Source organism: Comamonas sp. 7D-2, from assembly GCF_022749555.1.
GTDB classification, from domain to species: domain Bacteria; phylum Pseudomonadota; class Gammaproteobacteria; order Burkholderiales; family Burkholderiaceae_C; genus Comamonas; species Comamonas thiooxydans.
Genome location: NZ_CP094238.1, coordinates 1552114 through 1609784 on the forward strand (window position 1 = coordinate 1552114; position 57671 = coordinate 1609784).

The window sequence follows — 57671 nt, forward strand, 5'->3', positions numbered from 1 at the left end:
TTGGCACGCTCTTCGTAATAGTCCTGGGCGCGTTCGCCGCAGATACCGTCGGTGCCGCCGTAGTTCTCGCCCATGGGGGCCATGATGATGCGGTTCTTCAGCTCCATGGTGCCGATACGGCCCGGCTCCAGCATTGATGCGTGGGGATTGCTCATTTTGTTTCGCTGTCTCCTATAGTTTTCGGCCGAGTTCGGCCCCTTCTTCGATGGCGCGCGCTGCATCAATTTTGTGGGCATTGCGCGCGCCCCCAATCACTGTGTGCGCAATGTTTTGTGCTTGAAGTCTTGATGACCAGGGGTCATGTGATTCCTGGCCGGCGCAGACCACGATGTTGTCCACGCTCAGGCAGCGCTGCTCGCCGCGTATGCGCAGGTGCAGGCCGTTGTCGTCGATGTGGATGTACTCCACATCGTTGAACATGCGTGCGCTTTTGTTCTTGAGCCGGGCGCGGCGAATCCAGCCCGTGGTGGTTGGCAAGGTGCTGCCCATGGCCGCCTTGCTGCGCTGAAGCAGCCAGATCTGACGCGGCGAATCGGCTTTCTCGCTGGCCTTGATGCCGCCGCGCTGCTCGCGCTTTGGATCAATGCCCCATTCGCGGTCAAAGGCGGCCACGCTGCCGTCGTCGGCCTTGTGATGGGCCAGCAATTCGGCCATGTCAAAGCCCAGCGGCCCCGCGCCCACGATGGCCACGCGTTCGCCGACAAAGCGGGGGCTGCGCAAGGCCTCGATATAGTCCACCACCTTGGAGCTGTTCTCGCCCTCGATGCCGCTGCGCCGCGGTGTCACTCCCGTGGCCACGACCACGTGATCAAAGACGCTCAGGGTGTCGATGTCCGGTGTGGTGTTGAGCCGCAGTTCTATGCCCAGGCGCTGGATCTCATGCTCGAAGTAGCGCAGCGTCTCGCCCAGCTCCTGCTTGCCGGGCACCTTCTGCGCCAGAAAGAACTGGCCGCCGATGCGGATGCCGGGCTCGAACAGCGTCACCTTGTGGCCTCGGTCGGCCGCCTCGCGCGCGCAGGCCAGTCCTGCAGGTCCAGCACCGAGCACGGCGATCTTGCGCGGAACTGCGGCTTTGTCCTGCGGCCATTCCCATTCGCGGCAGGCTCTGGGGTTGACCAGGCAGCTGACCTGCTGGCGCGTGAAGATGCGATCCAGACAGGACTGATTGCAGGCAATGCAGGTGTTGATGGCGCTGCTCTGGCCCGCCTGCGCCTTGCGCACAAAGGCCGGGTCGGCCAGAAAGGGGCGAGCCATGGCCACCATGTCGGCATGACCCTGGGCAATCAGGTCATCGGCCACTTCGGGGGTATTGATGCGGTTGCTGGCCGCCACGGGAACACTGACTGCCTGCTTGAGTTGCTCGGCAGCCCAGCTGAATGCAGCGCGCGGCACCACCATGGCGATGGTGGGAATGCGCGCCTCATGCCAGCCCACGCTGGTGTTGAACAGGTTCACGCCAGCGGCTTCCAGCTGGCGGGCCAGGTCCAGCACTTCCTTCCAGTGGCTGCCATGCTCGACCAGGTCCATCAGAGACAGGCGAAAGCTGATGACGAAGTTCTCGGGCACAGCCGCGCGTATGCCTTGCACGATGCGCAGCGCAAAGCGGCTGCGGCCGGCGGCATCGCCGCCCCATTCGTCGGTGCGGAAGTTGGTCAGTGGCGCCAGAAACTGGTTGATCAGATAGCCCTCGCCGCCCATGACTTCCACGCCGTCATAGCCGGCTTCGCGGGCCAGGCAGGCGCAGCGCACATAGTCGGCAATGATCTGCTCGATCTGGGCCGCGCTGAGTTCGCGCGAGCTGCGGTTGCTGAGCCTGGAGAGCACGCTGCTGGGCGAGACGCCACCGCTGCCGTGGTCGTAGCGGCCCACATGCAGTACCTGCATGAGGATATGGCAGCCCTCGGCATGCACCGCATCGGTGATGAGGCGGTGCCGCGCCGCCTGTTCTGGCGTGCACAGTGTCGAGAACTCGGCATGCTCGGGCATTCCCAGTGCGTACTCGTTGACGCCGAAGCCCCCTGTGACGATGAGCTGCAGCCCTTCCCGTGCACGTTCGGTGTAGAAGAGGGCCAGCTTTTCAAAACCCTGCGCCTGATCCTCCAGCCCGGTATGCATGGAGCCCATCAGAACCCGGTTCTTCAGGGTGATATGGCCGATGGTGATGGGCTGGAAGAGATGGGGATACATGGCTGGATTTCCTCACGCGCAGATGTTGCGCCAGTGTAGGAAGGGCCACGGTAAATTTTCCCTAGGGGAATTACATCGTCCGTTTGCATGTAGTCTGGCTGTTCATGATGGGCTTAGATGTGCGCCATCACCACCCAGACAAAAGGAAACAAGACATGTCCATCATCGTGATGAGCGGCTGCGCCACCGGCATTGGTGCCGCTACGCGCAAGATCCTGGAAGCGGCCGGCCACCAGATCGTAGGCATCGATATACGCGATGCGGAAGTGATTGCCGATCTCTCGACGGCCGAAGGTCGAAAGCAGGCGATTGCCGATGTACTGGCGAAGTGCAGCAAGGGCATGGACGGCCTGGTGCTGTGCGCCGGCCTGGGGCCGCAGACCAAGGTGCTCGGCAATGTGGTTTCGGTCAATTATTTTGGCGCGACCGAGCTGATGGATGCTTTTCTGCCGTTGCTGAAGCAGGGCCGGCAGCCCGCAGCCGTCGTCATCTCGTCCGTGGCTTCCGCGCATCTGGCTTTTGACAAGAACCCACTGGCACCGGCACTGGAGGCCGGCGAGGAAGCCAAGGCCCGCGCCATTGTCGAACAAGCGGGAGAGCAGGGCGGCAATCTGGCCTATGCGGGCAGCAAGAATGCCTTGACGGTGGCTGTGCGCAAACGCACTGCCGCCTGGGGCGAGGCCGGCGTGCGCCTGAACACCATCGCCCCCGGCGCGACCGAGACTCCCTTGCTGCAGGCGGGTCTGCAGGATCCGCGCTATGGCGAATCCATTGCCAAGTTCGTGCCTCCCATGGGCCGCCGAGCCGAGCCGTCCGAGATGGCGTCGGTCATCGCCTTTTTGATGAGCCCGGCCGCAAGCTATGTGCATGGCGCGCAGATCGTCATTGATGGCGGCATTGATGCGGTGATGCGTCCGACACAGTTCTGACATCCCCCGAGGCAGGCCCTGCGTCTTCCCCCTCTCTCTGCGGGAGGGAGACTATGGCCTCGCCGCAAGGCGGCTTTTTTGCTTGCCGTCCCTTGTTTGGGCATTGCCGGTTTTCAACGGCGCTTGCTAAAAGGATGATTTGAGATGAATACCCCAGAACATATGACCGCGGTTGTGCAGCGCTATGTGGCTGCGCTGAACGCCGGCGATCTGGACGGCATCGTCGCGCTGTTTGCCGATGACGCCACGGTGGAAGACCCCGTGGGCTCCGAACCCAGGTACGGCACGGCTGCGATTCGTGCGTTTTACGCCAACTCGCTCAAGCTGCCGCTAGCGGTGGAGCTAACGCAGGAGGTGCGCGCGGTTGCCGACGAGGCGGCCTTCGCTTTCACCGTCAGTTTCGAGTATCAGGGCCGCAAGACCGTGATTGCGCCCATCGATCACTTTCGCTTCAATGGCGCTGGCAAGGTGGTGAGCATGCGCGCCTTGTTTGGCGAGAAGAATATTCACGCCGCCGTCTGATGAGAGTCAGGCGCTTGACTGCTTCTGATATGGAAGCTGTCTTCGCCTGATTTGAAAGGATTACAAGACTCTTTGAATCTGAAATCCATTGATATACAGCGGGAGATGCTATTGATTTTGTTGTTCAAGGCGGTGCAGTGAATGCCCCCAGCCTGAGCCGGCTTACAGATGGAAGTGCCCGGCTGCCTCGGGCTGGTAGAGCACTTTCTCGATCCGGATATGGCAGGTGCGATCGAGAATCCGCCAGTCGATGCGGTCTCCTTCCCGACAGCCCAGAATGGCCGTGCCCACGCCCGAGAAGACCGAGAACCTCCCTGCACTGTCATCGGCATCCTCGGGATAGACCAGGGCCACTTCGACGGCCACCTCATCGAGGCGCAGCAAGGCTTTGGAGTTCATCGTGACCACATTGCGCTGCACCTGCCGGGCATCGACGACGGCGGCACGCTCGATTTCATGCTCCAGATCGACCGCTTGCGACTCCCATTCCAGGGCGAGCAGATCTCTGAGGCGTGACTGATCCACGGCGGTGATGCAAATGCCGCCCGCCGCTCCCGGCAGCCCGGCGCGCAAGCGCTGGAGGTAGCGCTGCGCCGTCATCGCATAGGACTTGAGTGCGGGCGTTTCACTCTCCAGCACAAAGCCGTTGTGCGCAAAGGCCTTGAGCGAGCGCGTGTTGTCGGCATGGATCCTCGCAATCAGTCTTTCGGCACGCATGTCGAAAAAGGCCAGCTTCATGCCCTCGTGCAAGGCGCTGGCACCGAGCTTGCGCCCCCAGTTGTCGCGCTTGCCGATGACCAGCACGATTTCGCAGTCCGGTCCATTGCGGATCAGGCGCACGAAGCCCACGGGCAGGTCGTCGCGGTCGTATGCCATGAAGAAGCGGCCGCCCTGATTGAAGAGATGGGTGAGTATGGGCAGCTGAACCCGGTCAATGAGCTGCTCTATGTGACGCGAGACATGACGCGAATCGCTGAGGTGACGCACGACGTCTTCGTCGCTCAGCCAGTCCATCAGATTCAGTGCATTGGCCCGCGTGATTTCCGGACACAGGGATATGAAAGGCTTGCTCATCTTCAACACCGTCGGTTGCAAGAATGAAAGCCTTTCATGGCCACGGCGCGGGCCATGACGGTTCTTTCGACACAGGCGCCGATTCTAGGCAAGCGGATTCTGCTGCGCAGGCGCAGCGCTGATCTCGCATCTCTTTGCTCGGTCTATGGCGAGCCTGTGGTGTGGCGTGCGGCGCTTGCCCCGGAGCCGGAGAAACCATGGCGCCGGCGCTGCAACACAGCAGCAGCCGGCGACTGCGATGCTCTGTATTCAGAAGCTGCTTGCGCCTGACTGCATTCGAATTTCGAATGTTTTGTGGTCATAGTCAATAAAAGACAGGCGCAATATGCTCTTATTTAGATAGCATTTGAAGCGCTGGATGTTGCGATCCGTGCCGGGTCGACGCGCGTAGTCCAGCCAGGCCGGCCATTCAGGGATTGGCGTATTTGAGATGGATGATGGGGTAGGCGCGGCCTTGTCCGTCATGCGGGGAGCGGCCCGTGCGCTTGAAGCCCAGGCGTTCGTAAAAGCCCACTGCCTGAGCGTTGTGCTCGTTCACATCGGTGCTCATCTCGGGATGCAGTGCCAGGCCGTGGCGCACCAGCGTCGCACCGAGGCCCTGGTGCCTGAAGTCGGGGTCCACAAACAGCGCTTCCATATGGCCCTGGTCCATGAGCATGAATGCCAGGGGATGGTCGTGCTCGTCGACGGCGAACCAAAGCGGGGCGTTTGGCAGAAAGCTGCACACCATCTCGTCAATCTCTGCGCGATCCTGCGGACTCAGAAAGTCATGTGTGGCATCAACGGCCTGGCGCCAGATCTCGATCGCTCGTGCCCCTTCGTCGGGGCGGGAAGCTCGAATGGAAGTCATCGCCGGATTATGCGTACGAACACGCTTGTCCCGTGGCCAGGCATCAAGCGCGCTCCATGTCTGCCAGATGGGGCTCCAGCACCTCGGTGATCCAGTTCAGGAATGCGGTGACCCGCGGCGCGATATGCCTGCGATGCGGATACAGCAGGGACACCGGCATGGGCGCCGCCCTGAAGTTGGGCATGACTTCGACCAGCAGGCCCTGATCGAGCAGATGGCGCGCACCCCGGACGGGTGCCTGAATCAGGCCCAGGCCGGCAAGACAGGCTGCCTGGTAGGCATCCGTGCCGTTGACCACCAGGGCGCAGCGCATGGGCTGCAAGGCGGTCTCCTTGCCGTGCTGATACTCCCAGCCCGCGCCATGCCGCCCGAGCTGGTTCGCATAGTGAATGATGCGGTGCCGTGACAGATCGGCCAGTGTTGCGGGCGTGCCGTGGCGCTCCAGATAGGCGGGACTGGCCAGATTGCACATCTCCATCTCACCGATGGTGCTGGCGATCAGGTCGGTATCTGCCAGCGGGCCGATGCGCACCACGCAGTCAAAGCCCTCCTGCACCACATCCACGCGGCGGTCGCTGGTGCTGATGCCTAATTCCAGCAAAGGGTGGGCCGAGAGGAATTCGGGCAGTTTCGGAATGACGACATCCCGGGCCAGAGAATTGGGCATATCGATGCGCAGACTGCCTCGCAGCCCGCTGGCGGCAGGCTGGAACATGGCTTGCAGCTGTTCCAGGTCGGCCATGAGTTCCTTGCTGCGCTCAAGGAACTGCTCGCCATCGGCGCTCAGCCGCACATGTCTGGTGGTGCGTTGCAGCAGACGGGTTCCCAGCTGCTTTTCCAGCTGCTGCACCACGGTAGACACACGACTTTTGGTCAGCCCGAGCTGCTCTGCGGCCTGGGTGAAGCTGGAGAGTTCGGCAACGCGGGTGAACACATGAAGCGCATTGAAATCCATGGCTTTATTGTATTTTCAAAGTGAACAGTGCGATCTTTTTCAAAGTGTTTATTCATGAATGGAGAACACCTAAAGTGCTGGCTTGTTGACATCCTCCATGAGACCGACATGCAAGCATCAGCACCCCGTATCGCATTGATCACCGGCGCAAGCCGTGGCCTGGGCCGTAGCGAAGCCCTCAAGCTGGCCGAGCTCGGCGTTCATCTGATCATCACTTACAAGGACAGCGAAAGCGATGCGCAGGAGCTGGTCTCCCGCATCGAGGCGCTGGGCAGCCGTGCCGTGGCGCTGCGCCTGGACGTTGGTGAAAGCAAGAGCTTTGCCGCATTTGCCGACAGCGTCAGGCGCGTGCTGGCCGACACCTGGCAGCGCGAACAGTTGGACTATCTGGTAAACAATGCCGGTATCGGCCTGGTGGCGCCGTTTGCCGAAACCACGGAAGAGCAGTTCGATCTGCTCTTCGATATTCACCTCAAGGGCACGTTCTTTCTGACGCAGAAACTGCTGCCCCTGATCCGGGACGGTGGACGCATCATCAATACCTCGTCCGGGCTGGCACGCTTCAGTCTCCCCGGCTACGCCGCCTATGCGGTGATGAAGGGCGGCATTGAGGTGATGACGCGCTACCTGGCCAAGGAGCTTGGCGCACGCGGCATCGCCGTGAACACCATTGCACCCGGCGCCATAGAGACGGATTTCGGTGGCGGCGTGGTGCGCGACAACGCGCAGCTCAACGCCCATATCAGCGGCCTGACCGCCATGGGCCGGGCAGGGCGCCCCGACGATGTGGGTGCCGCGGTTGCCGCATTGCTTGCCGATGGCAACAACTGGGTCACGGGCCAGCGCATTGAAGTGTCTGGTGGCATGATGCTCTGAGCGTATGCCGGGCAACTCCATTCGGAACGCGGCCTTGCCCGGCAGCGCCATGGCGGTCAAGGCATATGGGATGCATGCAGACACGCAGCGGCAGATATTCGATGCCTGCGGACCAGGTGTTGGGGATAGAGGATTTGGAGACCGAGTCGTGCCCGATAACTATCTGGGAAGCTGTTTATGTGCAAGAGTCGGCTATCGGCTGCTGTCGCCGCCCAGGGCCGTGACCCACTGCCATTGCGGGCAGTGCCGTAAAAGCCATGGTGCTGCGTTCGCGAGCTATGGCGCCGTGCCGCGCAAGGATTTGTGCATAGTCTCTGGGCAGAGCGACATCAAATCCTATGCATCGTCGGCTTCCGTGCACAGGCAGTTTTGCCAGCACTGCGGCTCATCCCTGTTCTGGTCCAGACAGGCCGGTGACTGGGCCGACTGGATATGTATCGCACTGGGCACGCTGGACTCGCCTTTTTCGGCTCTCAAGCAAAAGCATGCGCATCTGGAGTCGCAGCCTTTGTGGTCAAGCTTTGCCGGTGGCTGCATGCGCAATGACTGAGGGCCGCCTTAGCCCCTCGGGCTGCTGCACCGCCCTCCGGCAAGGCGATGTTGCGGCTCTGGATTGATGCGTTCACTCCCCCTTGAACACCGGCTGGCGTTTCTCAATGAACGCATTCATGCCTTCCTTCTGGTCGCGGGTCGCAAACAGGATCTGGTTGGCCTTGCGCTCCAGCATCAGGGCGGCATCGAGCGATGCGTCCATGCCGGCAATCACCACTTCCTTGATCTGCTCCACGGCCAGTGGCGGCATATTGGCAATCAGTTTTGCCATTTTCAGCGCCTCAGGGATTACCTGATCGTCTGCACAGACTAGGCTGACCAGACCCATGGCATAGGCTTCGTCGGCACTGACGGGCTTGCCGGTCAGCAGAATGCGCATGGCCTGGAACTTGCCCACGGCGCGCACCAGCCGCTGGGTGCCGCCGATACCGGGCATGATGCCGATGCGAATCTCGGGCTGTGCAAAGCTGGCTCCTTGCCCGGCAATGATGATGTCGCAATGCATGGCCAGCTCGGCCCCGCCGCCAAAGGCATAGCCGCAGACCGCTGCAATGATGGGCTTGGGGCACTTCTCAATGGGAGCCCAGACGCGCTCTGTGTGGCGCTTCATGATCTCTATGGGGCCGCAGGAGTCCATGCTCTTGATGTCGCCGCCTGCCGCAAACACCTTGTCGCCGCCGGTCAGAACGATGCAGCGCACGCTGGCGTCTGCGCTCAGCTCGGCGAAGGTCCTGGACAGCGCAGCCTGCAGAGAAAGACTCAGCGCGTTCGTTGCCTCGGGGCGGTTGAGCTGAACGATTGCCACGCCATGGTCCTGATGCCGAACCAGTAGCTCTCGCTGCGCGGTGTCCATGTTTTCAATAGCGGAAAGCGATGCCGACATAGGAATTCCCAAGGAGTTGAACAGGGACGATGGTCGTTTTCAAGGGATGGAGCAACATCGTCCTTTTGGACGTATCTGCTGCTGGTGCCGAAACCTAAATTGGCAGGCATGGATACGAACAAAAGCTTTCAAGACAAGGTAGTGCTGGTCACTGGCGGCACCAAGGGCATCGGCAAGGGCATTGCCCAGGCGTTTCTCGCGGCAGGTGCCACGGTAGTGGTGTGCGGCCGTCAGCAACCTGAAGCGTTGCCAAGCATCAATGGCAGTAGCGCAGACTTCGTTGCATGCGATGTGCGCGAGGCCCAGGCCGTCAAGGACATGGTCGATGAGGTGCAGCGCCGCCATGGCCGTCTGGACGTTCTCGTCAACAACGCCGGTGGCGCTCCCCATGTGGATGCCGCCACGGTGTCTCCGCGCTTTCATGAAAGCGTGCTGCGCCTGAATCTGTTCTCGACCCTGCACGCCTCGCAGGCCGCCAATGCCGTGATGCAGCAGCAGGATGGCGGTGGCGTGATTGTCTGCATCGGCAGCATCAGCGCGCTGCGTCCTTCCCCCGGTACGGCAGCCTACGGCGCGGCCAAGGCGGCGGTGCTTAGCCTGGTCAGCTCTCTGGCCGTGGAGTGGGCGCCCAAGGTGCGTGTGGTGGCGGTCAGCCCCGGCCTGGTGCGCACCGAACAGTCGCACCTGCATTTCGGGGATGAGGCGGGAATTGCCTCTGTCGCCGGGACCATTCCTGCGGGTCGTCTGGCCGAGCCGCAGGACATTGCCAATGCCTGTCTGTATGTGGCTTCCGAAAACGCCTCTTACATGAGCGGCACCAATCTGCTGCTGCATGGCGGTGGTGAGCGCCCCGCATTTCTGAGCGCATCGAACTCGGAATCCGTGCAACAAAAACACTGAATTTCAAAGGAGACAATCTTGACCGATCAAGACTGGATGGCAGAGGTCCGCGCATACGTGGGCAAGCAATACGGGCGTGTCTATGCCTGGGACAAGGTCAACAGCCCCATGATTCGTCAGTGGAGCGAGCTGATGGGTGTGGCCGTAAAGACCAACAAGGATGGCAAGACCATTGCCCCTCCCGCGATGCTGCAGGTCTGGTGCATGGAAGGGCCTGTGCAGAACAACTACCCGCCAGGCTCCACGACAGAGAATCCTTATGAAGTTCTGAAGCTGATCGAAGCGCACGACTTTCCTTCCACCGTGGCGGTGAATTCCGAGCTGAGCTTCGAGCGCGATGTGCTTGAAGGTGAAGACCTGTACTACACGACACGCCTGGAAGCCATCAGCGAAGAGAAGACCACGGCCCTGGGCACGGGTTACTTTGTCACGCAGATCATGGAGTACTTCTCGATCAAGGCAGCGAATGGCGAAGACGAGAAGGTCGGCCAGTTGATGTTCCGCGTCTTCAAGTTCCGTCCTGCCAATGTGCAAAAGGCCGAACCCGCGCAGGCGGCCGCCCCGAAGATCAAGCGACCCGCACCAGGCGTGAGCGATGACAACCGCTTCTTCTGGGAAGGCCTGAAGGAAGGCAAGCTCTTGATTCAGCGCTGCAAGAGCTGCGGCGATCTGCACCATCCACCGGGTCCCGTCTGCCCCAAGTGCCATTCGTTCGACTGGGACACGGTGCAGGCCAGCGGCAAGGGCACGGTGTACTCGTTCGTGGTCATGCACTACCCCGAAGTACCGCCTTTCGACCACCCCAATCCCATCGGTCTGGTGGAGTTGCAGGAGGGGGTGCGTCTGATTGCCCAGCTGGTCGGCGTCAAGCCCGGCGAGGTGCAGATCGGTCAGAAGGTTCAGGTTGAGTTCAACACCTTCGACGGTGATCTGACTCTGGCCCAGTTCCGTCCCGTGGGCTGATGCGAGGAGACCGTCATGGACTTTCAACTCAGTGAAGACCAGCGTGCATTCGCAGACATGGCGCAAAGCCTGTTTGCAGACTATTGCACCGACGACAAGCTGCGCGAGCACGATGCCTCGGGTCAGCCTTTCATGCAGGATCTGTGGCAGCAGTGCGTGGCTGCGGGCCTGCACAGCATCCTGGTGCCGGAAGCTGCCGGCGGCCTGGGTCTGGGAATGAGCGAGATGCTGGCCGTGCTGGAGCAGCAAGGCCGTGCGCTGGCGCAGGTCCCGCTGTGGCAGCAGCAGGTCGCTGCTGCCGCGATTGCCAGGTTTGCCGAGGGACAGGACGCAGTCGTTCAGTCCGCCATGGAGGGCGAGTTGCTGGCTCTGTCGCTGCAGGCCGCAGTGGCTGCACGCGGGCCGGCGCTTGAGCTGCAGGGTGAGCGACTCAAGGGCCAGCTGCAAGCCGTGCCTCTGGGCGAGCAGGCCCGGGTGGCTCTGGTGGCGGCGGCGGCGGGCGATGAGATCAAGCTGGTGCTGGTGAGCCTGCAGGCGGATGGCGTCAGCCGCGTGGCCGGCATGCGCGAAGACTACTGTGCGGTAGCAGACATCAGCTTTCGCAACACGCCGGTGCTGGCCGTGCTGGGCGGCCGTGCGCTGGACTGGGTCAACGAAATGGCAATCGCCTGCCTGGCCAGCCTGCAGCAGGGCGTGACACAGGAGCAGTTGCGCCGCACCGTGGAGTATGTGAGCGAGCGCAAGCAGTTCGACCGTCCCATCGGTACTTTCCAGCTGGTGCAGGGCCAGATGGCCGACGGCTACATCCTCATGCAGGCGCAGCGCAGCGCACTGAGCCAGCTGGTCTGGCGTCTGGATGCCGGCCTGCCTTGCACGCCGCAGGCCCACGCGGTGCGCGCCCAGTCCAACGAGCTGGGCCTGAAGGTAGGCCGCGTTGCACAGCATGTGCATGGCGGCATGGGCGTGGATGTGACCTATCACATTCACCGCTTCATGTTCTGGTGTCGTGCACTGGCTGCCGAGGCCGGCAGTGCCGAGCAGCACCTGCAAGCGCTGGGCCAGTGGCTCGCAGACAACGACACGCTCGGCTGGAAGTACGACCTGCCCGAAGACCGCTAAGGAGACAACAACATGGCAAATCAATCTATTCGCTTCGAGTCGGTAAACGTGGGCGACGAACTGCAGCCCGTCAGCGTGCCCATCACCGTGCCGCTGATTGCCGGCGGCGCCATCGCCACGCGTGACTATTTCCCCGGACATCATGACCGCGATGCCGCGCGCGAGCTGGGCTCGCCTCATATCTTCATGAACATCCTGACCACCAACGGTCTGGTGCAGAGCTTTGTCGAGAGCTGGGCTGGCGACGATGCGCGCCTCATGGATCTGAAGATTCGCCTGGGCGCGCCCAACTATCCCGGCGACACCATGAAGTTCACGGGCTCTGTGACCGAGAAGAACGAGGCCACGCGCAGCGTTCAGATCACGCTCAAGGGCAGCAATGCCATGGGCTCTCACGTCAGCGGCACTGTGCAAGTGGCCCTGGCCTAAGAACAACAAGCGGAGACATTCCTGTGAACGATATGAATATTTCCGGTCGCGCCGCCATTGTGGGTCTGGGTGCAACAGAATTTTCCAAGAACTCGGGCCGTACCGAGCTGCGTCTGGCCATGGAGGCCACGCTGGCTGCGCTGAGCGATGCCGGCATCGACCCCAAGGAGGTGGACGGCTTTTCCTCGTACTCCGTGGACAAGGTTCCCGAGTATGAAATCGCCCGCCTGCTCGGGGCTCGCAATGTGAGCTTTTTCTCGCAGGTTCCGCATGGTGGTGGTGCGGCTTGCGGCCCTGTGCTGCATGCGGCCATGGCCGTGGCCACGGGCGTTGCCAAGACGGTCGTGGTCTACCGCGCCATGAATGAGCGCAGCTGGTACCGCTTTGGCACCGGCAGCTATGGCTTTGGCAGCACGCCATTCTTTGACAACGTGAACTATGGCTGGTACATGCCCCACGGCTTTCACACGCCGGCATCCTGGGTGGGCATGTTTGCCCGTCGCTATATGCATGCCTTCGGTGCGACCAGCGAGGACTTCGGCCGCGTGGCCGTGGCCGTGCGCGACTTCGCTGCCACCAATCCCAACGCATTCTTCTACGGCAAGCCCATCACCCTGGAGGAGCACCAGGCCAGCCGCTGGATCTGCGAGCCGCTGCACCTGCTGGACTGCTGTCAGGAGTCCGACGGCGCCGTGGCCATGGTCATCACATCGAGCGACCGTGCCCGTGAGATGAAGGCTAAGCCGGTCTACATCAAGGCGGCTGCCCAGGGTATCTCTGACGGTCAGCAGTCCATGACCTCGTTCTACCGCGAAGACATCACCGGCCTGCCTGAAATGGGGCATGTCGCCAGCCAGCTGTGGCAGCAAAGCCGCCTGACTCCCAAGGATGTGCAAAGCGCAGTGCTGTACGACCATTTTTCGCCCTTTGTGCTGCCTCAGCTCGAGGAGTTCGGTTTCGTCAAGCGCGGCGAGGCCAAGGACTTCATTCGCGCCGGCGAGCATGCACGCGGCGGCTCCATGCCCATCAACACCCATGGCGGCCAGCTGGGCGAAGCCTATATCCATGGCATGAACGGCATTGCCGAAGCCGTGCGCCAGATCCGTGGCAGCTCCGTCAATCAGGTCAAGGACGTGCACAACATGGTGGTGACCGCCGGTACAGGCGTGCCCACCAGCGGCCTGATTCTGGGCGACGAGGCCTGATTGCAAGGGAGACATTCATGTTCATTGACCTGACTCCCGAGCAGCATGCGCTGCGCCTGAAGTGCCGTGACTACTTTCAGGCGTTGATGACGCCCGAGCTCAAGGCCCGCATGCGCGGTGCAGAGGGCGGCGACGAGTACCGCGAACTGATCCGCAAGATGGGGCGCGATGGCTGGCTGGCCATAGGCTGGCCCAAGGAATTCGGCGGCCAGGGCCTGTCGGCCACCGAGCAGCTGATCTTCTTTGAGGAAGCCAATATTGCCGGAGCTCCCCTGCCTTTCGTCACCATCAGCACCGTCGGCCCCGCGCTGATGGAGCATGGCACCGAGGCGCAGAAGCAGGAGTTTCTGCCCGGCATGGCCAGCGGCGACATCATTTTCGCCATTGGCTACTCCGAGCCCGGTGCTGGCTCCGACCTCGCCATGCTCAAGACACAGGCTCAGCTGCAGGGCGATCTTCAGACCGGGCATTTCGTGGTCAACGGCCAGAAGCTGTGGACTTCGGGCATCGAATCTGCCGACTATGTGTGGCTGGCCGCACGTACCAACCAGGAACTGGCTCGCCACAAGGGTATTTCCATCATGGTGGTGGATACCAGGGACAAGGGCTTTTCGCATACGCTGATTCAGACCGTGGGCAACTACACGGCAGCCACGTACTTCGACAACGTTGAAGTGCCGGCAGTACGTTTGATCGGCGAACTCAATGGGGGCTGGAAGCTGATCACTGCACAGCTCAACCACGAGCGCCTGGGTCTGGGGGCCTGGTCGGACAAGGTGTTTGCCCCCTTCGTCAAGGTGCTGCAATGGGCCAAGGCCAAGGATGAGCAGGGCCGTCGCGCTGTCGATCAGGCCTGGGTGCGACGCAGTCTTGCGGAGTGCTATGCCCGCCTTGAAGCCATGCGACTGACCAACTTCCGCATCGCGGCCAGTCTGGAAGCCGGTGCCATGGACGTGAGCCTGGCATCTGCCACCAAGGTCTATGGCTCGGAAGGCGTGGTCGAGGTGCTGCATCGATTGATGGACATCGTGGGCAGCAGCGCTCTGGTGCGTGGTGGCTCGGCGGCTTCCTATCTGATGGGCGAGCTGGAGTATGAGCTGCGCGCCTCCACCATCAACACCTTCGGTGGCGGCACGAACGAGATTCAGCGCGAGCTGATTGCCCAGTTCGGACTCGGCATGCCGCGCCCCCAGCGCTGATCGAAGACATCTCACACATAACAAATACCAAGGAGACATGTGATGAGCGACACGACTGTGGTGTCGCGCGAGCAGACCCAGCTCAAGCTGGATCGTCGCGCGCCCATTGCGGCCAAGTACCTGGCCGATACGCCCTACACCATGGCTGATCGTCTGGAGGACTGTGCGCGAGATTTCGGCGAGCGCATCTTTCTGACCGAGGGCGATGTGCGCTACACCTATGCGCAATTCAACCAGCGCGCCAATCAAGTGGCACGTGCGTTGCACGAGCAGGGTGTGAGAAAGGGCGATGTGGTGGCCATGGCCATCGAGAATCGCCCAGCCTTCTTCTTTGCCTGGTTTGGCGTGGCCAAGCTGGGTGCCGTGGTGGCCTTCATCAACACCCATGTGATGGGCAAGCCTCTGACGCACGCACTGGAGGTGACCAACGCCAGCCATGTGATCGTGGGCGAGGAGTGTGCAGAGCGCTTTGCGCAGACCGAAGGACTGAACACCGCGCTGAGTTACTGGCACTGGCCGGATGAAGTGCGCCCCGCCGCGGCGGGAGTTCTGCAGCAGTTCGGCTCTGATTTGCAGGCTCTTGCCATGAGCCGGGACGGCACGGCCGTACCGCTGGAGTGGCGCGAGGGCGTGGTGGCCGGCGATACGGCGCAGTACATATTCACCTCCGGCACCACCGGCCTGCCCAAGGCCGCGGTCATCAGCCATGCACGCTGGCTGATGGCGGGGGACTCCATGCAGCTGCTGTGGGAAATCACCCGGGATGACTGCTTCTACTGCTTTTTGCCGCTCTACCACGGCGCGGCTTCCATGTCGCTGACGGCAACCGCCATGGCTGCAGGAGCGCGCATCGTGGTGCGCCGCAAGTTCAGCCGCAGCGAGTTCTGGCGCGATATCCGCGTGCATGGCATTACCTTTTGCCAGTATGTGGGGGAGATCTGCCGCTTCCTGCTCAGCGCGCCCGCGACGGACAGCGACCGGGAGCACAGCTTGCGCAAGATGGCCGGAACCGGTCTCACGCCCGAGATCTGGCAGCAATGGACATCGCGCTTTGGCGCCGTGTTCCAGATCTATGAAGGCTGGGGAGGCACGGAGTCCAACACCAATACCATCAATCTGGACAATCGCATCGGCTCCTGCGGCCGCGTTCCCTTCTGGGAAAAAACCAATTTGCGCCTGGTTCGCTACGACCAGGAAAAAGGCGATTACATCCGAGATGAAAACGGCTTCTTGCAATTGGCCGGCGTGAACGAGCCCGGCGAGGCCATCGGCATGGTCATCCAGTATCCCGGTGTGGTTGCCGGGCGCTTTGAAGGCTATACCAGCGAGGAGGCCTCCGAAAAGAAGCTGCTGCGCAATGTCTTCCAGCAGGGCGATGTGTGGTGGACATCGGGCGACCTGCTGCGCTGCGACGAAGACGGCTACTGCTGGTTTGTGGACCGTATCGGCGATACCTTCCGCTGGAAGAGCGAGAACGTCTCGACCATGGAGGTCAGCGACGCACTCGGGGACTTTCAGGGGCTGGATGCGATCACCGTCTATGGTGTGCAGGTTCCCGGTCACGGTGGCCGTGCGGGCATGGCAGCGTTGGTGATGCATGAGGGAGCCCAATTCGATCCCAAGGCCTTCTGGAAGATGGCCATCGCTCGTCTGCCGCGCTATGCGGCACCACTGTTCGTGCGTCTGATGGATACGCCGGACATGACCGGCAACTACAAGCTGCGCAAGGTGGATCTGCAAAAACAGGGCTATGACAGCGCTCAGACTGGCGACCCGCTGTTTGTACGCAATGACAAGCTGCAGACCTATGTGCCGCTGAACGCTGCAACGCTTGAAGAGGCTCTGCGTGGATAGCGCAGTCGCGCAGGAGCGCGTACGGGCCAAGCCCGCAGATGTGCTGCGTTATCCCTTTGCGCCGCCTGCAGCCGATGGCAGCCATGTGGAGATCGTCCCCGGTCTGCTGTGGCTGCGCATGCCCATGCCCATGGCTCTGGACCATATCAATGTCTATCTGCTCAGGGACGGCGACGGCTGGGCGGTGGTGGATACGGGGCTGGGAATTCCCGGCACCTTCGAGCTGTGGGAAAGAATCTTTACGGAGAAATTGGCCGGCCAGCCGCTGACCCGTGTGATCTGCACCCACTGTCACTACGACCATGCGGGTGCGGCATGGTGGTTGCAGGAGCGCTTTGGCGTGCCGCTTCTCATGAGCTATGGCGAGTTCATGATGCTGCGCTCGCTGATGGGGCCGCCGCCCGATCCTCTGCCCGAGGCGCATCGCGAGTTCTATGCGCGTGCCGGGGTGAGCAGCGAAGAGCTGGACGACATGCTGGCTGCCATGCGCAAGGATCCGTTCATGCCCAGGCAGCCCAGCCATTACCAGCGCATTCGTCCGGGTGAGGTGCTGCAGATCGGGGAGCGCCGATGGCGCATTGTGCTGGGCGAGGGGCACTCGCCCGAGCATGCCTGTCTGTATTGCGAGGAAGACGGCATTCTGCTGGCCGGTGATCAGGTGCTACCACGCATCACCTCGAATGTGATGGTCAGCCCCATCGAGCCCGAGGGCAATCCGCTCAAGCTCTGGATCGATTCGCTGCATCGTTTGCGTGAGCTGCCGGCCGAGACCTTGGTGCTTCCATCGCACCAGGGCGTTTTCTACGGCCTGCATGAGCGCCTGGTGCAGGTGCTCGAGCACCATGCCGAGCAGTTTGCACTGCTGACCGGACATCTGGGCCAGGTGGGGCGGGCAACGGCTGCGGAGCTGGTGCCCGTGCTCTTTCCCAGGCTGCGCAGCCCCGTGGATCGCCTGATGGCACTAGGGGAAACGATAGCCCATTTGAACCTGCTTCACCAGGATGGAACGCTGCTGCGTACCCCGGGTGAGGGCAAGATTGCATATTTCTCGTTGGCCTGAGGTGAGGAAGCCATGACGGAACTGGAAACATTCAAACAAGAAGTGGCGCATTGGCTGGAGGAGAACTGTCCTGCGAGCATGCGTCGGCCCATTGTTTCAGAGGAGATGGTCTGGGGCAGCTCCAAGCTGCAGTTTCTGAACGAGGATCAGAAGCTGTGGTTCGAGCGCATGCGTGACCGTGGCTGGTTTGCACCGTCATGGCCGCGTGAATACGGCGGCGGTGGACTCTCCCCCAGGGAAGCCCGTATCCTGGACACGGAGATGGCCCGTCTTGGCTGCCGTCAGCCCCAGTACAACCTGGGCGTGTGGATGCTGGGGCCGGTTCTGGTGGAGGTGGGGACGCATGAGCAAAAGCTCGAGCATCTGGTTCCCATGATGCGCGGCGAGCAGCGCTGGTGTCAGGGCTTTTCGGAGCCCAATGCCGGCTCCGATCTGGCCAGCCTCAAGACCTCGGCCAGGCGCGTGACGGACGAGCAGGGCGAGGCCTATATCGTCAACGGGGGCAAGATCTGGACCTCGGACGGAGACAAGGGCGACTGGATGTATGCGCTGGTGCGCACCAGCAGCGAAGGCAAGAAGCAAGACGGCATCAGTTTTTTGCTGATCGACATGAAGAGTCCCGGCGTCACGGTCAAGCCCATAGAGCTGATCAGCGGCAAGTCCAGTTTCTGTCAGGTCTTCTTCGACGATGTGCGGGTGCCTGTGCGACAGCTTGTGGGCAAGGAAGGCGAAGGCTGGTCGCTGGCCAAAAAGCTGCTCCAGCATGAGCGTGCGGCCATGTCCAAGTTCACGGAAGGTGGCGCACCGTCGCACGATGCACTCAAGACCGCCTTGCCCTACATGGTGGACGAGCAGGGGCGGATCAGCGATGGTGCGCTGCGCGAGAAGCTGGCTGGACTGCTGATGGATGCACAGTCTTTCGCTTTGACCCATCGTAGGGTGACCGAGAAGGCTCTGGCGCGTCAGGACGTTGCTGGCCCCTCCAGCATCATGAAGCTGGTGCAGACCGAGCAGGAAGTCGCCAAGTACGAACTGCTGGAGCAGGTGCTGGGCCTGCGCGGTCTGGGCTGGGAGGCAGGCGATGATTTCACAGCCGATGAGATCGATATAGGTCGTGCATGGCTGCGCTCCAAGAGCTACACGATTGCAGGCGGAAGTTCGGAAGTGCAGCTGAACATCATTGCCAAGCGAGTGCTGGAATTGCCTTGACCCCCTGAGCCGCTGTGCGGCGACAGCCTCGCTGCGGGGCGACGGGGCTGCCCAGGTCCTTGCTCGCCGGCTCTGAGTTGGGCAGTGCTGGTCGCACAGGCTGAGGATAACGAATTGAAATGGAGACAAGAATATGACCATGCTTTTGTCGCAAGAGCAGGAATTGCTCAAGGACAGTGCTGTTGCCTTTCTCGCGCAGGAGGCACCCGTGGCCCAGCAGCGCCGTCTGCGGGATGACAAGGTGGAACAGGGCTTTGATACAAGACTGTGGCAGCAGATGGTGGAGATGGGGTGGCCCGTGGCGGTGCTGCCCGAGTCGCATGACGGGCTGGCTGCGGGCTATCTGGGCATGGGCGCGGTGTTTGAAGCCATCGGCCGAAACCTGTCGGCACAGCCGCTGCTGAGCCAGGCCGTGATCGCACCTGAGCTGCTGATTCGCGCCGGCTCCGAAGCCCAGCAGGCGCAGTGGCTGCCCCTGCTGGGCAGCGGGCAGGCCAGGCTGGCACTGGCTCTGGATGAAAAGTCCGGCCAGCATCTTTCAGCCAGATTGAGCACGGTAGCCGAGCAGACCGGCACGGGCTGGTGCCTGAGCGGTGAGAAAGCCTTTGTGATGGATGGCGTGGGCGCCAATGGCTTTGTGGTGCTGGCGGCGTCTGGCGAAGGTGCTCCCGGTTTGTGGCTGGTGCCAGCTGATGCACAAGGCGTCAGCATCAAACCCATGTGCATGATTGACAGCCGTAACATGGCCCGCGTGCAGTTCGATAAGGTGGAGCTGAGCGCTGATATGGCGTTGGTGGCCCGGCCTGCTGCTCAGGTGCTTGATGAAGTGCTGGATCGAGCCCGTGCCTGCCTGGCCGCAGAGTCTCTGGGTCTGATGCGTGAGGTGTTTGATCGTACGGTTAGCTATCTGAAGGAGCGCGTTCAGTTCGACGTGCAGATCGGCTCATTCCAGGCATTGCAGCACCGTGCTGCACGTCTGTATGTGGAGCTTGAGCTGCTGGAGAGCTGTGTGCTGGCAGCTTTCGAGGCCATTGATTCAGGTTTGGAAGCCAAGGTGCCCGAGCTGGTCAGTGGGGCCAAGGCCAAGGCATCTGACTTGTGCGAGAAGCTGTGCAACGAGGCGATCCAGTTGCATGGCGGCATCGGGGTGACCGATGAGCTGGATATTGGCCTGTTCTTCAAGCGGGCACGCGTTCTGCAACGCCTGCTGGGCGACGGTGGTTATCACCGCAATCGCTTTGCACAACTGAAAGGTTTCTGAGATGAGCGATGCCTTGGTTTCTATGGGTGAAAAGATCAGGAACATTCGTGCGCAGCTGACTTCGCAGGGCGCACCTTTTGAAGTGCAGCAGGTCACGCTGTCCGATGGGCGCAGCGTGGCAGCCTATCGCAATGCCTTTCAGAATCTGGCACAGGTAATTGACGCCGGCCGGGTTCATGGTGCGGCCGAGTTCATGGTCTATGGCGAGGATCGATGGACCTTTGACAGGTTCTTTGCAGCAGCCGATGCACTGGCCAGTCGTTTGCAGAAGCAGCGCGGCATCAAGCCCGGCGACCGGGTGGCGATTGCCATGCGCAACCGTCCCGAATGGGCCGTGGCTTTTGCTGCCATTGCCTTGCTTGGCGCAGTGCCGGTGCCTTTGAACAGTTTTGGCCTGAGCAGCGAGCTGATGGCCAATCTGGAGGACACCGGGCCGGTGATGCTGATCTGTGATGCGGACCGCCATGCTCGCATCAGCCAGGCCATTGCGCAGACTGCCATCAAGACGGTGGTGGTGGATGGCGAGGGGGGCGATATCAGCTGGACGGAGTTGACCGCAGGCGGTCATGATGGATTCGTGTCGCCGCAGCTGAGTGCCGATGAGCCTGCGCTGATTCTGTTCACTTCGGGTGCCACCAGCCGGGCCAAAGGCGTGGAATCCACCCACCGCGCCGTTTGCCAGGGCATCTTCAATATTGACTTCATCGGTGCAGTGGCAGCCATGACTTCGCCGGACGCCATCGCCGCCATCATGGCGCGACAGCTGCAGCCCACGATCTTGTCGGCAGTTCCTCTGTTTCATGTCAGCGGCCTGCATGCCCAGTTGCTGGTCAGCCTGCGCCATGGTCGCCGCCTGATCTTCGTGCACCGCTGGGAGCCAGAGAAGGCGGCTGAGCTGATTCGCAAGGAAAAGGTCACGCAGTTCAATGGTGCGCCCAGCATGGTGCAGCAGCTCATTGGACTGCCCGGCTTCGAGCAGCCTGAAAGCTCTGGCAACCTTTCCGGTGTGGGCTTTGGCGGAGCGGGCCTGCACCCGCGCCTGATCGATGAGGTGTTGGCCAAGTTCAAGGGGCGCATGTCAGGCATTGGATTTGGACTGACCGAATCCAATGGAGTCTGCGCAGGCAGCTCGGGGCGCATGTTCGAGGCGCATCCGCGCAGCTCGGGGGTGCTGTCGCCCATCATCGAGGTACGAATCGCAGACCTGGATGGCACAGCCTTGCCTATCGGTGAGCCCGGTGAGGTCTGGCTGCGTGGCGTGACCCTGATGGAGCGCTATTGCGGTGATGCAGAGGCCACAGCCAAAGCCATGCAGGGCGGCTGGTTCCATACCGGAGACATAGGCGTTCTGGACGATGAAGGCTTTTTGACCATCGTCGATCGCATCAAGGACGTGATCAACCGCAGCGGTGAAAAGATTGCTGCGGCGGAGGTCGAGGCCTGTCTGCTGCAGCATGAGGCACTGGAGGAGGCTGCTGTGTTCTCCATGCCGCATGAGGTCACGGGCGAGCAGGTCGTTGCCGTGGTGGTCGGAAAGTCCGGGAGTCAGGTGACTCCCGAGCTGCTTCGCGAGTTCGTGGCACAGCGCCTGGCGGGCTACAAGGTTCCCAGTCGGATCGTTGTGCGCGCGGAGCCTTTGCCTCGCAATCCCGCAGGCAAGATGCTCAAGGCATCGATTCGCAAGGAGTGCGCTCACCTGCTGACCTGATGCACGGAATTGGGTGGTCCTAGGACTTTCCCGATCACGCTCCGAAAGCCTGCTGCTGCTTCGTGCACCAGCAGGTTTTTTCATTCGGGGCGGCGCTTCAGGTGACCCATGTGGACTAGGTCGCTAGGGTCTGTCAGTAGTCAACTCAGACGATGGTTGAAGAGACCTGCTGACGCAGTATGCAACTGCCTGCAAACGGCAAAACCAATGGGGCGATGCGAGGCAATGTACCTCGTTTGTAGCACCCGCCAAAAATAAGTTCTAGAACCTAGGAGACAGAGATGAAGTTTGTGACAGCCAAGACTCCACTCGCAGCGGCAGTGGGTTTGATGGTGGCGACGTCGGTATGGGCGAAGGTGCCGGCGAACGAGGCAGAACAGCTGGGCAAGGAATTGACATGCGTGGGTGCCATCAAGGCCGGCAACAAGGAAGGCACGATTCCAGAGTTCACAGGCAAATGGGTCGGTGCCCCTGCAGGCGTGGCTCATGTGCAATCCAGCGGCAAGCACCCCGTGGATCTCTATGCCGATGAAAAACCACTGTTCGTGATCACTGCGGAGAACATGGAGAAGTATGGCGACAAGCTCAGTGCTGGTCAGAAAGCCATGTTCCAGAAGTATTCCAAGACCATGCAGATTCCGGTCTACAAGGGGCATCGCGATTTCCGCTACACCGATGAGGTCTGCGCAGTGTTGAAGAAGAATGCACTGGAGTCCGAGGTCGTCGATAACGGCATGGGAATCAAGGGCAGCTTTGGTGCGATCAACTTCCCGATTCCCAAGACCGGGCAGGAAGTGATCTGGAACAACCTGCTGCCCACGCGTGCCTACACCGAGGCCATCACGCGTGACATGGCGAATGTGCTGTCGGACGGCAGCATGAGCTTTGGGCGTATGCAGAACCTGAACCTGGACATGGTCAACAAGCCTGAAATGCTTGGCAAGCCGGTCGAGGGCGTGATGGCCTATACCCGCACCAGAACGCTGGCCCCCGAGCGTGAAAAGGGCGGTGTGACCCACTCGGTGGAGCCCGTCAATTTCGGCAAGGACAAGCGCCTGGCCTGGAGCTATGACCCCGGTACACGCCGCGTGCGCCAGGTGCCCGAGTATGGCTTTGACCAGCCCATGGCTGGTACCGGCGGCAAGATGACCATCGACTCGGATCGTCTCTTCAATGGCTCGCCAGAGCGCTACAGCTGGAAGCTGCTGGGCAAGAAGGAGATGTATATCCCCGCCAACAACTACAAGATCCATCAGCCCACGGTGAAGTATGCCGACCTGCTCAAGCCCGGTCATGCCAACCCCGACTTCATGCGCTATGAGCTGCGCAGAGTCTGGGCCGTGGAAGGCACGCTGAAGGACGGTTTCCGACATGTCTATGGCAAGCGTGTGCTGTTCGTGGACGAGGACACGGGCCAGGCAGTGGCCGCGGACATGTACGACGCGCGTGGACAGTTGTGGCAGCACGCCTTTATCAACTACTACTACTCCTTTGACATCAAGGCCTGGCATGCAGGCACGTCCTTCTATCACGACCTGAATTCCGGCGGCTACATGGGCTACAACCTTTTTCAGGAGCGTCCCCAAGGACCCATCCTGAACAAGGGTGATCTCGTGCCCGCCATGTTCACACCAGAAGCCGCACGCAACGCGGGCAACTAAGTTTTATCAACGAGCGACTCACTATGAAAAACAATATGAAGAAACTCACGCCCATCGCAGTGGCGGCACTGCTGTCCTTGGGTATGGGAGCAGTTCAGGCGGGGGAGACTGTCGAGCTGGGAGATGGCCTCAAGTTCGACTGGCGTCTGAACGTGAGCTATGGCCTGGGTGTTCGTCTGGATAACCCGTCTCCGGTGCTGAACACAGACGGCAACAACAATTTCAAGAAAGGTGCTCTGACGGCGAACCGACTGGGTGCCGTCTGGGAAAGCAAGCTGTCAAAAGGTGACAGCGGCTTTGTGCTGAATGCCAGCACCTTTTATGACGACGTATATCACCAGCGCAACGATAACAAGGGACCGATCAGCACGGCAGGTCCCGTCAATGAGTTCAACTCTGCTGCCAAGCGCTATGGTGGCGGCTATTCGCGCCTTCTGGATACCTACGCCTACACCAGCTTCAACATGGGCGAGGCCCGCGCCACGGTACGCTTGGGCAAGCAGGTGGTGAACTGGGGCGAGTCCATGTACTTTGCCAATATCGCTGCGGCCCAGGGACCCAGCGATGCAGCAAAGGCAGCTTCGCCTGGCGCTGAGGTCAAGGAAATCCTTCTGCCGGAAGATCAGATCTCGGCTTCGCTGGAAGTCAGTCCCAAACTCTCGCTGCTTGGTCACTACCAGTTCGGCTTCCATGAAACGCTGCTGCCGGCTCCCGGCATGTACACCAGCACCAGCAATGCCCTGGGTCCCGGCGCCTCCTGCCTGGGCGTCTACAACGGTGCGACCTGTCGCGGCCTGCGACGCGGTACCGACATCCGGCCCAGCAGTTCGGGTCAGTGGGGTATCGGCGGTCGCTACCGCGTCACCGACGAGACGGAAGTCGGTCTGTACTACCTGAACTACAACGACCGCACTCCATCGCTGGTCGTGAACATGAATGGTGCGATACCGACCGGCTATCAGGTTCGCTATTTCGACGACATCAAGATGCTGGGAACGACGGTCAGCACGACCTTCGGCAAGTTCTCTGCATTTGGTGAAGCCAGCTATCGAAAAGGTACGCCAGTGCTCAACGGCAATGGTGTGGCGGTGCGTGGCGACGTGGTGCAGGGCAACGTCGGCGGTATCTTCAATATCGGCCGCACCGGTATCGCGGACGACATGTCCCTGGCTGCCGAAATTTCCGGCTCTCGCGTGATCAGTGTGGCCGATGGCAGCTCTACCGATAACCTGAGCTTCAAGACCCGCAACTCCCTGGTGGCCGGTGCGACCCTGACGCTGGGCTACCCCGGCATCTTCGAAGGCTGGGATCTGAGCATCCCCATCAGCTACCAGTCGCAACTGCGCGGCCGTTCTCTGGTTGGCACCTTCGGCGGCGGCCAGAGCGACAGCCGGTTGAGCATTGGCGCGACTTTTGTTCGCAAGAGCAATTTCTCGATCAACGTGGCCTACATCAACTACCTGGGCAATCCTTCTGCCGATTCCCTGCGTGCACGCCCGCTGGCCGACCGCGACCAGCTGTCTGTTACCGCCAAGTACTCGTTCTGAACCACACCAACGAGCCAACACCACAAAAGCCCGGCTCTCCGGGCTTTTGTGTTTGAAAGAGGCGCAAGCGAATGCAAATACTGACCGGAAAATGGGTAACTCCTTTGGGAGCTGCAGCCCTGAGCCTGATGAGCAGTGCGGCATCAGGACAGCATCTGTTCGATGCTTTGCCTCCTTTGCCCAAGGTGGCTCCCTTGATGGCCCCCACGGAGCTGCATGGTGATACACAGGGCGATATCCGCTTCAAGTCCAGCAGTCCGTACGACCTCGATGTGCTGCTCAGTCAGCCTGCCAGGGCAGAGGCAACCATGGGTATGGGAAAGCTGTTCCTGCCCAAGGGGGCCAGCGAAAAGAAGCAGGTGCCGGCCATGGTTGTCCTGCCAGGTGGCGCGGGGGCCATTCCCGGGCGCGAGAGCGAAACGGCCCAGATGCTGGCCGACAACGGCATAGCTGCGCTGTTGGTTGATAATTTCAAGCCGCGTGGCATCAGCGAAGACATGCCTTATGCGCTCAAGATCATGGGTACCTCCGAGTTCGATGCCGTGGCCGATGCCTATGCCGCCCTCAAGGCCTTGAACAAGCACCCGGCCATCGATGGCTGGCGTATCGGGGTGATGGGATTTTCCAAAGGCGGAATTGCGGCACGCATGAGCCTGGATGCGCGCATTCGCGACAAGCTGGCGCCTTTCATTCAGCCCTTTGCCTTGCATGTGGACTTCTACGGGCCTTGCTATGCGCTGCTGCAGTCACGCAAAACCACGGGTTCGCCCTTGCTCAGCTTCAGAGCGGGGGAAGATGCATCGAATGATCTGGTGGCCTGTGCACAGCAGGAAAAAATCCTGCGTGAGGCGGGCTCCGAGGTCAGTACGGTGGTTTATGCCAGAGCAGGCCATGATTGGGAAAGCGACAAGCCACGAGAGATGACGAACCGCCCCTATCTGTCCGGCTGCACGATAGAGTTCAATGACAAGGACTTTCCCGTCCTCAATGGCCAGCCGCTGATTCCCGCCGGGGCTCAGTCCGATCGCCAGACCCGCTACAGGATTCGGGTGCAGAGCGGCAAGGCTCTGGGGGACTGCGTCAAGGTGGGCTATATCGCCGGACGCGATGAAACCGCACGCAGTCTGGCCGGCAAGCAGTTGCTGCAGTTTCTCAAGGTAAAGTTCGAGCAGTAGACAGGACTCGGCGGAAAAGCAGAAGGCCAGCAAATGCGGGCCTTTTTCACGTGTCAAATTTGCCCGAAGTTCTTTTTTGATGGAGCGTAGGCTTCTGTCAATTGAGTCGTCCGGAAGCAGAAAAGCCGTGCAGCGTGGCCGCGCGGCTTGATTGATGGAGTGCGGCAGCTCAGGTGCCGGGCTGCAGCACGGAGCGCTCCCCGATCTCAAGCAACATGGTCATGCTGCGCTTCTGGATGCGCCAGCCTTCGGGCAGCCTTACCCATTCGTCTTCATAGAAACCAATGGCGTCGTAGCGCAGATGACTGCGCTCGCCCAGTCCCTGATGCGCGGCTCGCACCTGAATCCTGCTGAGCGGGCGCTGCGGGTCGGCTGCATCGACTTCCAGATTGCCCAGCAGATGCTGGGTGGGGCCGCAGCCGTCAAGATGGGTGCTGATCATGCGGCGGACCTTGGCGACCCCTTCGCAGATGTAGTTGCCACCGTAGACCGTGGTGCAGTCAGGTGTGAACACCTGCTGCAGCAAGTCCCAGTTGCGTGTGTCGCAGGCCGTGGCGTAGCGGGTCAGGGTCTGGGCCAGAGCATGTTCAAGAAGAACCTGCTCCAGCGTGCTTACTGCGGTCTGCATCACACTTTGCCGTTCACGGATGACTGGGGCTCGGGTTTGAGCATGCCGCCCGCATGGCTGATACCGCCTGCGCTGCCCGTCGCATGGGCGTGTCTGGGCTGCCGGTGCAGGCGCTTGATGCGCGCCCTGGCTTCCGCCGCGCCCACATTCAGCCAGTAGGCCATGGCAGGCAGCAGGAAGATCGCGCCCAGCATGTTCACCAGGAACATGAAGGCCAGCAAGATGCCCATGTCGGCCTGGAACTTCAGTGCCGAGAACGCCCAGGTACCCACGCCTATGGACATGGTCAGCGCCGTGAAGATGGCGGCGTTGCCGCGCTGGCGCATGGCTTCATAGAAAGCCTCGCGCAGCGTGATGTCTCGCTCGCGCAGCTCATGCTGCATGCTCTCGAACAGATAGATGCCGTAGTCCACGCCCACGCCCACGCCCAGCGCCACCACGGGCAGTGTGGGGACCTTGAGACCTATGCCCAGCATGGCCATCAAGGCATTGCAGAGTATGGAGACGATGGCCAGGGGCACGACGATGCACAGCACGGCGCGCCAGCTGCGGAAGGTCAGCCAGCACAGCAGCGTGATGGCGCCGAAGATGGAGCCCAGCATCTGCACTTCGGCATGTTCCACGGCTTCGTTGGTCGCGACCGCCACGCCGGCGTTGCCGCCAGCCAGCAGGAACTTGACGTTGGGCGTCTTGTCCGCAGCGATGAAATCACGCACCTCATTGACGACATGGGTCAGCGTGGCGCCTTCGTGGTCCTTGAGGAAGACCTGCAGATTGATGACCTTGCAGCCCTCGGTGTTCAGGCCCAGATCGGGAGAAAGTGCCTTGGCACCCGAACGCAACGCGGCTTCGGTGCGCTGCAGAGCTGCCCAACGGGGGTTGCCCTCGTTGTTGCTGGAGGCCGCGATCTTGGCCAGACCGGAGACGGTGGAGACGGATTGCACACCGTCAACCCGGCGCATGCGCGATTCAAAGCGCTCCACGGCGTTCATCACCTGCCAGTTAAGGCAGCCTTCGTCGAGGTTGGAGGTTTCGACGAAGACGGACAGCACGTCCATGCCTATGGAATAGCTGCCGATGATGGTGTCGTTATCACGGTTGTAGCGCGACTCGGCGCGCAACTCGGGAGCGCCCGTTCCCACATCACCTGTCAGCAGATTGCGCGATTCGTAGGTGCCGGCGGCCAGCAGCAGCAGCGACACCACCAGAGTCAGCATTGCGGGCTTGCCTTCGGCCAGTGCCGACAGCTTCCACCAGATGGGGTTACGTCCATTGGCTGAGGAAGAGGGGGCTTGCATGGCCTTTTTTTCCAGACGCAGATTGGCCAGCACCGCGGGCAGGAACACCTTGTTGGTGATGATCATCAGCAGCACGCCCATGCAGGCGGTCACGCCCAACTCGTGCACGATGGGGATGTCGATCAGCATGATGACCATGAAGCCCAGAGCATTGGTCAGCAGCGCCAGAGCTCCGGGAATGGCCAGCTTGCGAATCGCGTTCTCGGCGGCCAGCCTGGAGCTTAGGCCGGCGCGCACATCATGCTTCCAGGCTCCCGTCATCTGCACCGCATGGGATACACCGATGGAGAAGATCAGAAAGGGAACCAGGATCGACATGGGGTCGATGCCGTAGCCGATCAGCGGCAAAATGCCCAGCAGCCAGATCACGGGCAGCAGTGCCACGGCCAGGCCGACCACCGTGATGTTGGTTGACTTGGTGTAGAGACGCAGCATGATGGCCGTGATGACAAAGGCGATGGCAAAAAAGGTCATCACCGTGGTCAGGCCGTCCATCACATCGCCCAGTACCTTGGAAAAACCAATGATGTGGATGGAGATGTCCTTGCCTTCGAACTTGCTGCGGATCTCTTCCAGGCGCTGCGCAACCTTGTGATAGTCGAGCTTTTCTCCGGTCTTTGGGTCGACCTCGAGCAGGTCGGCGCGCACCATGGCGGATTTCAGATCGTTGCTGACCAGAGAGCCGATCTGACCGGACTTGGCCACGTTGGAGCGTACCTGGGCCAGACCTTGTTCGTTGGCCTCGAAGCGCGAAGGAATCAGCACCTCGCCCACGTAGCCGTCTTCGGTGATCTCGATGTATTTCACGTTCGGTGTGAACAGCGAATACACCTGGCCGCGGTTGACGCCGGGGGTGAAGAAGACCTCGTCCGTCACGCCACGCAGGGCTTCGAGAAATTCCTTGTTATAGATATCGCCTTGCCGGCCCTTCCATTCCACGCTCACCAGAATGCGGTTGGCTCCGGAGAAGGTGGCTGAATGCTTGAGAAATGCCGTCATGTACTCATGACGCATGGGGATCAACTTGTTGAAGCCCGGATCCAGGTGCGTGCGCATGGCCGAGACAGCCAGCAGTGCCGTGGCAATCAGCGTCAGCACGACTATGGACTTGCTCCACGAAATCAGCCAGCGTGCCGTGGATGCAATAAACCGGTCCAGCCGGCTGGTGGGTTCGCTCAGAGTCATTGTGTCGCTCCTGGGTCAGCCTGAGCGGCTGCCTTGGCTTGTTGTGGTGGGGGAAAGGGTTGCAGGCCTGCGTCGCTGGACATCCATCCGCTGTCGGGGCCGGTAAGCACAATGTCGGTCAGGGTGGCGCGGCCCTTGGCGCGTTGCAGGCTGAAGCTCTTGCCGCCGTCCTTGCTCAGGCCGAGCATGCTGCCCTGTCCTACCAGGATGATGGTTCCGTCCTTTTCCTGGGCATGGCCAAAGAAGGAGACCGGAGCCTGAATCGTCGACTTGACCCATTGCGCGTCCGGTGCGGCCTGCACAAAGGCGTTGCCGCGCATGCCATAGATCAGCCAGCCGCCTTCGCGTGTAGGCATGGCGTTGTAGAAAGATCCGTTGTAGAACCCGGGCTCGATCTGCCAGCTTGCGCCGGAGTCCTCGGACTTGATGACCAGGCCGCGCTCGCCCACTATCAGCCAGTGCTTGCCATCTTCGGAGCTGGCAATGCGGTTCATGTGCTTGTCCTCCACCTCTGAGGGCAGGGGCAACTGCTCCCAGGTCTGACCGTTATCCTTGGAGGTGATGGCACGGCCGAAGGCGCCGACACTGATCCAGTCGCCCGAAGGAAGGCGCGCGATCGACATCAGAGGCTCTCCGTTTTCCTTGGAGAAAGCGACTTCCTCCCAGGTGCTGCCTCCGTCCTTGGTACGCAGAATCCAGCCTTCGTGCCCCACGGCGAAGCCGGTCTTTCTGTCGGGCGCAAAAGCCATGCTGACGATGAGCGCCTGACGCTGCTCCTTGATCTGTGCCTGCTGCCAGTGAGCACCCTTGTCGTCCGAGTACAGGATTTCACCGAGTGCGCCGGCTGTCAGTAGACGATCGCCCACCTGAGTGATGGTGTTGAAGTGACTGCGCTCGATGCCAATGGTGGTGGGGGCCAGGGGGGGCGGTGTGCGGGGTGCAAAGGCGAGCGCTGAGGCAAAGGCCACCAATGCTGCTGCGCCTATACCGACGGCTGTTTTCACGTTGTCTCCTTATTGATTCGTACACGCTGTGCATGTATTGCAAACACGGGTGCAGGTTCTTGATTTGGAGCTTCAGCAACATCGTCCGAATGGACGTTTGCCCGGAGAATTAGGGGTATGTACGGGGCCGGCTTTTTAGTCTCTACAGACGATGGATTCGGTCTGCTTCATTTACACAATGAATGCACACTTTCTTGGTAAGGGAGACATATGGGTTTGCAAGGAAAAGCGGCGCTGGTTGGCGTCGCGCAGTACAAGCCGCAGAAGTACGCAACGGCGCCGCGCATGTTCCATCTGGAGCAGGTGGCCGATCTGACGCTGCAGGCTCTGGAGGACGCCGGCATGGAGCTGTCCGAGGTGGACGGTCTGATCACGAGCGCTCCGCACTTTCATGAAGCCAGCTGTTTTGTGCCGGCCATGGCCGGCGAATACCTGGGCGTGCGCCTGAACTTTGCCGAAGTCGTGGACCTGGGGGGAGCCAGTTCCGTGGCCATGGTCTGGCGCGCGGCTGCTGCGATCGAGCTGGGGCTGTGCAACACCGTGGTCTGCGTGCTGCCCTCGCGCATGGCACCGATCTCAGAACATGACGACCACATCAAGGAAGTCATGAAGGCCAGCCGCTTTGGCGGCCACAGCACTCGCTTTGGAGCGCCCGAGGCCGAGATGGACCTGCCCTATGGCCATATGGCGCAGAACACCGGCTATGCCATGATCGCCCAGCGCTATGGCGCGGTCCATGGCTACGACGCGGCCGCTCTGGCACGCATCAGCGTGGACCAGCGCTTCAATGCCTGTCACAACCCCGACGCCATGTTCTACGGTCAGCCCATCACGGTGGATGACGTGCTGAACTCGCGCATGGTGGCCGACCCTTTGCATGTGCTGGAAATCGTGCTGCCGGCTGCGGGCGGCGGCGCCATGATCGTCACGCGCGCCGATCGCGCCAAAACCACCAGACACCGCCCCGTCAGCATCGTCGGCTGCGGCGAGCATGTGAGCAGCAAGTCGCCCACCTATATGGCCGACATGCTGCAGACCCCCATCGGCCCGGCTTCTGCCAAGGCTTTCGAAATGGCGGGCATGCGTCCCTCAGACATGCATATGGCGCAGATCTATGACTGCTACACGATCACCGTGATGCTGACGCTGGAAGACGCGGGCTTTTGCGAGAAGGGCAAGGGCATGGACTTTCTGCGCAACAACGATTTCACCTTCAAGGGCAACTTCCCCATGAATACCCATGGCGGCCAGCTGAGCTTCGGTCAGTCCGGCACAGCGGGCGGCATGTCCCAGGTGATTGAAGCGGTGCACCAGATTCAGGGGCGTGCCGGCGACAGGCAGCTGGGTCGCAACGATCTGGCCTATGTGTCCGGCACCGGTGGCGTGATGAGCGAGCAGGGCGCCTTGATCCTGCGGGGAGCATAAGAACATGGCTTGGAACAAACCTCTGCCCCATCCCACGGAAATTTCTGCGCCGTACTGGGACGGTCTCAAGGCCCACGAAGTGCGCATTCAGCAATGCGATCGTGGACACTCGCTGTTTTTCCCACGCACCCATTGCCCCACTTGCGGATCGCGCACCCTGAAGTGGAACAAAGTGTCGGGCGAAGGCACGCTCTACAGCTTCACCATCGCACGCATTCCCACCATGCCCGAATTCACGGACGAGATGCCCCAGGCCCTGGCCGTGGTCGAACTCCGCGAAGGCGTGCGCATCAACACCACCATGGTCGGCGTGGATCCCGAGGCGCTGAAGGTGGGCATGGAGGTGCGTCCCGTGTTTGACGAGCGCCCCGGCGAGGTCACCCTGCTGCGTTTTACCGCTCGTGCGGGCAGCCACCCGACCGTCATCAAGGCCGACGCCGAGGCCGCAGTTGCGGTTGCCGTGGTGGAGGAGGCTGCCGCAGCCAAGCGCAGGATTTCCGTCAAGGACATCGAGGCCATGAAGTCGCTGGTGTCCGAGGAGTACAGCCCCTGGTCCAACGAGTTCACTGTAAGCCAGGAAGTCATCAACGAGTTTGCCAGGCTCTCCGGCGACGACTACTGGATTCACACCGACCCCGTGCAGGCACGCGAGAAAAGCCCGTTCGGCACCACCATCGCCCACGGCGCTCTGGTGCAGGTGCTGGCCAGTCAGCTCAGGATTCCGCTGGACTACGAGGTGGTGGACTTCAACAACATGGTCAACTATGGTTCGGACCGCCTGCGCTTCCCGACCCCCGTGCCCTCCGGCTGCAAGATCCGTGCGCGGGCTCGCATCAAGGCTGTGGAGCAGGTCAAGAGCGGCGTGCAGGCCACGATGGAGCTCAACATCCATGTGGTCGGCCAGGACCGTCCTGCAGTCATCAACGACCTGGTGATTCTTTACATGTAATCGCCGTTGCCCGCCCGGTGAAGGCGGGTGTTTCAGTTTCTTCAAGGGTTGGGGCTTTGCGCAAGCAAGGCCCTTTTTTTGCGGCCGTTCACGGATGGGATCCTGGCTCTGTTGGAATGCGATAAATATCAGTCAAATTGGCTTTATACCTATGTCTTAAAAGCGATGGCAGCTATCAAATTATTGAAACTCTGCCGGCAGGAGTCAAAGCCATGCGGCGGCGCCATCGGGTCGGCGATCTGGGGTTGCCACCTAAGTAAATACCTGCTCATCAAAATGGACGATGTTGCGTTTTCCGTGCTGGCCATACTGCAAACCAGAAAGGTCATAGAGCCTGCACAGGAGACAAGCATGAAAACCTCTTTTCGCTGGATGAATGCGCTTCGCGCAGTGTCGTTGGTGGCTGCCGCACTGGCGCTGTACCTGCCTGCCATGAACCTGCCGCAGGGTACCGCTGTGGCAGGGCAGGCGGAGTCTGCGGTCAAGCTGCCCGCTGGCATCGTGCTGGCCAGTGCCCAGACCTCCTGGAACGCGGTTTTTGCATCGGGCTATTGAGCCCTGGGCTGAAAGCTCTGCCGGTTGGGCCCTCTCGTTTTCCCTTGATCGGTCCTGAAATCGGCGGCCTGATGGCAGCGAGTTGCCGTTGCATCGGCATCGCCTCCAGCCCGCCTCGGAGGGGCGGATACGGCTTTGTTAAGCCATGGACTCTTGCTGCTTTCAAAGCATGTACATGACTTTGATCTCCAGATAATTTCTGTACTGTAAAGTACAGGTAAATGAGACCGATTCTCGCTTATGATGCGCACGCTTTTGCACAGCACACAGGTTGTAGCCAATTGATGCCGTAGTCCCTGCTGCGGACGATACCCGCCAAGCCGAATTAAAACTCCGTATAACGAGGCATTCATGGCATTGAGGTATTCGCCGCTGGCAGCGGCATTGGGGCTGGCTTTTTCCGGTGCAGCGTGGGCGCAGCAAGCTTCAGAGGTGGTGCTGGAGGAAGTACAGGTCCGCAGCGATCGCCAGCCCGATTCCGGCTACAACCCACCCACGGCAACGAGCGCCACCAAGATCGAGGCCCCGTTGCGTGATATTCCTCAGACCGTGAATGTGGTGCCTCAGAGCCTGCTGCGCGATCAGGTCGCTCAATCCATGCAGGACGCTCTCAAGGCCGTGCCTGGCGTGGGCTTTTCTCATGGTGACGGTCAGCGCGATCAGGTCACCATTCGCGGCTTCTCCGCCATTGCCGACCAGTTTGTGGACGGCTTGCGCGATGACGCGCTGTATTTCCGCGATCTGTCCAATATCGAGCAGATCGAAGTGCTCAAGGGTCCGGCGTCGGTGCTGTACGGACGCGGCTCGTCGGGCGGCCTGATCAATCGCATCACCAAGAAGCCCGGCGTCAATCTCAGTGAAGTGGGCTTGACTCTGGGGCGCTGGAACCAGCGCCGTGGCGAGTTCGACCTGGCGCGCGCGCCGCAGGACAGTGCGGTCTCCTATCGCCTGACCGGAGCCGTTGAGCGCGCCGACAGCTACCGCGACCAGCAATTTCTCGATCGCAAGGCGCTTGCGGCATCGGTGCTGATCAAGCCCAGCGCGGACACCAGCGTGCTGCTGCAGGCCGACTATCTGAAGGACAGCCGCCTCACGGACTTCGGTATCCCCGCGTTCCAGGGCCGGCCAGTCAATGTGTCGCCCGGCACCTATTACGGCGCGGCCAATGCCAGGGATGTGGATGTCAGCCGTGCCGAAGTGGCATCGCTGGGGGCCACGCTGAATCACCGGATCAGCGACAGCCTGTCCTTGCGCAATGCCTTGCGCTACTACGATTATTCGCTGGATAGAAACAACACGCTGGTGGGCTCGGTCAACGAGAAGGCGATGACGGCATCGTTGACCCGGGGCAATGTCCAGCGTGACGAGAGCGGATTTTTCAACCAGACCGAGCTGAGCCAGAAGCTCGAGTTCGCCGGGATGAAGCATCAGCTGCTGTACGGCTTTGAATTCGGCCGACAGAGCAAGGATCTGCTGTCATACAGCCGAGCCAATGTGGCAACGGTCTCGCTGTTCAATCCGGTGCTGCCGACTTTGCCGCTGCGCATCGACGGCAAGCCTGCGGCGGACAATCACAGCGTCTTCAAGGTGGCCAGCGCCTACCTGCAGGATCTGGTCACCATCAGTCCTCAGTGGAAGGCACTGGCTGGTGTGCGCTATGACCGCTTCCAGCAGGAAACGCATGAGCGTCAGCCCGGCAAGCCGGATCTGAGTCGTACGGACACTGCCTGGAGTCCGCGCGTCGGGCTGGTCTATCAGCCCTCGTCGGCGTGGTCCTACTATGCTTCTTGGAGCAAGTCCTTCCAGCCTTCTGGTGAAACCTTTGCGCTGGCTGCCAACAATGCACAGCTGGCGCCGGAGAAAACGACCAGCCAGGAAGTCGGAGTCAAATGGGATCTGCCGGACGGCAAGGCTTCGGTCACGGCCTCGCTATTCAAGCTCGAGCGCACCAATATCAAGAGCGTCGACCCCACAAGCAACACCGTGGTGCCTCTGGGCGTGCAGCGCACCAATGGGCTGGAGCTGACGTTTGCCGGAGAGATTGCACCGAGCTGGCAGGTCTGGGCCGGCTATGCATTCCTCGATGGCGAGATGACCACATCGCCTGCCGTCGATTCCGGCCAGCCGGTGCAGGGCAAGCGCCCCACGCTGACGCCCAGGCAAAGCGCCAACTTATGGGTGACCAAGGCACTGGGCCACGGCTTCGGCCTGGGCGGGGGGCTGAACTATGTCGGTGCCCGGTTCGCTAATCCCGGCAATACCGTGACCTTGCCAGGCTACACCACAGTGGATGCCATGGCCTACTACCGCATGGGCCCCTGGGATGTGCAGCTCAAGCTCAACAATCTGCTGAATCGTCGCTACATCGTGGCCGGTCATGGCAGCGTGCCCAACCTCAACCTGCCGGGCGCACCGCGCTCGGCCCAAGTGGTGGCGCGCTATCGCTTCTAGAAAAGATGTGCCATGTAGCCCGGGCAGGCTGGCCTGGATGGATAGAGGCCTGATGCTCAGGCCGATGCCGCAAAAAAAGGGTTCAACGGCCGCCCCAAGCAGCCGCTGAACCCGATCAAAGTGGCAAAGAGAGCCTGAAGTCAGACGTATCAGGCCGCCACAGCCTGCCTCTGGCGCTCGCGCACCATGGTCAGTGCCGTGTCTTCGATCATGTCTTCCTGGCCGCCCACCATGCCGCGGCGGCCCAGTTCCAGCAGCAGCTCGCGCGCGGGGATGCCGTACTTGGCTTCGGCACGCTTGGCAAACAGCAGGAAGCTGCCATAGACGCCTGCGTAGCCCAGGGTCAGCGCGTCGCGGTCGATGCGGATGGGAAAGTCCATCAACGGCACGACCAGGTCTTCGGCCACGTCCTGGATCTTGAACACGTCCACGCCGGTTTCAATCCCCATGCGCGCGCACACGGCTACCAGCACTTCCATAGGCGTGTTGCCCGCACCGGCGCCCAGGCCGGCAGCCGCAGCGTCGATGCGGTTGGCACCGACTTCCACTGCAGCCAGAGAGTTGGCGATGCCCATGGCCAGGTTGTGGTGGCCATGGAAACCCAGTTCGGTCTCGGGCTCCAGAGCCTGGCGCACGGCGGACAGACGCTCTTTCACGTCGTCCGGCAGCATATAGCCGGCCGAGTCCGTGATGTAGATACAGTTGGCGCCGTAGCCTTCCATCAGCTTGGCCTGCTTGACCAGGCCTTCGGCACTGTTCATATGCGCCATCATGAGAAAGCCCACGGTATCCATGCCCATCTTGCGGGCCATGGCGATGTGCTGCTCGGAGACATCGGCCTCGGTGCAATGCGTGGCCACACGGATGGTGGAGACGCCCAGCTCGTGGGCCATCTTCAGGTGATCGACAGTGCCGATGCCGGGCAGCAACAGGGCCGAGACCTTGGCCTGCTTCATCAGCGGAATGACGGTGGACAGGTACTCCTCGTCCGTATGTGCAGGAAAGCCGTAGTTGACCGAGCTGCCGCCCAGGCCGTCGCCATGGGTCACTTCAATCAGGGGCACGCCAGCGGCATCCAGTCCCGTGGCCACGGACTTCATCTGTTCCAGGGTCATCTGGTGGCGCTTGGGGTGCATGCCGTCACGCAGCGTCATGTCGTGAACGGTGATCTTTTTACCTTTGAGGGACATGTTCTTCTCCTGGATCAGACAGCAACAGCGGCTTCGGCCAACTCGAAACGGCCGGCGAGGATTTCTTCGGCAAACATCTCGGCCGTGCGCGCCGCGGCGGCGGTCATGATGTCCAGATTGCCCGCGTACTTGGGCAGGTAGTCGCCCAGGCCTTCGACTTCCATATAGATGGAGACGCGGTTGCCGTCGATCACGGGGCCGTTGACCAGCTTGTAGCCGGGTACGTATTTCTGCACTTCCTTGATCATGGCGTGCACCGAGGCTTCGATCTCGGCAGGCCTGGGCGTATCCACCGTCAGGCAGTGGATGGTGTCGCGCATGATCAGCGGCGGCTCGGCGGGGTTGATGACGATGATGGCCTTGCCCTTTTGCGCGCCGCCAATCTTTTCCACGGCACCCGATGTGGTGCGGGTGAATTCGTCGATGTTCTTGCGCGTGCCGGGGCCGACCGAGCGGCTCGATACCGTGGCAACGATCTCTCCGTAGCTCACGGCCTGCACGCGCGAAACCGCCGCCACCATGGGAATGGTGGCCTGGCCGCCGCAGGTGACCATGTTCACGTTCATGGCCTTTTCCGCAACCTTCTCGGCCAGATTCACGCTGGGCACGCAGTAGGGGCCGATCGCTGCAGGCGTCAGGTCGATCATCAGCACGCCCAGCTCGTTGAGCTTGCGGCTGTTTTCGGCGTGGACATAGGCGCTGGTAGCGTCAAAGGCGATCTGGATGCCGTCTTCCTTGACAAAGGGCAGCAGGCCATCCACACCGTCGGCCGTGGTCTTGATGCCCATCTCGCGGGCACGCTTGAGACCATCGGACTCAGGGTCGATGCCGACCATCCACACAGGCTCCAGTATGGGGGAACGCTGCAGTTTCATGAGCAGATCGGTACCGATATTGCCGGGGCCGATCAGTGCGCACTTGATCTTTTTTTGCGTCATGGTTTCTTACTCGGTGAATTGAATGGAACAAGTACCCATGCCTTCGATGACCATGTCGAAACGGTCGCCGGCGGCGGCGGGCACCAGGGGGGCGAGAGAGCCAGAGAGAATCACTTCACCGGCTTTGAAAGGAATGCCAAAAGCGCCCAATGTGTTGGCCAGCCAGGCTACGGCTTCAGCTGGGTGGCCCTGCACGGCACTGCCCAGGCCAGAGCCTGCGGGCTGGCCGTTCCGTCGCATTTCCATGGCGGCAGCGGCCAGATCCAGTGAAGCCGGATCTGTGTGCTGCTTGCCGATCACGAAGACGCCGCAGGAAGCGTTGTCGGCCACGGTGTCCTGGATCTTGATCTTCCAGTCCTTGATGCGCGAATCGACGATCTCGAAGCAGGGGGCGACCCACTCGGTGGCGGCCAGCACGTCTTCCTTGGTCACCCCCGGGCCTTGCAGATCCTTCTTGAGCATGAAGGCAATTTCGCCTTCGGCGCGGGGCTGGATCAGGCCGGATGCTTTGAGCGAGACGGCTGCGCCGTCTTCAAACTGCATGCTGTCTGTGAGAAAGCCGAAGTCGGGCTGGTGCACATTCAGCATGTCCTGCACGGGCTTGGAGGTCACGCCTATCTTCTTGCCGATCACACGTTCGCCCGATGCTTCGCGCAGGCGCAGCATGTGCAAGGAGATGTGATAGGCGTCTTCCACCGTCATTTCGGGGTGGCTTTCGGTCAGCGGAGCCAGCGTCCTGGCGGTGCGCAGCGCGTCATACAGGCGCTGGCCTTGCTGTTCGATGAATTGCTTGTCACTCATGGCTTCAACCGTTTTTCATGAAGTCTATGCAGGTGCGGTTGAACATCTCGCGATGCTCGACCTGCACCCAGTGGCCGCACTGGTTGACCAGCACCACGCGACAGTGCTTGATGCCCTTGGCCAGCTTGTCGGCACCGCCCACGGGATTGAAGGCATCTTGCATGCCCCAGAACCCCAGCACATTGCACTTCAGATCAGGCAGCTGCTCGGTCATATTGGGGATGTACAGGCGCTGGCGCGAGGCCTCGGTCTGGGTCAGCGCAATCGGGGCGCGTTCATTGATGATTTCTTCCGTCAGCAGCGACTGGTCCACCACCTGCATGCTCATGACGGCGCGCATGGCTTCGGGGCCGGTCTTGCCCGACTTGTAGACATTGAACATATTGGCAATGCCGGGCATGGCCATATAGGCTTCAAACTCTTCCACGCCACCGGGTGCCATGAGGATCAGGCTCTTGACGTCCTCGGGGTACTTGAGCGCATAGCCCAGCGCCACGGCACCGCCCAGCGAATTTCCCAGCAGGGTGATGTTTTTCAGGCCCAGCTGCTCCACCAGACCTTTGACGCCGGCGATGAAGAAATCCATGTCGTACTGCCTGGGCTCCTCGGTCTTGGACGAGAGGCCGTAACCGAGCAGGTCGGGAACGATGGAGCGAAAGCCGGCCGCAGCAAACTCGGGGTAGTTGCCCTTGAAGTTGCTGTAGCCGCTGGCACCGGTGCCAGCGCCGTGCAAAAAGATCACGGGGTCGCCAGAGCCTTGCTCATGGTAGTGAACGCGCTGAGGATGACCGGCCACATTGCCGATGTCCACATACTTGCCTTCTGGGATGGAAAATTGGCTCATCTCTGTTCTTTATGCTTGGAGTGGATAGGCGAAGGCTGTCTCCTGCCTTCGGGTGAGAAATCTTGGATGACGAGGCTTATCAAGCCCTGGCTTGCCAGAGCTTGGGCAGGCCGGGATCGGTGGCGGCAATCGCCTTTTTGAGCAGATTGCGCAGCGTGGCTGCTTCCATCTCGCCAAGGCTTGCTATCAAATCGGTTTCCACAGCTTTGGCTGCGGCCAGCACACGCAAGATGGCTTCGTTGCCCAGGGGCGTGAGCTGCAGCGACTCAGCGCGCTCGCGGCTTTCCTCCACCCAGCCCTTGCTGATCAGCGACTGCAGGGCCACGGCTCCGATGTCGGTGCCGGTGTAGGCCATGTGAGACGCAATTTCGGCAGGAGACTGGGGTTGCTGGATGCTCAGCAGCGAGAGCACGTAGAAATCGGCATCGGTCATGCCGTAAGCCGCCATGGGCTTGCGCAAGCCGCTCAGGAATTGAAAGTGCGCGCGGCCCATCAAATATCCGATCAGGTTTTCCGAGTAGGCGGTATTGGTGTCTGCGGCAGGTTCGCTGGCCACGGCGTTGGCCTTGCGTGAAGCCAGGGCGTAACCGCCGGTCACGTAGAGCAGGGGAGGGTGTGGGTTGGCGTCGTAGTCGGTCACCTCGCCCACAAAGATGATGTGGTCGCCGCCGTCGTACTGAAATGCCGTCTTGCACCTGAAGCGCGCACTGCAGTCCTGCAGCAGCGGGGCATGGGCTGCCTCGGAGTCCAGCGGCAGGCCGGAGAACTTGTCTTCGCCAGCACGGGCAAAGCGGTTCGACAGGGCTTCTTGCTCGTTGGAGAGGATGTGCACATTCCAGGTGTCGGCGTTCTGGAACACAGGCAGGCTGCGGGCGTTCTTGGCCAGGCTCCACAAAACCATGGGGGGCTCCAGCGAAACCGAGTTGAAGCTGTTGGCGGTGATTCCTACAGGCTCGCCATTCTCTGCACGGGTGGTGACGATGGTGACCCCGGTGCCAAACATGCCCAGGGCGCGGCGAAAGTCTTTGGGGTCGAAGGTTGCTGCAGTGCTTTGCATGGGGTGAATGTCTCCTTGGTGCAAGAGTGCTGCGAACAGGGCTTTTATGAATCCTTCACATGGACTAGCAGCGCAAAACAGGGCTTGGTGTTTGTCCTAGGCTCCGTGTTTTTGCTGTGCGGGATCAGGCTTTGGAGAAGTCCGCAAACGCCTGCTTCATCGTTAGTCTGATCGGACGATGAACGGAAAATTGCATGGTGAGAGCATTTCTGTCATAGGCGAAAAGGCCTTGCCCACCACACCACAAGCCGTCCGGTGGAGCGGCAACTGGAGACCTGAATGAACACAATGACAGATAACTACCTCACTCCTGATGCGCTGGCTGTGATCGAGCGTGCCAAGGCCCTGGCGCCCAAGCTGGCGGCACGCGCGCAGCAGGCGGATCGCGAAGGAAAGATCAGCGACGAAACCGTTCAGGAGATGGCTGAGGCGGGGCTGTTCCGTGTGCTGCAGCCAAAGCGCTGGGGTGGCTATGAAATGGATCCCCGTGTGTTCTACAGCGTGCAGATGGAGCTGGCCAAGGGCTGCATGTCCACGGCCTGGATTTACGGGGTGGTCGGCGTTCACCCCTGGCAGCTGGCGCTTTTCCCCGACCAGGCTCAGCAAGATGTGTGGGGCAAGGATAACGGCGTGCGCATCGCCTCGACCTATATGCCTACTGGCAAGGCCGAGCCCGTGGAAGGCGGATTCAGGTTCAACGGTCGCTGGAGCTTTTCCACCGGCTCCAAGCATTGCGACTGGCTGTTTCTCGGCGGTCTGCTGCCCAAGCGTGATGGCACGCCTGGCCTGGAGCATGTGACTTTTCTGGTGCCCAAGGCGGACTACCGCATTGAGGACAACTGGGATGTGCTGGGCCTGCGCGGTACAGGCAGTCATGACATCGTGGTGGAAAACGCGTTTGTCCCGGCACATCGCATCCAGTACACCAACGACCACAGCGATGTGGGCTGCCCCGGTCGCACGGAGAACACCAGCTGGCTGTTCCGCATCCCCTTTACCCATGTGTTCCAGCGTGCGGTGTCCACCGCCTGCCTGGGCGCGCTGGAAAGCGCCATCGCGTCGTTCACCGAGCGCGCGACGGCGCACGTTGGAAAGCATGGCAACAGGATGGCCGAGGACGTGAACGCACAGACGGCCGTGACCGAAGCCACGATTGCGCTGGACCAGCTCAAGATGGTTCTCTTCCGCAATTACGCACGCATTGTGGATGCGGCCAAGACTGGTATTCAGCTGACGCTGGAGGAGCGTCTGCTGCAGCGTGCTCAGGCGTCATACGTTCCCAAGCTGACGGGCTTTCATGCCAATGAGCTGATGCGTGCCTGCGCAGCCAGCGGTACTTTCAAGAACAACCCCATCGAGCGCATCTTCCGCGACATCCATCAGGGACGTACCCACATTGCGAACAACACGGATGCCTATGTGCGCGCCTATGGCTCGCATGTGCTGGGCATTCCCAACCAGGAGCCCTTTGTCTGATTGAATTCAGGCCAAGCTGCGGCAGCGCTCTCACAACGGAGGCTGCCGCCAGCGTCTATTTGCGAGAGTCCATCCATAAAACAAAAGATTGACGGAGACAAGGTATGGCAGAACAAGAATATGACCTGATCGTCGTGGGGTCGGGGGCAGGTGCCATGTTGGGCGCCATTCGCGCGCAGGAGCAGGGCCTCAAGACTCTGGTGGTGGAGAAGACAGAGCTGTTCGGCGGCACTTCGGCCCTGTCGGGGGGCGGCATCTGGATCCCGCTCAATTACGATCAGAAGACCGCTGGCATCAAGGACGATCTGGAAACCGCATTTGGCTATATGAAGCGCTGTGTGCGCGGCATGGCGACGGACGACCGCGTGCTGGCCTATGTGGAAACCGCCAGCAAGATGGCCGAGTATCTGCGCCAGATCGGGATTCCTTATCGCGCCATGGCCAAGTATGCGGATTACTACCCCCATATCGAAGGCTCCAGGCCCGGCGGTCGCACCATGGATCCGGTTGACTTCAATGCCGCCAGGCTGGGCCTGACGGCGCTGGAAACCATGCGCCCGGGCCCTCCCGGCAATCAGTTGTTCGGCCGCATGAGCATCAGTGCCTTCGAGGCGCATTCCATGCTCTCGCGCGAGCTCAAGTCGCGCTTCACCATCCTGGGCATCATGCTCAAGTATTTTCTGGACTACCCCTGGCGCAACAAGACCAAGCGCGATCGTCGCATGACGGGCGGCCAGGCGCTGGTGGCAGGCCTGCTGACTGCTGCCAACAAGGTCGGTGTCGAGATGTGGCGCAACTCTCCGCTCAAGGAGCTGGTGAAGGATGCATCGGGCCGTGTGACGGGTGTCATCGTTGAAAGGAATGGTCAGCGCCAGCAGATCAACGCCAGACGTGGCGTGTTGTTGGGTGCTGGTGGTTTTGAGCGCAACCAGGAGATGCGTGACCAGTATCTGAACAAGCCCACCAAGGCAGAGTGGACGGCCACCCCAGTGGGAGGCAATACCGGTGATGCTCACCGGGCTGGTCAGGCCGTGGGCGCGCAGCTGGCGCTGATGGACTGGTCCTGGGGCGTGCCCACCATGGATGTTCCCAAGGAGCCGGCCTTTCGCGGCATTTTCGTGGAGCGCTCGCTGCCGGGGTGCATGGTTGTCAACAGCAGAGGGCAGCGCTTTCTCAACGAGTCCGGCCCTTATCCGGAATTTCAGCAGGCCATGCTGGCCGAACATGCCAAGGGCAATGGCGGCGTGCCTGCATGGATTGTGTTCGACGCCAGCTTCCGCGCGCAAAACCCCATGGGGCCGCTGATGCCTGGCTCGGCCGTGCCGGACAGCAAGGTACGCAAGAGCTGGTTGAACAATGTCTACTGGAAGGGCGAGACGCTGGAAGATCTGGCGCGCCAGATCGGCGTGGACGCTGCTGGCCTGCAGGACAGTGCGCGCCGCATGACCGAATACGCCAGAACCGGAAAGGATCTGGACTTTGACCGGGGCGGCAATGTGTTTGACCGCTACTACGGCGATCCGCGTCTCAAGAATCCCAACCTCGGCCCCATCGAGAAAGGTCCTTTCTATGCCATGCGCCTGTGGCCCGGAGAGATCGGAACCAAGGGAGGGCTGCTCACCGATAGAGAGGGACGTGTGCTCGACACGCAAGGCAGGATCATCGAGGGGCTGTACTGCGTGGGCAACAACTCCGCCTCCGTCATGGGGCCGGCCTACGCAGGCGCTGGTTCCACCTTGGGGCCTGCCATGACTTTTGCCTTTCGCGCCGTGGCCGACATGGTGGGTAAGCCCCTGCCACTCGAGAACCCGCATCTGCTGGGCAAGACGGTTTGATCTGGAGGCGCAGAGATGTCCAATTTCAAAAAGCATGTCAGCACCATCAATCCTGTGGGTGCAGTCTTGGATGTGGGGTCGGCCGATGAGGTTCAGTGGTCCGATGCAAGCGATGTGGTGGTGGTCGGCTGGGGAGGCGCAGGTGCCAGTGCAGCGATTGAGGCGCGCGAGCAGGGGGCCGAAGTTCTGGTGATAGACCGCTTCAGTGGCGGTGGTGCCAGTGTGTTGTCGGGTGGTGTGGTCTATGCCGGTGGCGGTACCAGGTACCAGAAGGAGGCGGGCTTCGAGGACTCACCCGAAGCCATGACTGCCTACCTCAAGCATGAGGTCAATGGTGTGGTCAGTGACGAGACACTGGCTCGCTTCAGCCGCGACAGCGTGGCCAACCTGAATTGGCTGGAAAAGCAGGGCGCTACCTTTGCGTCGACCATGCCTGCGTACAAGACCTCCTATCCGACCGATGGCATGTATCTGTACTACTCGGGCAACGAAGTGGTGCCCGCCTACGGCAACCCGCAACTGGTCAAGAAGCCTGCACCGCGCGGTCATCGTGTGGTGGCCAAGGGGCAGTCGGGTGCGACGTTCTTTGCCGCGCTGCAAAAATCCACATTGGCGCACGGAGCCCGCACATTGACGCAGGCCCGCGTTCAGCGCCTGGTGCGCGAGAAGAACAGTGGCCGTGTATTGGGCGTGGAGGTGATGGTGTTGCCCGAAGGCGATCCACGTACCGAACGCCACAAGAAGCTCGATGAGCTGGTGGCCAAGTGGCGTTTGTATCAGGCACCACGTGCCCAGGCGGGGCGTCGTGAGGCTGCGCAGATCGAAAGCGAGATCGGCGAGAAGCGCTACATCCGTGCTCGCAAAGGTGTGGTGCTGTCCACTGGCGGCTATATCTTCAATTCGGAGTTGCTGGAACGGCATGCGCCGGCTTACAAGCCCGGCTGGCTGACCGGCGCTGCGGGCTGCGATGGCTCTGGTCTGCGCCTCGGGCAATCCGTGGGAGGGATCGCTCAGGACCTGAACAATATTTCGGCCTGGCGCTTCATCACGCCACCCTCGGTCTGGCCCAAGGGTCTGGTGGTCAACACCAAAGGCGAGCGCTTCTGCAATGAACAGGTCTACGGTGCCAAGCTCGGCTACGAGATGATGGAAAAGCAGGGGGGACAGGCTTGGCTCATCATTGATAGCAAGCTGCGCAGGCAGGCTGCGTGGCAGTGCCTGTTTGGCGGTTTGTGGGCCTTCCAGTCCATGCCCGCGCTGGCGCTGATGTACAAGGTCGCGATCAAGGGCAAATCTGTCTCCGACCTGGCCAAAAAGCTTCGCATGGATGCAACAGTGCTGCAGCTCCAGTTCGATCGCGCCAATGCCGCTGCACGCGGTGAGATCGAAGACCCGTTGGGCAAGTCCCAGGACATGCGCCATGAGTTCAAGGGCGGCTCGCTGTTTGCCATCGATATCTCCATCAGCCAGAAGATGTTCCCGCTGGCCGTCCTGAGCCTGGGGGGCCTCAAGGTCAACGAGGACAACGGTGCAGTGATTGACAGTGCCGGCTATGACATTCCCGGGCTGTATGCCGCGGGGCGCACCGCCATTGGTGTGGCTTCCTCGCGTTATGTGAGCGGCTTGTCCCTGGCCGACTGCGTGTTCTCGGGCCGCCGAGCGGGCAAGGCGGCTGCACTGGAAGGGGACGAGTCCCCTGCTGCCCAGGCAGTGTGTCCGCAGGCAAGCGCTGTGGAGAGCGTCAGTTCCTGACCCCGTGGATTGGGGACGATCTTGTGCCTGGGCGCCAGTGCAAGGTTGCACAAAAGAGTGAGTGAGTAAGGGGTAAGAAGAAATGAGCAGTGAAGCCACAACAACCGCATCGCGGTATCACCCGCTGCGCGTGCGCGCGGTGATTGACGAGACGCACGATACCAAGTCAATTGTGTTTGAGGTGCCAGAGGCTCTGGCTGAGCAATTCAGCTATAGTCCCGGCCAGTTTCTGACTCTGCGACTGCCTATCGAGGGCCGTTATGTACCTCGCTGCTACTCCATGTCCAGTGCCCCGATGCTCGACGATGCCTTGCGGGTGACTGTCAAGCGCGTCGACAAGGGACGAGGCTCCAACTGGGTTTGCGACAGGGTTCAGGTGGGTGATTCCATCGAGCTGATGCCTCCCTCGGGCCTGTTCTCGCCCCGGAATCTGTCTCAGAACTTTTTGCTGCTGGCCGGTGGCAGCGGAATCACACCGGTGTTCTCCATCTTGCGCACCGTACTCAAGCAGCATCAGGGCAATGTGGTGCTGTTCTATGCCAACCGCGATGAGCGCTCGGTGATCTTCAAGAAGGACCTGCAGCAGCTGGCGGCCGAGTACCCGGATCGCCTGCAGGTCATTCACTGGCTGGACTCTGTGCAAGGCGCGCCTTCGCAGAAGCAGCTCGCAGCCTGGGCCACGCCCTGGGTAGCCGATGCAGGTCAGGCCTTTATCTGCGGGCCGGGCCCCTTCATGGATGCCGCACAGGCCGCGATGATCGAGGCCGGCATGCCTGCCGAGCAGGTACATGTGGAGCGCTTTGTCTCTCTGCCTGACGAGGAGACTCTGCAACTGATGCAGGAGGCAACTGCTCCCGTGGAGGCTGCTGTCGACCAGGCCTTGGTGCAGCTGCGTCTGGACGGCGAGGAATACGAATTCAACTGCAGTGGCACGGAGACCATTCTGGAGGCCGGACTGCGCGCCGGCATCAATGTGCCCTACTCCTGCCAGGCCGGCATGTGCGCATCCTGCATGTGCCAGGTTCAGGACGGCAGCGTACATCTGCGACACAACGAAGTGCTGGATGCCAAGGATCTGTCCAAGAAGTGGACGCTGGCCTGTCAATCCGTGCCCACCAGCGAAAAGCTGCGCGTCAAATTTCCGGAGTAACTTATGTCGAATACCAACCAGAACGCGATGCCCGAGTCTTCGCTGACCTTGCCCGGCATGCTGGCTGACGTGGTCAGCCGCTTTGCCGGTCGCGCGGCGATTGTCGAAAACGGCAAGTCCATCAGCTATGCCCAGCTGCAGCAGCTGAGCCGCCTGGCCGCACGTGCCTTGATGAGCCTGGGCGTGCAGGCCGGCGACCGTGTGGCTCTGTGGGCACCGAATCTCAGCGAGTGGATCGTTGCCGCCTGCGGTGTGCATGCTGCGGGCGGCGTGCTGGTGCCCTTGAACACCCGCATGAAGGGCGCCGAGGCTGCCGATATTCTCGAACGCAGCCGTGCCAGGGTGCTGGTGTGCGTGGGCGACTTCCTGAACAACTACTACCCGGATCTGCTGAACGGCCTGCGTCCTGTCACACTGCAGCAGGTGGTGGTACTCGGTGACAAGGTGCTACCCAGCGCAGATATGAACTGGGCGCAGTTCATGGCCAGGGCCGATGGCACGACTGCCGAAGCCCAGCAGCAGCGTGAAGCCCGGATCAAACCCGACGATACGGCCGATCTGATGTTCACTTCCGGCACCACGGGACGCCCCAAGGGAGTGATGTGCGCGCACCGCCCGACGATCCTGGCTTTCAAGGCCTGGTCGGATGTGGTGGGTTTGACCGAAGGCAGCCGATACCTGATCGTCAATCCGTTCTTTCACACCTTTGGCTACAAGGCCGGCTGGGTGGCAGCCTTGCTGCAGGGCTCCACCGTCTATCCCGAGCAGGTATTTGATGCGCAAGCCATCTTGCATCGCATCGAGAGCGACCGTATCAGCTTCCTGCCCGGGCCGCCCACTCTGTTTCTGTCCATGCTGGCGCATCCGGGGCTCAAGAATTTCGATCTGAGTTCGCTGAAGTCCTCCGTGACCGGTGCTTCCACGGTACCTCCCATTCTTATCAAGCGCATGCGCGAGGAGCTGGGCATCATGAATGTCACCACGGCCTATGGCCTGACGGAGTGCGGCGGTTGTGCCACGCTCTGCGAGCCTTCCGACAATGTGGAAACAGTGGCCAATACCTGTGGCAAGGCCCTGCCCGGGACCGAGGTGCGCTGTGTGGACGAGCAAGGACAGCCTGTTGCCCCAGGTGAAGCGGGGGAGGTGCTGCTGCGCGGCTATCACATCATGCAGGGCTACTTCGAGGATGAAAAGGCCACGGCAGAAACCATTGATGCCGATGGCTGGTTGCATACAGGCGATGTGGGAGTGCTTGACGAGCGCGGCTACCTGCGTATTACCGACCGCCTCAAGGATATGTTCATCGTGGGCGGCTTCAACTGCTACCCCGCAGAAATCGAGCGCATGCTGTCCAACCACCCCGATGTGGCGCAGGTTGCTGTGGTCGGGGTGGCCGACGAGCGCATGGGCGAGGTAGGCTGTGCCTGCGTGGTGACATGCAACGGCGTGGCACTGGACCAGGATGCCTTTATCGCCTGGTGCCGCGCCAATATGGCCAACTACAAGGTTCCGCGCTTTGTTTTGCAGCTCGATGGCCTGCCCGTCAATGCCTCCAACAAGGTGCAAAAGCGTGATCTGCTGCAGATCGTCAAGAGCCGGCTCGCGCCTGCTTCACAGCCGGCCTGAACAGGGCATCTGAAAAAGCCACGCGGTTTTCGGAAATCGGCTCAAAATCGTGGCTATAATTCGAGCCTGCTCTGTAAGGCGAACGGCTTTTCAGAAATGCGGGAATAGCTCAGTTGGTAGAGCGATACCTTGCCAAGGTATAGGTCGACGGTTCGAACCCGTTTTCCCGCTCCAGATTTTGAAAAGGGAAGCAAAAGCTTCCCTTTTTTATTGCTTTGGTCGCATGGCTGATGCAATACTTCTCGCTGGCGCCCTGCGCCGGTGGTGAAGTGGGCCCCGATGGTGAAATTGGTAGACACTGCAGACTTAAAATCTGTTTTGTCAAGCTCTTTTTGCTATAGCTATTGGGCCAGAAGATCAATAATGACAACGGCTTACGAGGATCCTGGCCGTAGCTTTACGGTTTGGATCGGAGGCTAGGAGCCAATTAGGCGCCAGTAGATAGAGGAAGGTTTTTCAGTGCGTTGAGCACTCTGCCCGAGTGGTGAAATCGGTAGACACAAGGGACTTAAACAATTTGAGCCTTCGGGGGGAAACGCCCGAAGTGAAGCCCGTCAAATTCGGCGAAAGCCCTGGATGCTGCGGCATCCGAGCCAACGCCGAGCCAAGCCCAAGCCCAAGCTTGGGAAGGTGTAGAGAGCAGACGGCGGGCACCTACGGCCGCAAGGCTATGGTGAAGGCGTGCTCCAGACCACGAACGCCCTACGTTGAGCAGGGCGGCGGCGAAAGCCGAAGTGGGAAGAAAATCCCTCGCCGCAAGGTGTGCCGGTTCGATTCCGGCCTCGGGCACCAATCCAGAACCGCCCCTGTTCACGCAGGGGCGGTTTTGCCGTTCTTGGGCTGCGTGCGCCTGAATCCCCGATCCCCTGCCATGAACGCCTCCAGCATGTGCGGAATCAGCGTGTCCGCATCAACGGCCTCACCATACGCCTGCGCGTGCAGTGTGGCGTAGCGGTCGAGGTCGGCCTTCAATCCGGCCGGGCACGCGAAAGTCAGCTTGATGCTTTCAGTCTTTGGCAGCGGCCTCAGCCGCAGCTTCTTGGTGGTGTTCATTGCGCAGCTCCACGGTTGAAGAACAGCGGCTGTATGTCCGATTTGTTCAGTACCTCATGCGCTGCCGATGCCACGACCGGATGCGGGCCATCGTTGAGATGCGGTGTGGTCATCATCCAGTGCAGCGTCAGCTCGAATGGGCAAGCCGGATCGGAAAGGAAGTTGGCGACACCGCGCAGCGTCTTGTTCTCGCCCGCGTAGAGCACATGCAGGATGGTGCCGACTAATAGCGCGTGCGAAGTCTTCTCCCTGTGATTGCGCCGCCCCAGCGCCCCTTCGGGATCGACCAGGATGTCTGCGATGTTCTGCACGTCGCGCACTTCCAGCAGCGGGTTGTAGGCCGCTGTTCATCTGTCAAAACGTATCGCATCACTGCGTGATTGTGACGTTTTCATAGAGAAAAAGCCAAAATCTCAACTGCTGCCCCTAGTCCACCGCAGATAGCTGCGCGCGGGTGACGACTTCTTCCCACTTGACGCGGTCGCGTTGCATAAACTTTTGGAACTCGGTGGTGCTGTTGAACACCGGCTCAATTCCCATTGCGGCGAAGCGCTCTTTCACCTGAGGATCGTTTTGCATTTTTGAGAGCGATTTGTTGAGAGTGGCGATGATGCTGTCCGGTGTGCTTGAGTGCACCACAAAGCCGAGCCAAGGTGTGGCGCTAAAACTCTTGAGGCCGGACTCCTCCACCGTAGGCAGTTGTGGCATCAGCGCAGAGCGCTTGGCGGTGGTCACCGCAATGGCTTTAACTTTGCCGCTATCAATAAATGCCTTAGCAGCGGCGATGTCTACAAACATAAAGCTCACGTCGTTGCCCGCGATGGCGGTAAGTGCCGGCACGCTGCCCTTGAATGGGATGTGATTGGGCTTGATGCCTCCCATGGAGGCGAAGAGTTCGCCTTCGAGGTGGTTGGAGGTGCCTGAGCCTGATGAGCCGTAGTTCGTCAGAGCGCTATTGCTCTTCATGTTCTGGATCAACGTGGTGACGTCGTTCACTGGCAGCTTGGGGTTCACAACCAGCAGGTGAGGGATGGTGGCGAGCAGCGACACCGGCTTGAAGTTTTTCTCTGGGTCGTAGCCGGCCTTGTCTTTGTACAGGCTAGGGGCGATGGTGAAAGACGATGCCGCCATCAAGATGTTGTAGCCATCGGGCGGAGCCTTGGCTACGTAGTTGGTGGCGATGGTGGTGCCTGCACCAGCTTTGTTTACGACGATGACGGCTTCGCCTAGGTCCTCTTGCAGTTTGGTAGCAATGAGGCGTGCCATTACATCGGTCACACCGCCTGGGGAAAACGGAACAATGATGTTGATGGGCTTGGACGGGTACTTGTCCGCATGTGCATGCATGGCGGTAAATGTGAGTGCTATGGCTGCGATGGCCATGAGCTTGAGTCGATAGGTCATTTTGCTTGTCTCCTCTGTTTTTGATGGTGGTTGGGAACCTGAAAAAAAGGGCTCAGCACGCACGCATAAAGCGGCTTTGAAGCAGTGCCCAAATGCTGTTGAGAGTAGGTGCTTGGACATCAGCGCAGCGCGCAATTTGCGCGACAACGCCAACCAGCGTTTCGCCCTCAATGCGCTTGCCTGCTAGCGCGTCTTGCAACATGGATGTGCGTACGTTCCCCGCAGATTCCGCTTGCTGAAGGCGCTGCTCCACGCTGATGTCTTGTGGATACCCGAGTGCGTTGCCAATGCTCATTACCTCCGCGATGAGGCGAGCGCATAGCGCGCGCAGATTAGCTTCGTGCAGCATCTGGTGCATGGTGGCGCTGGCCAGTGCACTCACTGGGTTGAATACGGTGTTGCCCAGCAGCTTGTTCCACAGGTCGTGCTGAATGTGCGTGCTGCATTTGCACTGCAAATCGCTTTGGTTGATGGTGGCTACCAGTTGGGTGAGCCGCTCACTCATTGCGCCATCTAGCTCACCTAACACCAGCGTATTGCGGCTGCCTTGTTCGACCGTGCAGGCATCACGCATTTGTGCAGGGATGTGGATGACGCCGCCCACCACGCAATCCAAATCAATCTGGGGGTAGCTTGCATAGGCATTGCCCCATGTTTCAGGTGCTTCACCACGCAGTTTTTCATGTGTCTGTAGCAGCCACCATGGAATGCCGTTGACCAGCGGAATAATGGCGGTGCTGTCGCGCTTGATGTGCTGTAGCGACACCAGCGTTTGCGCCAAGTCGTACTGCTTCACGCATATAAAAATGGCGTCCCAGGCCATATTGACGGGAAAGTCGCTTGCAGTTTTGATAGCGCGCGTGCCTTGGAGGATGCCGTCTTTGTAAAGCGTGACTCCGTTCTGAGTGATGGCCTGCTGTGCTGTTCCGCGTGCCCAAAATGTGATGTGTGCATTAGCTCCGCTCAGGTGCCAGGCTAGCGTGCAGCCAATGGCTCCAGCGCCAATGATGAGGATGTTGGGTGGGCGATGCTTCATGCTACTTGGCTCACAGCTTGTAATCGGGCTTAGCACGATCAAGCATGCGCAGTAGTGGGGGCCAATGCTTGTCCTTGGAAGGGCGGCCCGGGCGGTCAAACTGTGCGGCTACACGTGCGGCCACGGCGTCGCTGCATTCGATGAGTTCTTCGCAGCTGGATTGCGCAGCAATCTGAATTTGGCAGGCGCGCTCCAGGTAGTACATCTGGTCGAAGGCATCCGCAACGCTGTCGCCGCATACGAGCAGGCCGTGGTTGCGCAGAATCATCACGTTCAGCGTTCCCATGCTCTGCAGTATGTGTTCACGCTCATCCATGTCGAGGACCACACCTTCATAGTCGTGGTACGCGATTTTGTTGTGAAAGCGCATGGCATGCTGCGAGAGCATGCGCAGGCCACGCTTTTGTGCTGATACCGCTATGCCTGCTTGTGTGTGCGTGTGCATTACACAAAATGCATCGTGGCGGTGCTCGTGGATTGCACCGTGGATGATGAACCCTGCAAGGTTGATGCCGAGGCCGGTTGAATCAGACAGCACCTTGCCAGCCAGATCGATCTTCACCAGATTGGACGCTGTCACCTCATCAAAAGTGAGTCCATAGGCATTCAGCAGAAAGTGCCCATCCTCACCCGGTACGCGAGCAGAGATGTGCGTGTAGATATGGTCTGTCATGCGGTACAGCGCTGCCAGTTGGTAGGCGGCTGCAAGCTCTTGGCGAACCTGCCATTCGGCATCAGACATCGGGGGGCTTGCAGTGTTCATGTGCTGGTGATGGGGCTATGGGAGTCAAGGAGGTTGGGCTGAGCGGTGCTCGATGCCCAGAATCCAGATATGGTGCTGCACAGCGCCTGTCCTTGGTGCAGACCTGCAGTGGCCACTTGGGCGCAGCGTGATGGGTCAAGAATGTTGCTGCCAATGGCTTCAAGGCTGGCCGCGTCAGGTGCAATCACTTGCACTTGCGATCCACTGGCCTGCAATACTTTCAGCTCGCTGCGTAAATGTCCACTCACTGGATTGCTGTCGCTGTAGCCTTGCGGGCTGATGACCAGCACGCGCCGAGCACCTGTGGCGAGATCGGCGTTGGTCATAGAGCGCAAGCCGCCGTCAATAAAGTGCTCACCCAGCAGTTGCACCGGCGGCCAAACACCGGGCACCGCGCAGCTTGCCGCGACTGCATCCACTAACGATGCGCCACTTGTGCAGTCCCAAATTTTTTCTGTGCCGTCATGTGCATTGATGCTGACGATGCGCAAAGGTTTGCTAGGCCAGTCCGCGTTGTGAAGGCGTTGCGCGACGATGGCGCGTCGCTCCTCAGACGATGGCGTATTGCTGCGCAGTGCCCAGGCTCCAATGCGCTGACGTGCTTGCGCCAGATCGCCGTGCACCTTCTCAAACAAGACTTGGTTTTTTTCATTCACTTCGGCTTGTGAGTAGGGGCGCAGCATTTCATTGGCAGCGGCAGTTCCATTGGTTTGTTCTTCCAACAACTCGTCAATGGCAAAGCCACAAGCCAGCTTAGCCGCGACCACGGAGCCTGCAGATGCGCCAACCCACAGGCCAACGCTTTGCACATCGGCGCCTTCACGTGTGAGGCCCGCAATCAGTCCGATGGACCAAGCAATGCCCAGCACGCCACCGCAGCCGATGACGATGGCGCGCTCTGGTGTCTCTGGTGTATCAGCTAGTGCCTTAGTTACTGCACTGGCGGATGCATTAGGTACAGGCATGTTGGTGTCTGCATGCATTCAGATCACCCCCCGTGCAGCCAATGCTTGTAGCCGCTCCGGCGCAATGCCCAGCACTTGGCCGTAGTACTCGGCGTTGTGTTGGCCAAGATCAGGGGCCGGCTCAATCGGCTTGTGCTGAACATTGGAAAAGCGCGGGAAAACTCCCGCCATCTTCACGGGACCAATGCGTGGATGATCGACCGACACAATGCTGCCGCGCTCCGCGTAATGTGGATCCTTCATGATGTCGTCAATGCTGTAGATAAAGGAGTAGGCCAGCTTGGCCGCATCCAGCGCTTCGCACAATTGCTTGACAGGTGTTGTGGCGATCCAGTCCCCGAGAATGCGGTTGAGTTCGTCTACATGTTCCCAGCGTGAGCTGTGTGTGGCGTAGCGTGCGTCTTGCAGCCAATCGGCGCGGCCCATGGCATGGCACAGGCGCTGAAAACCCGCATCAGCCGATACGGTCAATATCAAATAGCGGCCATCACTGGTTTGGAAGTGCTCACCGGGCGCAGCAGCGAAATGCTTGTTACCGCGACGCTCTCGCACCACGCCAAGGCGGTCGTATTCAGGTACCAGCACTTCGGTGAAGCGGATGATGGATTCGTACATCGACAAATCAATTTCTTGACCTTCACCGCCCAGGTGATCGCGGTGGTGGATGGCTGCCATCAGCGAGAAGGCGCCCATCAACGCAGTTTGGTAATCCGCTGTGGATGTACCGCTGCGCACAGGGGGGCGATCTGGATAGCCTGTGATGCCCATGAGCCCACCAAATGCGAGGCCGATACGGTCGTAGCCCGCACGTTCACGATAGGGCCCCGATTGCCCAAAGCCGGAGATGCGCAGCATGATGAGTTTGGGGTTGTGCTTGCGCAGCTCGTCAAAGCCCAGGTTCCATTTTTCCAGCGTGCCAGGGCGAAAGTTCTCCACCACAGCGTCGGCATGTTTGACCATTTCGCAAAGCATGGCCTGGCCTTCTGGATCGCGCAGGTTGAGCGTGACCGACTTTTTGTTGCGCGCTTCCACGTGCCAATACAAGCACTCACCATCAACGAAAGGGCCGATATCACGCACGGTGTCGCCGCGCTCGGGCACCTCCACTTTGATGACTGCTGCTCCCAAATCGGCAAACAGCGTGCATGCCACAGGGCCGGCAATCATCGTGCCAAGGTCCAGAATCCGCAGGCCACTGAGCATGTGCTTAGGGGGGGGGGGATTGCTCATACTGTGACCTCATCGCTGCTTGTTGTTGAGCGTGCAGACTGCGATGTTGCGGGTTTGAGGTGGTAGTGCGCGAGATCGGTAGCTCGCAACCACGACCAGTAGTCATCGTTGCGAAAAGGCGTGGTTGCCACCACCCGACCTTGAGCGTTGCGATACCAGTTGCTCATGCCCTTGTGGGTCCAGATCATGCGGTCGTGCGCATCTTGAATACGCTGGTTGTATTCGTCGTGCGCATCGCGCTTCACTTCGAGCTCGAATGTGCCGTTGCACTCTTTGAGCGCTTTCTTCACTAGGCCCATGACATAGCGCACCTGCGCCTCCAGCAGCGCAACCACGCTACCGCCATGGCCCAACGCCGTATTGGGGCCAGCAAAGGCAAAGAAGTTGGGGAAGCCCGGCATAGCCACGCCGTAGAAAGCTTGCGCTCCCTTTTCGGCCCAGGCTTCGCGGATGGTTTGCCCACCACGGCCTTGCAGCGTGAATGAGCCCAGCATGTTGAGCGCATCAAAACCTGTGGCAATAATGATGACGTCCACCTCGTGCTCCCCCCCCTTGTCGGTGACAATGCCGCGCTCGGTAATGCGGCTAATGCCACCAGTAACCAGCGTTACGTCATCGCGCGCCACGGTGCGGAACCAGCCGTTGTCCATCAGCATGCGTTTGCCAAAAGGCGGGTAGTCGGGCAGAACATCGTTGAGCAAGTCCTGGCGCTGGCCCAATTGCTCTTTGATGTAGTCGGTGAAGTGAATGCGCTGGCGGTCGTTGTATTTGTTGATGGCACGCTCAGGGTGTGGCCACTCGGGGTCTTTTTGCAGGCTGTGGTGGATGCGGTCGTTAAAAATCCAGCTCAGGCGCTGGCGGTACCACTCTTGGTAGAACGGCACTTCGCGCAGAAGAAAACGCACACTGTCAGGCACTTGCTTCTTGAATTTGGCAAATGGTGCAGCCCATTGTTTGGAGCGCTGGAAGATGGTGAGGTGTGCCACTTGGTCAACGATGGCGGGCACCACCTGCATGGCCGATGCACCATTGCCAATTACGGCAACGCGCTTTCCTGTTACGTCCAAGTCTTCAGGCCAGCGGGCCGTGTGCACGCATCGGCCTTTGAAGCTCTGCAAGCCTTGGATGTCGGGCATTCTCGGCACGTTCAGCAAGCCCACGGCACTCAGCAGTAAGTTGGCACGTAGCGTTTGGTTTTCGCCGGCGCTGGATTCAATGTCTACATTCCAGTGCGCATGTTGTTCGTCGTAGCGCGCAGCCAGCACTTTGGTATTGAAGCGGATGTGTTTGCGAATGCCAAAGTCCGTAGCCACTTGCTCGAAGTAGCTCTGGATTTCTGCTTGCAGCGCAAAGTAGCGAGACCAGTCATGCTTGGAAAACGAGAACGAATAGATGTGGTTGGGCGTATCCACGCCGCAGCCGGGATAGCGGTTCTCGTGCCATGTGCCGCCTACTTCGTTGTTCTTTTCAATCACAAAAAATGGAATGCCCGATTGCATCAGGCGAATGGCGGAGCAAATACCCGCTACGCCAGCGCCAATCACCACTACTTGAAAGCCTGGAGGCAGCTGAAACTGCGCCTTTTGGTCCAAGTCAAATTCAGAGTCCAAACCCAGGCCCGCTGCGACCATATCGCTGTAGCTTCTGGGGAAAGCCTCGCCAATGCTGACGCTGAGCATGTCTTGCACAAGCTGTGCGCTGGCTTGCTCCAGTTTTGGCGTGCGGCCTTCTTTCCAAGCCAGGATGGCTTGGTGGGCAGCATCGCGAACTTCTTGCTGTATTTCTGGCTCAAGCCCTCCTGTGTCGTGGTCGTCAATGCCGCGCACCTTTGTGCATTGGTAGCGCTGTGAAAGCCACTGCTCGCTTGCGGTGAGGTGCACCAGCACCATCAACAAAGTGGGGATGTTGGCGTCGGCGAGAGAGGCCTGCAGTGTGTTGGACCAAGCTTCGGTGTCTTGGGTAGAGAGAGGGGAGAGTTGTTTAGTCATGGTCGTGCGAGAGGAGAGAGAGAAAGTGTTGGAATGAGAGCGCGGTTTAAGGGCACGATTCAGGGCGTGATCAGTTACGCAATCAATGGGGAATCAAAGGCTAGGCAATGACCAAGCAATGGCCAGTTGCCGGCAAATCAGCGGCATAAAACAGCACCGCTGTTTGCAAGCGCATGCATCAGCGGCGGATGCCGGTTTCCGCAATTTGCTTTTTCCAGCGGGCGCGTTCGGTGTTGAGAAACTGCACGTACTGCGCGCGGGTGATAGGTGCGGGTTCGGCACCTTGGTCGAGCATGCGGCGCTGTACATCGGGCTCGCTGATGGCTTGGCTTGTTGCCTGTGCAAGCTTTTGCACAACGGCGTCGGGCGTGCCTTTGGGAACGAAGAGCCCGAGCCATACAGGAATCTCGTGGCCAGGAAAGCCAGCTTCACCAATCGTTGGAATCTCTGGCTCTAATTGGGAGCGCTGTTTGTTCAGCAATGCCAGCATGCGTACCTTTCCGCCTTTCATCAGCGGGCTGGCAACGGTCAACGACATCACTGCGAGGTCAACACGCCCGGCAAGCAGATCCGGCACGATCTGGCTTTCGCCTTGGTAGGGCACGTGATTGAGCCTGAGGCCGTTAGCCAGTGCGAAATACTCCATGCCCACATGCAGTGGCCCGCCCACGCCTGTGGTGGTGTAAGAAAGCTCGGCGGGGCGGGCCTTGGCCTGGCTCACATATTCTTTGACGGACCGCATAGGGCTGTCTGCACGCACGATGAGGCCATAGTCGTTGTTGGACACCTGGGCAATGGGCTCAAGGTCTTTTTCAGGGGAGTAGGGCAGGCGAGCATCTAGCTCTGGAATCACTAGGATGGGGCCCACACCACCCACCAAAATTGTGTAGCCGTCGGCTGGTGATTTGCTCACGGCAGCTGCGCCAATTGCACCTGCAGCGCCTGTGCGG

49 protein-coding genes, 1 tRNA gene and 1 pseudogene (2 of these 51 only partly in view) are annotated in these 57671 nt (G+C 60.5%); 28 read left to right on the forward strand and 23 right to left on the reverse strand.

The window, feature by feature from the left end; genetic code table 11:
* Together MPZ60_RS07005 and MPZ60_RS07010 are read right to left on the reverse strand one after the other, a co-directional pair.
* Positions 1-155, reverse strand: the 5' end (the start) of a protein-coding gene (locus MPZ60_RS07005; RefSeq protein ID WP_034360291.1) for an NAD(P)/FAD-dependent oxidoreductase. It extends 1972 nt beyond the left edge of the window; 155 of the gene's 2127 nt are visible here — the first part of the coding sequence; the start codon lies at positions 153-155; the stop codon falls past the left edge of the window.
* A gap of 16 nt (positions 156-171) precedes the next feature.
* Positions 172-2187: an NADPH-dependent 2,4-dienoyl-CoA reductase gene (locus MPZ60_RS07010; protein WP_034360293.1), complete on the reverse strand. Its 2016-nt coding sequence runs from the start codon at positions 2185-2187 to the stop codon at positions 172-174.
* Positions 2188-2342: 155 nt separating this feature from the next.
* On the opposite strand from MPZ60_RS07010, the gene MPZ60_RS07015 reads away from it, so the two are divergent.
* Positions 2343-3116: a 3-alpha-hydroxysteroid 3-dehydrogenase gene (locus MPZ60_RS07015; RefSeq protein WP_034360296.1), complete on the forward strand. Its 774-nt coding sequence runs from the start codon at positions 2343-2345 to the stop codon at positions 3114-3116.
* Between the two features lie 144 nt (positions 3117-3260).
* Entirely contained in the window at positions 3261-3638 is a 378-nt protein-coding gene (locus MPZ60_RS07020; protein ID WP_034360297.1) for a steroid Delta-isomerase, read from the forward strand.
* A 162-nt stretch (positions 3639-3800) separates the two neighbouring features.
* Here MPZ60_RS07020 and MPZ60_RS07025 read toward each other — a convergent pair whose 3' ends face one another.
* From MPZ60_RS07025 to MPZ60_RS07035, 3 genes are all read right to left on the reverse strand, one after another.
* The gene (locus tag MPZ60_RS07025; RefSeq protein ID WP_034360299.1) at positions 3801-4712 is read right to left on the reverse strand and encodes a bifunctional GNAT family N-acetyltransferase/nucleoside diphosphate kinase regulator; all 912 of its coding nucleotides are present in this window, start codon (positions 4710-4712) and stop codon (positions 3801-3803) included.
* A 409-nt stretch (positions 4713-5121) separates the two neighbouring features.
* Positions 5122-5562 carry an acetyltransferase gene (locus MPZ60_RS07030; RefSeq protein ID WP_034360302.1) on the reverse strand — a complete coding sequence of 147 codons (441 nt, stop codon included), beginning with the start codon at positions 5560-5562 and terminating at the stop codon, positions 5122-5124.
* 43 nt (positions 5563-5605) lie between these two features.
* Positions 5606-6517: a LysR family transcriptional regulator gene (locus tag MPZ60_RS07035; RefSeq protein ID WP_242881906.1), complete on the reverse strand. Its 912-nt coding sequence runs from the start codon at positions 6515-6517 to the stop codon at positions 5606-5608.
* Between the two features lie 108 nt (positions 6518-6625).
* Between MPZ60_RS07035 and MPZ60_RS07040 the strand changes: the two genes are divergently transcribed.
* Together MPZ60_RS07040 and MPZ60_RS07045 are read left to right on the forward strand one after the other, a co-directional pair.
* Entirely contained in the window at positions 6626-7393 is a 768-nt protein-coding gene (locus tag MPZ60_RS07040) for an SDR family NAD(P)-dependent oxidoreductase (RefSeq protein ID WP_034360304.1), read from the forward strand.
* Positions 7394-7541: 148 nt separating this feature from the next.
* Positions 7542-7943 carry a GFA family protein gene (locus tag MPZ60_RS07045; protein ID WP_034360526.1) on the forward strand — a complete coding sequence of 134 codons (402 nt, stop codon included), beginning with the start codon at positions 7542-7544 and terminating at the stop codon, positions 7941-7943.
* Positions 7944-8015: 72 nt separating this feature from the next.
* Here the strand turns inward: MPZ60_RS07045 and MPZ60_RS07050 are convergent, their stop codons facing one another.
* On the reverse strand, positions 8016-8828 hold the full coding sequence (locus MPZ60_RS07050; RefSeq protein ID WP_012837522.1) for an enoyl-CoA hydratase: 813 nt from the start codon (positions 8826-8828) through the stop codon (positions 8016-8018).
* A gap of 108 nt (positions 8829-8936) precedes the next feature.
* Between MPZ60_RS07050 and MPZ60_RS07055 the strand changes: the two genes are divergently transcribed.
* From MPZ60_RS07055 to MPZ60_RS07120, 14 genes are all read left to right on the forward strand, one after another.
* The gene (locus MPZ60_RS07055; RefSeq protein WP_034360305.1) at positions 8937-9728 is read left to right on the forward strand and encodes an SDR family oxidoreductase; all 792 of its coding nucleotides are present in this window, start codon (positions 8937-8939) and stop codon (positions 9726-9728) included.
* Between the two features lie 18 nt (positions 9729-9746).
* On the forward strand, positions 9747-10691 hold the full coding sequence (locus MPZ60_RS07060) for a Zn-ribbon domain-containing OB-fold protein (protein ID WP_034360306.1): 945 nt from the start codon (positions 9747-9749) through the stop codon (positions 10689-10691).
* Between the two features lie 15 nt (positions 10692-10706).
* Positions 10707-11810, forward strand: a complete 1104-nt coding sequence (locus MPZ60_RS07065; RefSeq protein ID WP_034360307.1) for an acyl-CoA dehydrogenase family protein — start codon at positions 10707-10709, stop codon at positions 11808-11810.
* Between the two features lie 12 nt (positions 11811-11822).
* Entirely contained in the window at positions 11823-12239 is a 417-nt protein-coding gene (locus MPZ60_RS07070; protein ID WP_034360308.1) for a MaoC family dehydratase, read from the forward strand.
* 32 nt (positions 12240-12271) lie between these two features.
* On the forward strand, positions 12272-13444 hold the full coding sequence (locus MPZ60_RS07075) for a lipid-transfer protein (protein ID WP_034360309.1): 1173 nt from the start codon (positions 12272-12274) through the stop codon (positions 13442-13444).
* A 17-nt stretch (positions 13445-13461) separates the two neighbouring features.
* Complete coding sequence (locus tag MPZ60_RS07080) at positions 13462-14643, forward strand: acyl-CoA dehydrogenase family protein (protein ID WP_034360310.1); 1182 nt, start codon at positions 13462-13464, stop codon at positions 14641-14643.
* A 42-nt stretch (positions 14644-14685) separates the two neighbouring features.
* The gene (locus MPZ60_RS07085) at positions 14686-16497 is read left to right on the forward strand and encodes a long-chain-acyl-CoA synthetase (protein ID WP_034360311.1); all 1812 of its coding nucleotides are present in this window, start codon (positions 14686-14688) and stop codon (positions 16495-16497) included.
* Positions 16490-17557: an MBL fold metallo-hydrolase gene (locus MPZ60_RS07090; RefSeq protein WP_034360312.1), complete on the forward strand. Its 1068-nt coding sequence runs from the start codon at positions 16490-16492 to the stop codon at positions 17555-17557. The genes MPZ60_RS07085 and MPZ60_RS07090 overlap by 8 nt, the downstream gene beginning before the upstream one ends.
* Before the next feature lie 12 nt (positions 17558-17569).
* Positions 17570-18766, forward strand: a complete 1197-nt coding sequence (locus MPZ60_RS07095) for an acyl-CoA dehydrogenase family protein (RefSeq protein ID WP_034360314.1) — start codon at positions 17570-17572, stop codon at positions 18764-18766.
* A gap of 133 nt (positions 18767-18899) precedes the next feature.
* Complete coding sequence (locus MPZ60_RS07100; RefSeq protein ID WP_034360316.1) at positions 18900-20027, forward strand: acyl-CoA dehydrogenase family protein; 1128 nt, start codon at positions 18900-18902, stop codon at positions 20025-20027.
* Between the two features lies 1 nt (position 20028).
* On the forward strand, positions 20029-21735 hold the full coding sequence (locus tag MPZ60_RS07105) for a class I adenylate-forming enzyme family protein (protein ID WP_034360339.1): 1707 nt from the start codon (positions 20029-20031) through the stop codon (positions 21733-21735).
* A gap of 281 nt (positions 21736-22016) precedes the next feature.
* On the forward strand, positions 22017-23396 hold the full coding sequence (locus tag MPZ60_RS07110) for a DUF1329 domain-containing protein (protein ID WP_034360342.1): 1380 nt from the start codon (positions 22017-22019) through the stop codon (positions 23394-23396).
* Between the two features lie 35 nt (positions 23397-23431).
* Positions 23432-24943, forward strand: a complete 1512-nt coding sequence (locus tag MPZ60_RS07115) for a DUF1302 domain-containing protein (protein WP_004341209.1) — start codon at positions 23432-23434, stop codon at positions 24941-24943.
* A gap of 71 nt (positions 24944-25014) precedes the next feature.
* Positions 25015-26118, forward strand: a complete 1104-nt coding sequence (locus MPZ60_RS07120) for a dienelactone hydrolase family protein (RefSeq protein ID WP_052052641.1) — start codon at positions 25015-25017, stop codon at positions 26116-26118.
* Between the two features lie 169 nt (positions 26119-26287).
* Here the strand turns inward: MPZ60_RS07120 and MPZ60_RS07125 are convergent, their stop codons facing one another.
* Genes MPZ60_RS07125 through MPZ60_RS07135 form a run of 3 tightly spaced genes read right to left on the reverse strand, consistent with a single transcriptional unit; the run spans position 26288 to position 30233 of the window.
* Positions 26288-26746 (reverse strand): nuclear transport factor 2 family protein, encoded by a 459-nt coding sequence (locus tag MPZ60_RS07125; protein ID WP_034360348.1) that lies wholly within the window; start codon positions 26744-26746, stop codon positions 26288-26290.
* A complete protein-coding gene (locus MPZ60_RS07130) occupies positions 26746-29229 on the reverse strand; it encodes an RND family transporter (protein WP_034360350.1) in 2484 nt (827 codons plus the stop codon). The genes MPZ60_RS07125 and MPZ60_RS07130 overlap by 1 nt, the downstream gene beginning before the upstream one ends.
* Positions 29226-30233, reverse strand: coding sequence for a YCF48-related protein (locus MPZ60_RS07135; RefSeq protein ID WP_034360353.1), 1008 nt, complete (start codon positions 30231-30233; stop codon positions 29226-29228). The genes MPZ60_RS07130 and MPZ60_RS07135 overlap by 4 nt, the downstream gene beginning before the upstream one ends.
* 210 nt (positions 30234-30443) lie before the next feature.
* Between MPZ60_RS07135 and MPZ60_RS07140 the strand changes: the two genes are divergently transcribed.
* From MPZ60_RS07140 to MPZ60_RS07155, 4 genes are all read left to right on the forward strand, one after another.
* On the forward strand, positions 30444-31658 hold the full coding sequence (locus tag MPZ60_RS07140; protein WP_034360356.1) for a thiolase family protein: 1215 nt from the start codon (positions 30444-30446) through the stop codon (positions 31656-31658).
* Between the two features lie 4 nt (positions 31659-31662).
* On the forward strand, positions 31663-32607 hold the full coding sequence (locus MPZ60_RS07145; protein ID WP_034360358.1) for an OB-fold domain-containing protein: 945 nt from the start codon (positions 31663-31665) through the stop codon (positions 32605-32607).
* 351 nt (positions 32608-32958) lie between these two features.
* Positions 32959-33162: a hypothetical protein gene (locus MPZ60_RS07150; RefSeq protein ID WP_034360532.1), complete on the forward strand. Its 204-nt coding sequence runs from the start codon at positions 32959-32961 to the stop codon at positions 33160-33162.
* 351 nt (positions 33163-33513) lie between these two features.
* Positions 33514-35613 (forward strand): TonB-dependent siderophore receptor, encoded by a 2100-nt coding sequence (locus tag MPZ60_RS07155; protein ID WP_034360361.1) that lies wholly within the window; start codon positions 33514-33516, stop codon positions 35611-35613.
* Between the two features lie 149 nt (positions 35614-35762).
* Here the strand turns inward: MPZ60_RS07155 and tesG are convergent, their stop codons facing one another.
* The 5 genes from tesG to MPZ60_RS07180 form a co-directional block, all read right to left on the reverse strand.
* Positions 35763-36803 carry a 4-hydroxy-2-oxovalerate aldolase TesG gene (tesG, locus tag MPZ60_RS07160; protein ID WP_034360364.1) on the reverse strand — a complete coding sequence of 347 codons (1041 nt, stop codon included), beginning with the start codon at positions 36801-36803 and terminating at the stop codon, positions 35763-35765.
* 14 nt (positions 36804-36817) lie between these two features.
* Entirely contained in the window at positions 36818-37741 is a 924-nt protein-coding gene (tesF, locus tag MPZ60_RS07165; protein WP_034360367.1) for an acetaldehyde dehydrogenase TesF, read from the reverse strand.
* Positions 37742-37747: 6 nt separating this feature from the next.
* Entirely contained in the window at positions 37748-38542 is a 795-nt protein-coding gene (gene tesE / locus MPZ60_RS07170) for a 2-hydroxyhexa-2,4-dienoate hydratase TesE (RefSeq protein WP_034360369.1), read from the reverse strand.
* Positions 38543-38546: 4 nt separating this feature from the next.
* Positions 38547-39386 (reverse strand): alpha/beta fold hydrolase, encoded by an 840-nt coding sequence (locus MPZ60_RS07175; RefSeq protein ID WP_034360372.1) that lies wholly within the window; start codon positions 39384-39386, stop codon positions 38547-38549.
* Positions 39387-39465: 79 nt separating this feature from the next.
* Positions 39466-40443, reverse strand: a complete 978-nt coding sequence (locus MPZ60_RS07180) for a flavin reductase (protein ID WP_003071341.1) — start codon at positions 40441-40443, stop codon at positions 39466-39468.
* 288 nt (positions 40444-40731) lie between these two features.
* Between MPZ60_RS07180 and MPZ60_RS07185 the strand changes: the two genes are divergently transcribed.
* The 6 genes from MPZ60_RS07185 (at position 40732) to MPZ60_RS07210 (ending at position 48456) form a co-directional block, all read left to right on the forward strand.
* Positions 40732-41919, forward strand: coding sequence for an acyl-CoA dehydrogenase family protein (locus MPZ60_RS07185; RefSeq protein WP_003071339.1), 1188 nt, complete (start codon positions 40732-40734; stop codon positions 41917-41919).
* Positions 41920-42023: 104 nt separating this feature from the next.
* Complete coding sequence (locus tag MPZ60_RS07190) at positions 42024-43754, forward strand: FAD-dependent oxidoreductase (protein WP_034360374.1); 1731 nt, start codon at positions 42024-42026, stop codon at positions 43752-43754.
* 15 nt (positions 43755-43769) lie between these two features.
* Positions 43770-45506: an FAD-binding protein gene (locus MPZ60_RS07195; protein ID WP_034360377.1), complete on the forward strand. Its 1737-nt coding sequence runs from the start codon at positions 43770-43772 to the stop codon at positions 45504-45506.
* A gap of 82 nt (positions 45507-45588) precedes the next feature.
* Positions 45589-46656: a ferredoxin--NADP reductase gene (locus tag MPZ60_RS07200; RefSeq protein ID WP_034360380.1), complete on the forward strand. Its 1068-nt coding sequence runs from the start codon at positions 45589-45591 to the stop codon at positions 46654-46656.
* Positions 46657-46659: 3 nt separating this feature from the next.
* Positions 46660-48282 carry a FadD3 family acyl-CoA ligase gene (locus tag MPZ60_RS07205; protein ID WP_034360382.1) on the forward strand — a complete coding sequence of 541 codons (1623 nt, stop codon included), beginning with the start codon at positions 46660-46662 and terminating at the stop codon, positions 48280-48282.
* Between the two features lie 98 nt (positions 48283-48380).
* Positions 48381-48456, forward strand: a tRNA-Gly gene (locus MPZ60_RS07210).
* Between the two features lie 636 nt (positions 48457-49092).
* Here MPZ60_RS07210 and MPZ60_RS07215 read toward each other — a convergent pair.
* The 9 genes and pseudogenes from MPZ60_RS07215 to MPZ60_RS07255 form a co-directional block, all read right to left on the reverse strand.
* Complete coding sequence (locus MPZ60_RS07215) at positions 49093-49335, reverse strand: DUF2274 domain-containing protein (RefSeq protein ID WP_034360384.1); 243 nt, start codon at positions 49333-49335, stop codon at positions 49093-49095.
* A gap of 35 nt (positions 49336-49370) precedes the next feature.
* Positions 49371-49682, reverse strand: a pseudogene (locus MPZ60_RS07220) (type IV secretory system conjugative DNA transfer family protein); the annotation flags it as partial.
* A 79-nt stretch (positions 49683-49761) separates the two neighbouring features.
* Positions 49762-50739 (reverse strand): tripartite tricarboxylate transporter substrate binding protein, encoded by a 978-nt coding sequence (locus MPZ60_RS07225; RefSeq protein ID WP_034360388.1) that lies wholly within the window; start codon positions 50737-50739, stop codon positions 49762-49764.
* Positions 50740-50791: 52 nt separating this feature from the next.
* Entirely contained in the window at positions 50792-51775 is a 984-nt protein-coding gene (locus MPZ60_RS07230; protein WP_034360391.1) for a ketopantoate reductase family protein, read from the reverse strand.
* 10 nt (positions 51776-51785) lie between these two features.
* Positions 51786-52517 carry a class II aldolase/adducin family protein gene (locus tag MPZ60_RS07235; protein WP_242607117.1) on the reverse strand — a complete coding sequence of 244 codons (732 nt, stop codon included), beginning with the start codon at positions 52515-52517 and terminating at the stop codon, positions 51786-51788.
* 17 nt (positions 52518-52534) lie between these two features.
* Complete coding sequence (locus MPZ60_RS07240) at positions 52535-53521, reverse strand: patatin-like phospholipase family protein (RefSeq protein ID WP_052087163.1); 987 nt, start codon at positions 53519-53521, stop codon at positions 52535-52537.
* Complete coding sequence (locus MPZ60_RS07245) at positions 53522-54733, reverse strand: CaiB/BaiF CoA-transferase family protein (RefSeq protein ID WP_034360396.1); 1212 nt, start codon at positions 54731-54733, stop codon at positions 53522-53524.
* Positions 54730-56721, reverse strand: coding sequence for an NAD(P)/FAD-dependent oxidoreductase (locus tag MPZ60_RS07250; RefSeq protein ID WP_034360399.1), 1992 nt, complete (start codon positions 56719-56721; stop codon positions 54730-54732). Before MPZ60_RS07250 ends, MPZ60_RS07245 begins: the two co-directional genes overlap by 4 nt.
* Positions 56722-56899: 178 nt before the next feature.
* Positions 56900-57671 carry the 3' portion of a tripartite tricarboxylate transporter substrate binding protein gene (locus tag MPZ60_RS07255; protein ID WP_034360402.1) on the reverse strand. Its footprint extends 194 nt past the window's final position, so only the last 772 of its 966 coding nucleotides appear in the window; the start codon falls outside the window, past its right edge; the stop codon is at positions 56900-56902.

Coding starts and splice junctions, on each gene's coding strand:
- MPZ60_RS07010 (WP_034360293.1), bottom strand. CDS start 2,187: ATGTATCCCCATCTCTTCCAGCCCATCACCATCGGCCATATCACCCTG.
- MPZ60_RS07015 (WP_034360296.1), top strand. CDS start 2,343: ATGTCCATCATCGTGATGAGCGGCTGCGCCACCGGCATTGGTGCCGCT.
- MPZ60_RS07020 (WP_034360297.1), top strand. CDS start 3,261: ATGAATACCCCAGAACATATGACCGCGGTTGTGCAGCGCTATGTGGCT.
- MPZ60_RS07025 (WP_034360299.1), bottom strand. CDS start 4,712: ATGAGCAAGCCTTTCATATCCCTGTGTCCGGAAATCACGCGGGCCAAT.
- MPZ60_RS07030 (WP_034360302.1), bottom strand. CDS start 5,562: ATGACTTCCATTCGAGCTTCCCGCCCCGACGAAGGGGCACGAGCGATC.
- MPZ60_RS07035 (WP_242881906.1), bottom strand. CDS start 6,517: ATGGATTTCAATGCGCTTCATGTGTTCACCCGCGTTGCCGAACTCTCC.
- MPZ60_RS07040 (WP_034360304.1), top strand. CDS start 6,626: ATGCAAGCATCAGCACCCCGTATCGCATTGATCACCGGCGCAAGCCGT.
- MPZ60_RS07050 (WP_012837522.1), bottom strand. CDS start 8,828: ATGTCGGCATCGCTTTCCGCTATTGAAAACATGGACACCGCGCAGCGA.
- MPZ60_RS07055 (WP_034360305.1), top strand. CDS start 8,937: ATGGATACGAACAAAAGCTTTCAAGACAAGGTAGTGCTGGTCACTGGC.
- MPZ60_RS07065 (WP_034360307.1), top strand. CDS start 10,707: ATGGACTTTCAACTCAGTGAAGACCAGCGTGCATTCGCAGACATGGCG.
- MPZ60_RS07070 (WP_034360308.1), top strand. CDS start 11,823: ATGGCAAATCAATCTATTCGCTTCGAGTCGGTAAACGTGGGCGACGAA.
- MPZ60_RS07075 (WP_034360309.1), top strand. CDS start 12,272: ATGAATATTTCCGGTCGCGCCGCCATTGTGGGTCTGGGTGCAACAGAA.
- MPZ60_RS07080 (WP_034360310.1), top strand. CDS start 13,462: ATGTTCATTGACCTGACTCCCGAGCAGCATGCGCTGCGCCTGAAGTGC.
- MPZ60_RS07085 (WP_034360311.1), top strand. CDS start 14,686: ATGAGCGACACGACTGTGGTGTCGCGCGAGCAGACCCAGCTCAAGCTG.
- MPZ60_RS07095 (WP_034360314.1), top strand. CDS start 17,570: ATGACGGAACTGGAAACATTCAAACAAGAAGTGGCGCATTGGCTGGAG.
- MPZ60_RS07100 (WP_034360316.1), top strand. CDS start 18,900: ATGACCATGCTTTTGTCGCAAGAGCAGGAATTGCTCAAGGACAGTGCT.
- MPZ60_RS07105 (WP_034360339.1), top strand. CDS start 20,029: ATGAGCGATGCCTTGGTTTCTATGGGTGAAAAGATCAGGAACATTCGT.
- MPZ60_RS07110 (WP_034360342.1), top strand. CDS start 22,017: ATGAAGTTTGTGACAGCCAAGACTCCACTCGCAGCGGCAGTGGGTTTG.
- MPZ60_RS07115 (WP_004341209.1), top strand. CDS start 23,432: ATGAAGAAACTCACGCCCATCGCAGTGGCGGCACTGCTGTCCTTGGGT.
- MPZ60_RS07120 (WP_052052641.1), top strand. CDS start 25,015: ATGCAAATACTGACCGGAAAATGGGTAACTCCTTTGGGAGCTGCAGCC.
- MPZ60_RS07125 (WP_034360348.1), bottom strand. CDS start 26,746: ATGCAGACCGCAGTAAGCACGCTGGAGCAGGTTCTTCTTGAACATGCT.
- MPZ60_RS07130 (WP_034360350.1), bottom strand. CDS start 29,229: ATGACTCTGAGCGAACCCACCAGCCGGCTGGACCGGTTTATTGCATCC.
- MPZ60_RS07140 (WP_034360356.1), top strand. CDS start 30,444: ATGGGTTTGCAAGGAAAAGCGGCGCTGGTTGGCGTCGCGCAGTACAAG.
- MPZ60_RS07145 (WP_034360358.1), top strand. CDS start 31,663: ATGGCTTGGAACAAACCTCTGCCCCATCCCACGGAAATTTCTGCGCCG.
- MPZ60_RS07150 (WP_034360532.1), top strand. CDS start 32,959: ATGAAAACCTCTTTTCGCTGGATGAATGCGCTTCGCGCAGTGTCGTTG.
- MPZ60_RS07155 (WP_034360361.1), top strand. CDS start 33,514: ATGGCATTGAGGTATTCGCCGCTGGCAGCGGCATTGGGGCTGGCTTTT.
- tesG (WP_034360364.1), bottom strand. CDS start 36,803: ATGTCCCTCAAAGGTAAAAAGATCACCGTTCACGACATGACGCTGCGT.
- tesF (WP_034360367.1), bottom strand. CDS start 37,741: ATGACGCAAAAAAAGATCAAGTGCGCACTGATCGGCCCCGGCAATATC.
- tesE (WP_034360369.1), bottom strand. CDS start 38,542: ATGAGTGACAAGCAATTCATCGAACAGCAAGGCCAGCGCCTGTATGAC.
- MPZ60_RS07175 (WP_034360372.1), bottom strand. CDS start 39,386: ATGAGCCAATTTTCCATCCCAGAAGGCAAGTATGTGGACATCGGCAAT.
- MPZ60_RS07180 (WP_003071341.1), bottom strand. CDS start 40,443: ATGCAAAGCACTGCAGCAACCTTCGACCCCAAAGACTTTCGCCGCGCC.
- MPZ60_RS07185 (WP_003071339.1), top strand. CDS start 40,732: ATGACAGATAACTACCTCACTCCTGATGCGCTGGCTGTGATCGAGCGT.
- MPZ60_RS07190 (WP_034360374.1), top strand. CDS start 42,024: ATGGCAGAACAAGAATATGACCTGATCGTCGTGGGGTCGGGGGCAGGT.
- MPZ60_RS07195 (WP_034360377.1), top strand. CDS start 43,770: ATGTCCAATTTCAAAAAGCATGTCAGCACCATCAATCCTGTGGGTGCA.
- MPZ60_RS07200 (WP_034360380.1), top strand. CDS start 45,589: ATGAGCAGTGAAGCCACAACAACCGCATCGCGGTATCACCCGCTGCGC.
- MPZ60_RS07205 (WP_034360382.1), top strand. CDS start 46,660: ATGTCGAATACCAACCAGAACGCGATGCCCGAGTCTTCGCTGACCTTG.
- MPZ60_RS07215 (WP_034360384.1), bottom strand. CDS start 49,335: ATGAACACCACCAAGAAGCTGCGGCTGAGGCCGCTGCCAAAGACTGAA.
- MPZ60_RS07225 (WP_034360388.1), bottom strand. CDS start 50,739: ATGACCTATCGACTCAAGCTCATGGCCATCGCAGCCATAGCACTCACA.
- MPZ60_RS07230 (WP_034360391.1), bottom strand. CDS start 51,775: ATGAAGCATCGCCCACCCAACATCCTCATCATTGGCGCTGGAGCCATT.
- MPZ60_RS07235 (WP_242607117.1), bottom strand. CDS start 52,517: ATGTCTGATGCCGAATGGCAGGTTCGCCAAGAGCTTGCAGCCGCCTAC.
- MPZ60_RS07240 (WP_052087163.1), bottom strand. CDS start 53,521: ATGCATGCAGACACCAACATGCCTGTACCTAATGCATCCGCCAGTGCA.
- MPZ60_RS07245 (WP_034360396.1), bottom strand. CDS start 54,733: ATGAGCAATCCCCCCCCCCCTAAGCACATGCTCAGTGGCCTGCGGATT.
- MPZ60_RS07250 (WP_034360399.1), bottom strand. CDS start 56,721: ATGACTAAACAACTCTCCCCTCTCTCTACCCAAGACACCGAAGCTTGG.